The sequence below is a fragment of the Pseudomonas sp. L13 genome (genome assembly GCF_009935965.1).
GTDB lineage: Bacteria > Pseudomonadota > Gammaproteobacteria > Pseudomonadales > Pseudomonadaceae > Aquipseudomonas > Aquipseudomonas lactis.
Genome location: NZ_QODJ01000030.1, coordinates 1 through 57,671, shown reverse-complemented (window position 1 = coordinate 57,671; position 57,671 = coordinate 1). Strand labels below are relative to the sequence as shown.

Annotated in this window: 51 protein-coding genes and 1 tRNA gene (1 of these 52 running past the window's edge); 33 read left to right on the top strand and 19 right to left on the bottom strand. The window is 54.4% G+C overall.

Annotated features, from left to right (window positions below):
• From DK871_RS16370 to DK871_RS16330, 9 genes are all read left to right on the top strand, one after another.
• Positions 1–541 carry the 3' portion of a molecular chaperone gene (locus DK871_RS16370; RefSeq protein ID WP_161905777.1) on the top strand. Its footprint begins 152 nt before the window's first position, so only the last 541 of its 693 coding nucleotides appear in the window; the start codon falls outside the window, past its left edge; the stop codon is at positions 539–541.
• A 216-nt stretch (positions 542–757) separates the two neighbouring features.
• Positions 758–3,388, top strand: a complete 2,631-nt coding sequence (locus DK871_RS16365; RefSeq protein WP_161905776.1) for a fimbria/pilus outer membrane usher protein — start codon at positions 758–760, stop codon at positions 3,386–3,388.
• Positions 3,388–3,903 (top strand): fimbrial protein, encoded by a 516-nt coding sequence (locus DK871_RS16360; protein ID WP_161905775.1) that lies wholly within the window; start codon positions 3,388–3,390, stop codon positions 3,901–3,903. The genes DK871_RS16365 and DK871_RS16360 overlap by 1 nt, the downstream gene beginning before the upstream one ends.
• A gap of 2 nt (positions 3,904–3,905) precedes the next feature.
• Positions 3,906–4,958, top strand: coding sequence for a fimbrial protein (locus tag DK871_RS16355; protein ID WP_161905774.1), 1,053 nt, complete (start codon positions 3,906–3,908; stop codon positions 4,956–4,958).
• A gap of 305 nt (positions 4,959–5,263) precedes the next feature.
• Positions 5,264–6,484, top strand: a complete 1,221-nt coding sequence (locus tag DK871_RS16350; RefSeq protein ID WP_161905773.1) for an EAL domain-containing protein — start codon at positions 5,264–5,266, stop codon at positions 6,482–6,484.
• Positions 6,485–6,536: 52 nt separating this feature from the next.
• Positions 6,537–7,391: a winged helix-turn-helix domain-containing protein gene (locus DK871_RS16345; RefSeq protein WP_161905772.1), complete on the top strand. Its 855-nt coding sequence runs from the start codon at positions 6,537–6,539 to the stop codon at positions 7,389–7,391.
• Positions 7,388–7,864 carry a hypothetical protein gene (locus DK871_RS16340; RefSeq protein WP_161905771.1) on the top strand — a complete coding sequence of 159 codons (477 nt, stop codon included), beginning with the start codon at positions 7,388–7,390 and terminating at the stop codon, positions 7,862–7,864. Before DK871_RS16345 ends, DK871_RS16340 begins: the two co-directional genes overlap by 4 nt.
• A 172-nt stretch (positions 7,865–8,036) precedes the next feature.
• Positions 8,037–9,686: a filamentous hemagglutinin N-terminal domain-containing protein gene (locus tag DK871_RS16335; RefSeq protein ID WP_161905770.1), complete on the top strand. Its 1,650-nt coding sequence runs from the start codon at positions 8,037–8,039 to the stop codon at positions 9,684–9,686.
• A gap of 415 nt (positions 9,687–10,101) precedes the next feature.
• Positions 10,102–11,577, top strand: a complete 1,476-nt coding sequence (locus DK871_RS16330) for a ShlB/FhaC/HecB family hemolysin secretion/activation protein (protein ID WP_161905769.1) — start codon at positions 10,102–10,104, stop codon at positions 11,575–11,577.
• Between the two features lie 12 nt (positions 11,578–11,589).
• Here the strand turns inward: DK871_RS16330 and bla are convergent, their stop codons facing one another.
• The 8 genes from bla to DK871_RS16290 all read right to left on the bottom strand — a co-directional run bounded on the left by bla (position 11,590) and on the right by DK871_RS16290 (position 20,142).
• Positions 11,590–12,351 (bottom strand): SFH-related subclass B2 metallo-beta-lactamase, encoded by a 762-nt coding sequence (bla, locus tag DK871_RS16325; protein WP_161905768.1) that lies wholly within the window; start codon positions 12,349–12,351, stop codon positions 11,590–11,592.
• A gap of 22 nt (positions 12,352–12,373) precedes the next feature.
• Positions 12,374–12,808, bottom strand: a complete 435-nt coding sequence (locus DK871_RS16320; RefSeq protein ID WP_161905767.1) for a hypothetical protein — start codon at positions 12,806–12,808, stop codon at positions 12,374–12,376.
• Positions 12,809–13,091: 283 nt separating this feature from the next.
• The gene (locus DK871_RS16315) at positions 13,092–13,679 is read right to left on the bottom strand and encodes a hypothetical protein (protein ID WP_161905766.1); all 588 of its coding nucleotides are present in this window, start codon (positions 13,677–13,679) and stop codon (positions 13,092–13,094) included.
• Between the two features lies 1 nt (position 13,680).
• Entirely contained in the window at positions 13,681–16,203 is a 2,523-nt protein-coding gene (locus DK871_RS16310; protein WP_161905765.1) for a fimbria/pilus outer membrane usher protein, read from the bottom strand.
• A 53-nt stretch (positions 16,204–16,256) separates the two neighbouring features.
• On the bottom strand, positions 16,257–16,967 hold the full coding sequence (locus DK871_RS16305; protein WP_161905764.1) for a fimbria/pilus chaperone family protein: 711 nt from the start codon (positions 16,965–16,967) through the stop codon (positions 16,257–16,259).
• 166 nt (positions 16,968–17,133) lie between these two features.
• Positions 17,134–17,838, bottom strand: coding sequence for a DUF1120 domain-containing protein (locus tag DK871_RS16300; protein ID WP_161905763.1), 705 nt, complete (start codon positions 17,836–17,838; stop codon positions 17,134–17,136).
• Positions 17,839–18,573: 735 nt separating this feature from the next.
• Complete coding sequence (locus tag DK871_RS16295) at positions 18,574–19,260, bottom strand: DUF1120 domain-containing protein (protein WP_161905762.1); 687 nt, start codon at positions 19,258–19,260, stop codon at positions 18,574–18,576.
• A 168-nt stretch (positions 19,261–19,428) separates the two neighbouring features.
• Positions 19,429–20,142: a DUF1120 domain-containing protein gene (locus DK871_RS16290; RefSeq protein WP_161905761.1), complete on the bottom strand. Its 714-nt coding sequence runs from the start codon at positions 20,140–20,142 to the stop codon at positions 19,429–19,431.
• Between the two features lie 501 nt (positions 20,143–20,643).
• On the opposite strand from DK871_RS16290, the gene DK871_RS16285 reads away from it, so the two are divergent.
• From DK871_RS16285 to DK871_RS16190, 20 genes are all read left to right on the top strand, one after another.
• Positions 20,644–21,273: a response regulator transcription factor gene (locus tag DK871_RS16285; protein ID WP_161905760.1), complete on the top strand. Its 630-nt coding sequence runs from the start codon at positions 20,644–20,646 to the stop codon at positions 21,271–21,273.
• 340 nt (positions 21,274–21,613) lie between these two features.
• Entirely contained in the window at positions 21,614–22,768 is a 1,155-nt protein-coding gene (locus tag DK871_RS16280; RefSeq protein WP_161905759.1) for a KamA family radical SAM protein, read from the top strand.
• A 27-nt stretch (positions 22,769–22,795) separates the two neighbouring features.
• Positions 22,796–24,166 carry an acetyl-CoA carboxylase biotin carboxylase subunit family protein gene (locus tag DK871_RS16275; protein WP_256677480.1) on the top strand — a complete coding sequence of 457 codons (1,371 nt, stop codon included), beginning with the start codon at positions 22,796–22,798 and terminating at the stop codon, positions 24,164–24,166.
• A 4-nt stretch (positions 24,167–24,170) separates the two neighbouring features.
• Positions 24,171–24,887, top strand: coding sequence for a 2OG-Fe dioxygenase family protein (locus DK871_RS16270; RefSeq protein WP_161905758.1), 717 nt, complete (start codon positions 24,171–24,173; stop codon positions 24,885–24,887).
• Positions 24,884–26,089 (top strand): MFS transporter, encoded by a 1,206-nt coding sequence (locus DK871_RS16265; protein ID WP_161905757.1) that lies wholly within the window; start codon positions 24,884–24,886, stop codon positions 26,087–26,089. The genes DK871_RS16270 and DK871_RS16265 overlap by 4 nt, the downstream gene beginning before the upstream one ends.
• Positions 26,090–26,353: 264 nt before the next feature.
• Entirely contained in the window at positions 26,354–26,968 is a 615-nt protein-coding gene (locus tag DK871_RS16260; RefSeq protein WP_161905756.1) for a hypothetical protein, read from the top strand.
• Positions 26,969–27,066: 98 nt separating this feature from the next.
• Positions 27,067–28,077, top strand: a complete 1,011-nt coding sequence (gene tssA, locus DK871_RS16255; protein WP_161905755.1) for a type VI secretion system protein TssA — start codon at positions 27,067–27,069, stop codon at positions 28,075–28,077.
• 25 nt (positions 28,078–28,102) lie between these two features.
• On the top strand, positions 28,103–28,624 hold the full coding sequence (tssB, locus tag DK871_RS16250) for a type VI secretion system contractile sheath small subunit (protein WP_153474859.1): 522 nt from the start codon (positions 28,103–28,105) through the stop codon (positions 28,622–28,624).
• 36 nt (positions 28,625–28,660) lie between these two features.
• Complete coding sequence (gene tssC, locus DK871_RS16245; protein WP_153474860.1) at positions 28,661–30,139, top strand: type VI secretion system contractile sheath large subunit; 1,479 nt, start codon at positions 28,661–28,663, stop codon at positions 30,137–30,139.
• Positions 30,140–30,204: 65 nt separating this feature from the next.
• Positions 30,205–30,678 (top strand): type VI secretion system tube protein Hcp, encoded by a 474-nt coding sequence (locus tag DK871_RS16240; protein ID WP_047710936.1) that lies wholly within the window; start codon positions 30,205–30,207, stop codon positions 30,676–30,678.
• Positions 30,679–30,730: 52 nt separating this feature from the next.
• Positions 30,731–31,204: a GPW/gp25 family protein gene (locus tag DK871_RS16235; protein WP_161905754.1), complete on the top strand. Its 474-nt coding sequence runs from the start codon at positions 30,731–30,733 to the stop codon at positions 31,202–31,204.
• Positions 31,197–33,074 (top strand): type VI secretion system baseplate subunit TssF, encoded by a 1,878-nt coding sequence (tssF, locus tag DK871_RS16230; RefSeq protein ID WP_161905753.1) that lies wholly within the window; start codon positions 31,197–31,199, stop codon positions 33,072–33,074. Before DK871_RS16235 ends, tssF begins: the two co-directional genes overlap by 8 nt.
• Positions 33,038–34,045, top strand: coding sequence for a type VI secretion system baseplate subunit TssG (gene tssG, locus DK871_RS16225; RefSeq protein WP_306109906.1), 1,008 nt, complete (start codon positions 33,038–33,040; stop codon positions 34,043–34,045). Before tssF ends, tssG begins: the two co-directional genes overlap by 37 nt.
• 21 nt (positions 34,046–34,066) lie before the next feature.
• Positions 34,067–34,456, top strand: coding sequence for a DUF4280 domain-containing protein (locus DK871_RS16220; RefSeq protein ID WP_178116058.1), 390 nt, complete (start codon positions 34,067–34,069; stop codon positions 34,454–34,456).
• Positions 34,457–34,469: 13 nt separating this feature from the next.
• Positions 34,470–36,428, top strand: coding sequence for a type VI secretion system Vgr family protein (locus tag DK871_RS16215; protein ID WP_306109905.1), 1,959 nt, complete (start codon positions 34,470–34,472; stop codon positions 36,426–36,428).
• Positions 36,415–36,930, top strand: a complete 516-nt coding sequence (gene tssJ / locus DK871_RS16210; RefSeq protein WP_161905750.1) for a type VI secretion system lipoprotein TssJ — start codon at positions 36,415–36,417, stop codon at positions 36,928–36,930. Before DK871_RS16215 ends, tssJ begins: the two co-directional genes overlap by 14 nt.
• Complete coding sequence (gene tssK, locus DK871_RS16205) at positions 36,923–38,263, top strand: type VI secretion system baseplate subunit TssK (RefSeq protein WP_161905749.1); 1,341 nt, start codon at positions 36,923–36,925, stop codon at positions 38,261–38,263. Before tssJ ends, tssK begins: the two co-directional genes overlap by 8 nt.
• On the top strand, positions 38,260–39,483 hold the full coding sequence (icmH, locus tag DK871_RS16200) for a type IVB secretion system protein IcmH/DotU (protein ID WP_161905748.1): 1,224 nt from the start codon (positions 38,260–38,262) through the stop codon (positions 39,481–39,483). Before tssK ends, icmH begins: the two co-directional genes overlap by 4 nt.
• A 44-nt stretch (positions 39,484–39,527) precedes the next feature.
• Complete coding sequence (tssM, locus tag DK871_RS16195) at positions 39,528–42,737, top strand: type VI secretion system membrane subunit TssM (RefSeq protein WP_161905747.1); 3,210 nt, start codon at positions 39,528–39,530, stop codon at positions 42,735–42,737.
• A 134-nt stretch (positions 42,738–42,871) separates the two neighbouring features.
• On the top strand, positions 42,872–44,155 hold the full coding sequence (locus DK871_RS16190; protein ID WP_161905746.1) for an OmpP1/FadL family transporter: 1,284 nt from the start codon (positions 42,872–42,874) through the stop codon (positions 44,153–44,155).
• 235 nt (positions 44,156–44,390) lie between these two features.
• On the opposite strand, the gene DK871_RS16185 is transcribed toward DK871_RS16190, so the two are convergent.
• The gene (locus DK871_RS16185) at positions 44,391–45,698 is read right to left on the bottom strand and encodes an ATP-grasp domain-containing protein (RefSeq protein WP_161905745.1); all 1,308 of its coding nucleotides are present in this window, start codon (positions 45,696–45,698) and stop codon (positions 44,391–44,393) included.
• A 15-nt stretch (positions 45,699–45,713) separates the two neighbouring features.
• A complete protein-coding gene (locus tag DK871_RS16180; RefSeq protein ID WP_161905744.1) occupies positions 45,714–46,655 on the bottom strand; it encodes a radical SAM protein in 942 nt (313 codons plus the stop codon).
• Positions 46,656–47,099: 444 nt separating this feature from the next.
• Here DK871_RS16180 and DK871_RS16175 point away from each other — a divergent pair, with 444 nt between their 5' ends.
• Positions 47,100–47,480: a DUF4354 family protein gene (locus tag DK871_RS16175; RefSeq protein WP_161905743.1), complete on the top strand. Its 381-nt coding sequence runs from the start codon at positions 47,100–47,102 to the stop codon at positions 47,478–47,480.
• Between the two features lie 151 nt (positions 47,481–47,631).
• Entirely contained in the window at positions 47,632–47,967 is a 336-nt protein-coding gene (locus DK871_RS16170) for a hypothetical protein (protein WP_161905742.1), read from the top strand.
• A gap of 215 nt (positions 47,968–48,182) precedes the next feature.
• On the opposite strand, the gene DK871_RS16165 is transcribed toward DK871_RS16170, so the two are convergent.
• From DK871_RS16165 to DK871_RS16155, 3 genes are all read right to left on the bottom strand, one after another.
• Entirely contained in the window at positions 48,183–48,404 is a 222-nt protein-coding gene (locus DK871_RS16165; RefSeq protein ID WP_161905741.1) for a helix-turn-helix transcriptional regulator, read from the bottom strand.
• A 10-nt stretch (positions 48,405–48,414) separates the two neighbouring features.
• Complete coding sequence (locus tag DK871_RS16160) at positions 48,415–48,819, bottom strand: DUF2975 domain-containing protein (protein WP_256677478.1); 405 nt, start codon at positions 48,817–48,819, stop codon at positions 48,415–48,417.
• A gap of 528 nt (positions 48,820–49,347) precedes the next feature.
• Positions 49,348–49,434, bottom strand: a tRNA-Leu gene (locus tag DK871_RS16155).
• Between the two features lie 223 nt (positions 49,435–49,657).
• Here DK871_RS16155 and DK871_RS16150 point away from each other — a divergent pair.
• Positions 49,658–50,134 carry a hypothetical protein gene (locus DK871_RS16150; RefSeq protein ID WP_161905740.1) on the top strand — a complete coding sequence of 159 codons (477 nt, stop codon included), beginning with the start codon at positions 49,658–49,660 and terminating at the stop codon, positions 50,132–50,134.
• A gap of 408 nt (positions 50,135–50,542) precedes the next feature.
• Here the strand turns inward: DK871_RS16150 and DK871_RS16145 are convergent, their stop codons facing one another.
• The gene (locus DK871_RS16145) at positions 50,543–51,070 is read right to left on the bottom strand and encodes a DinB family protein (protein ID WP_161905739.1); all 528 of its coding nucleotides are present in this window, start codon (positions 51,068–51,070) and stop codon (positions 50,543–50,545) included.
• 124 nt (positions 51,071–51,194) lie between these two features.
• Here DK871_RS16145 and DK871_RS16140 point away from each other — a divergent pair, with 124 nt between their 5' ends.
• Positions 51,195–51,920 (top strand): tellurite resistance TerB family protein, encoded by a 726-nt coding sequence (locus DK871_RS16140; protein ID WP_161905791.1) that lies wholly within the window; start codon positions 51,195–51,197, stop codon positions 51,918–51,920.
• On the opposite strand, the gene DK871_RS16135 is transcribed toward DK871_RS16140, so the two are convergent.
• From DK871_RS16135 to DK871_RS16115, 5 genes are all read right to left on the bottom strand, one after another.
• Positions 51,917–52,729, bottom strand: a complete 813-nt coding sequence (locus tag DK871_RS16135) for a hypothetical protein (protein ID WP_161905738.1) — start codon at positions 52,727–52,729, stop codon at positions 51,917–51,919. The two genes, DK871_RS16140 and DK871_RS16135, sit on opposite strands and share 4 nt — an antisense overlap.
• 18 nt (positions 52,730–52,747) lie before the next feature.
• Positions 52,748–53,095, bottom strand: a complete 348-nt coding sequence (locus DK871_RS16130; protein WP_003191350.1) for a DUF2493 domain-containing protein — start codon at positions 53,093–53,095, stop codon at positions 52,748–52,750.
• A 64-nt stretch (positions 53,096–53,159) separates the two neighbouring features.
• Positions 53,160–55,874 (bottom strand): magnesium-translocating P-type ATPase, encoded by a 2,715-nt coding sequence (gene mgtA / locus DK871_RS16125; RefSeq protein WP_161905737.1) that lies wholly within the window; start codon positions 55,872–55,874, stop codon positions 53,160–53,162.
• Positions 55,875–56,110: 236 nt separating this feature from the next.
• Positions 56,111–56,404, bottom strand: a complete 294-nt coding sequence (locus DK871_RS16120; protein WP_161905736.1) for a hypothetical protein — start codon at positions 56,402–56,404, stop codon at positions 56,111–56,113.
• A gap of 317 nt (positions 56,405–56,721) precedes the next feature.
• Positions 56,722–57,333 carry a LysE family transporter gene (locus DK871_RS16115; protein ID WP_161905735.1) on the bottom strand — a complete coding sequence of 204 codons (612 nt, stop codon included), beginning with the start codon at positions 57,331–57,333 and terminating at the stop codon, positions 56,722–56,724.
• Between the last annotated feature and the right edge of the window lie 338 nt (positions 57,334–57,671).

Here is a 57,671-nt window from a genome sequence, read left to right as displayed (position 1 = left end):
CAGTAATACAGACGCTGACAATGCCTATTTGATTCAATCCTGGATCGAGACGCCCGACGGCAAGATCGCGGCAGATTTCTTGATGACTCCGCCGTTATTCAAAATCAAAAGAAAGTCCGAAAATACCCTGCGCCTGATGTATACAGGCGCGGCACTGGCCGAAGACCGAGAAACCCTGTTCCTGGTGAATGTGAAGTCGATTCCTTCAAAGAGCAAGGTGGCCATGCAAAAGGGCCAAAGCACTTTGCAGCTGGCGGTGGTCAGTCGCATAAAATTATTTTACCGCCCGGCAGCGCTGGTGAACGGGTCCCGTGATGCAGCGCTGCGTATTGAAGCTGAGCGAGCCGCGGATAAAGTCGTGTTTAAAAATCCAACGCCCTATTTTATTAACTTAACCAACATTTCCATCGGCGCCCATGAGCTTAAAAGCATCATGGTTGCACCTTTCTCTGAAGAGCGTGTTGACGTGCAAAAAGGGACAAATGGTGAGTTGGCCTATTCCTATTTAAATGATTATGGCGCCGTAGTAAAAATAAAATAAATCAGCGGTAAGTGACGTCACTATCTTTCTGAAAGTCGAGATGTAGTTGTGGCTGGTTTTACATCGTTGTAATCGCTGTCAAGGATGATGGCGAATAAGTATTCTTCTGTAAAATGTTCCGTCTTTGGCGCGCAGCCATCTAAAAAGGCGAGGCCCGATTATGAGAGATTTTCAATCTCGATGCTCGGATGGATAATATTAAACATGGAGTGCAAAATGCAATATTGTCCCCGTCGTGACACTACGGATCAGGTTGTTGTGTATAACGCCGGACACCGATTTTATTTTCAGTATGCCAAGTTTTATATGTGCCTGACTGCTTCACTGTATGGAAACTTGGCCTATGCCGGTGATTATTTTGACCCTGCCTTTCTGTCGAAAACGCCGTCCAATGTTGCAGATTTATCAAGGTTTGAAACCTCTGATCTTGCGTCTCCCGGTTTGTACCGACTTGACCTTTATCTGAACGGGGCATTTTTTGATTCCCGGGATGTGTTATTTGAAGCCGTCACCGCACCGGGCCATCTGTCGGGGGCACTGACGCCCTGCTTTACCGCGCAGGACATCGGCAACTTCAATATTAACCCTGCTGCGGTACCTGGGTTAGCTGACGTATTGCCGGGGGCGTGTGTGCCCTTGGACTCTTTGATTCCCAGCGCCAAAACAGTGTTGACGCTGGAACAGCTAAGGTTGGATGTGAGTCTTCCTCAGGCCGTGCTGAATAAACAAGCCCGAGGTCTTGTGGCCGTCGAGAGTTGGGACAGCGGTCTCAACGCGTTTTTGCTCAACTACAACTTCATCGGTGCTCGCACCGAAGGCAGCAAAATAAAAAGTGGCGACAGCTATTTTTTGAATCTGGACAGCGGATTCAATCTGGGGGCCTGGCGCTTGAGAAACAATTCTACAGTCAGTAATGGCAACCGTTATAACAATGGTCAAGGCGCCAGTTGGAAAACCCTTAACAGCTATGCACTGCGAGCGCTGCCGAGCATTAAAAGCAGTGTGCTGCTGGGTGACACTTCAACCTCGAGCACCATTTTTAATAGCTTCAGCTTTCGAGGGGCCCAGCTTTCTTCCGACGACAATATGTTGGCGGACAGTGAGAGAGGGTTTGCCCCTGTTGTTCGTGGTATTGCCAACAGCAATGCCGAGGTGATCATCCGACAGGGTGGCAACGTTATTTATCAAACGTACGTCGCAGCAGGGCCTTTTGCGATCACTGATATTTATCCGACGGCCTCTAATGGCGATCTGCAAGTGAGCGTGGTGGAGGCTGATGGCCGAGTCAATCGATACAGCGTGCCATTTGCCTCGCTGCCTATATTACAGCGCGAAGGCCGTCTTAAATATGATCTGGTTGCCGGCACACTGCGAAACACGAATTACCAAACAAGCCCCACCATCCTCCAGGGCACAATGGGCTATGGTTTGTCTTCAGGCATGACTATTTACGGGGGGATGCAAAATGCCCAACGATACCAAGCGTACTCGATAGGCGTCGGACAAAACCTGGGATATTGGGGAGCCGCTTCGCTGGATATTACCGCAGCCAACAGTATCCTGGCCGACGACAGTGAGCATTCTGGATATTCACTGCGGATGCTATACGCCAAAACGGTTGTGAGCAGTGGTACAAATTTCAAGCTGGCGGGTTATCAATATTCCACGCGAGGGTTTTATAACTTCACCGATACGGCCAGCAAATTGATGGAGCGTCGGCCTACCTTTCTCGCACAGGACGGCGAGGTCTATGAGGCTCCGGTGTTTTCCGACTATTACAACTTGCGTTATCCCAAGCGCACCAATGCTCAGCTCAATATATCCCAGCCACTGGGAAGCCTGGGCTCGATGTATGTGAGTGGCAGTCGCCAAACGTATTGGAATACACCGGAAATGACTGATCTCTTCCAGGCGGGCTATCAAACCAGCCTCAAAGGGGTTAACTACACCTTCTCTTATAGCTACAACAAAGGTGCCTGGATTCAAAAGGCGGATCAGGTATTTGCGCTGAATGTCTCCATACCGTTGGGAAGTTGGTTGACGTCCGGTAAAGGGACGCGTTCCTCCCTGTATGCCACCTATGGCCAGACAGTCGATGATAAGGGGTATAGCCGTTACAACGCCGGCGTATCGGGCACAGCTCTGGAAAATAATAACCTGAACTACAGTGCTCAGCAGAGCTACAGCGATAGCAACCATCTGGCCAGCAGTAACGTTTCTGCCCAATACCGCGGTGGCACCGGTAACGCCAATATGGGTTACAGCTACAGTGGGCAAAGCAGTCGTCTTAACTACGGGGTTAGCGGCGGGATCGTAGCCCATGAAGACGGTGTCACCTTCGGTCAGCCGCTGGGTGAAACCAATATTTTGGTTAAAGCTCCGCGCGCCAAGGACGTTAGGGTTTCCAGTGGTGTTGGCATCACAACTGACCGGTACGGGTACGCGGTGGTGCCATCTGCTTCCAACTATCGCGAAAATCGCGTCGCGCTGGAAACCGGCACCCTGGCCAATAACATCGAGCTGGATAACCCTGTGGCCTATGTTGTACCGACCCGAGGTGCCCTGGTCCGTGCAGACTTTGACGTGCGTGTTGGCGTGCGCGCATTGATGAGTATTACCCACAAGGGGCGGCCGGTTCCCTTTGGTGCCAGTGTGATTCAGGCCGGCAATGCAAACGACAATATCGTGGGTAACGACGGCCAGGTATTCCTTTCGGGGCTTGCATTGAAAGGGCAGTTGAAAGTGCAGTGGAAAGCAGGGGCGGACGGGCAGTGCACAGTCGACTATCAATTAAACGATGACAGCGAATTCAAAAAAATCAGCAAGTTAGCCGCGGAGTGTGTGTAATGAGCTGGCGCTATCTGTGTGCGTTGAGTGGGTGGTTGTTTTGTCAACATGCGTCTGCTTATGACCTTCTGCTGAGTGTTCAAGGTGCAATTGCCGATAACGGCTGTGTGGTGTCGGCCGACTCGCAAAATATGACGGTAGCGATGGGGGATATCGCACTTAAACAGTTTTATGCCAATGACGTTGCGTTTGGAAAAACTCAGTTTGTTATAAAACTCGAGAATTGTGGTGTTTTGGCGAGCGGAGTGAAAGTGACTTTTCAGGGCGCTGCAAACTCTGAAAATTCAGAACTTCTTGAGCTTACTCAGGAGCCTGATACCGCCCCAGGGCTGGCGATTGAAATTTTGGATGCTAACAATGCCAGGCTGCCCATTAATACAAAAATGGCCACGGCCATTGTTATTAAACCGAGTACGTCCAATAATTTAGTATTTTATGCGCAATATCGTGCGGTGGACGTAGTGGATGCTGGGGTGGCCAACGCGACTGCGAACTTTGTTTTGGAGTATCAGTAATTATGACTATTGTGAGCGTTTTGAAAAAGCTTGGAACTGTTAGCCTCTCTGTGCTGCTTCTTATGCCTGTAGCGGGCAACGCCTTTGCTGCTTTTTATTCTACAACGTTGAATACTTTACCGATTACTATTCAGAAAGTTTCCAGTGGTTCAATAATAGGTCAAGCGTTAACAAATTGGGTTAATACTTCGCTGCGCGTGGGGGATCTCGGCGCATGGGGAGAGACAGGCATGTCTATGGATACCTCGCGGCTGACAAGTCTGAGCTACTATGAAGGAGGGCAGCAATATTCTGTTTATGGGTTAAATGACTACATCGGTTTTGTAATGAATGTTCAAGCGACAGGCTCCGGATTATTTTGCTCTCCTGATTCTGGCATTGTACCAATGCAGGGAGATGGCACTGGTGTGGGGGGGCTGCACAATGGCTGCGCCCAAGGGAGCGTAAATTTTTCTTATAACGTTAAATTTATTTCTATCGCTGATAATATTCCGGCAGGACAGATGAATGTTCCTCAACTATCTGTTGGAACTCCTCTGTTGGATGGTAGTTTTGGTCATGACCGCCCGGGGACCTCTATGGGAGCATTCTCTGTCGAATATACCGCAACGGGATGTGAAGTAAGTGCCTCCCCCTCCGTTGTCAGTATGGGGGTTATCTCTGCTAGTCGTTTCGATGCCGTAGGTGATGCAGTCGCGGGAACTCCCGTCACGGTAAATCTTCAGTGCACTGATCCAAATATGGGGATTTATGTGACGATGACAGATGAGAACGATCCCGGTAACAGCTCTCCAACGCTGAGCCTGACGCAAACAGGTAACCCAGCCACTGGAGTAGGTGTCCAGTTTGTAAAGCAAGATGGCTCATTGGTAACATACGGACCTAGCTCAAGCTTTGTAGACGCTACCTCGTCAGCCCAGTGGCAGATAAAAAGTAATACAACGATAAGTGCAAATCCCTCGTTTGTCCTGATTCCGCAATATGTAAAAACCAATACCTCCATAACCTCAGGAGAGGCCAACGCGTTAGTGAGTGTGACACTGGCCTATGATTAATGTGCAAACGCTTGATTTAAATTTTAGCCTAAGTCACATAATTACACTGGCCTTCGCAGGTGTCGGGGCATGCTTCACACGCGTTTAACATCGAGTAAAGTGGTGAATAGTTATGAATTCACCACTCGTCACCCAGTCCTCAGCCCGATCTGCTTTATTCTCGCCCTCCCAATCAGGCAGTAGACAGATCATTCCATTCTTAGGCGGTCATGAAGAGGTGTTGCTGACTTCATAGGGCCGCACGCCAGAATGAGTCATATCTGGCTTAGTTATTCGAGATGGGTCCATTCCCAGCAGGTTGATACGTGAAAGTACTCAAACGCGTTTTTAATAATGGGCATTCTATTGAGTGCCCATTGGCAAGTGAATCTAATGCTCCTTCCCGACACACGTTGTCTAGTCAGTTTAAAATAACCGGCGCCTATGGCGTACTCTGGCTGATATCAGCGTTGTTGATGGCCTGGGCTGCGCTGTACGCGGCGGAGCATTTGGCTGCGATGTACGTGGCCGAAAATATGCGCGATATTATCGATTTGGGTAATGGGAATTTCTCTGCTTATGACCCAGAAGTGCTTAATGAGTTGAGTGCCCTGGGCAATTACGACGCCATCACTCCAGCGCACTGGCCTACGTTATTAGCCAAAACCTATGCGTTTATCGAATACTGTATTCTGCTGTTTGTTTGGGCGGCAGGCCTGTTTTCCATATTGGCGGTTTTTAAGGTTTCTTGCTCGGCTTATGCCTTCTACTTTTCGCTGGAGGCAAAATTCCGCAGGGCCATAGTCAATGGCGAATTGGACATACGCTATCAACCAATGGTGGACATGAAAACCGGTATGTGGACAGGTGCCGAAGCATTACTGCGTTGGACACATAAAGGTCAAGTAGTCAGCCCGGCACTGTTTATCCCCTTGATCGAGCGGTCCGGGCTTATGCCATTGACGACCCGTTGGGTTTGCCAGCGCGTTATCGAAGATTATTCTCGCTTGATTTGGGCCTGTGATCGTTTTTACGTCAGCATCAACTTGTCGGCGCAGGATGTGCTCGATTCCACCTTCGCCGGCTATATCGAGCAACTCTTGGCTCAGTACAGAATACCTGCTTCGCGCATTGTATTTGAGGTGACCGAGGGGGTCATGCTGGATAAACAAGCTGCCACTGTGCAGTTGGATCGACTGCGAGCACTCGGCCACAAAATTGCCCTGGATGATTTCGGCACGGGCTATTCGAACTTATCTTATCTGGACTGCTTGCCCTTGGACATTATTAAAATCGACCGTTCTTTTGTGACGAGAAAAGATGATGGCCCGGCGAATATGGTGCTGGTCCATTTGTTGGATATGGCCTGGCACCTGAATCTCAAAGTCATTGTCGAGGGTATTGAGACGTCTGCGCAGGTAAAACGACTTCTCGCTTTAGGGGCGTTGACCGGACAAGGATGGTTCTACTCCAAAGACCTGGCGGCCGAAGAACTGGTCAACGGTTATTTTTCATTGGTTCATCCTGATATGAATCGAGTGATCTAAAGCAAGAAGTTAGTGCGGCAACGTAACAATCATCGTCGCAAGGAAAGAAATAATGCAATCATCGAATGAGTCGGTGTCGAGTGATAAAGCTGCGCAAGCAGAAGTTAAAAAGGTCGTGATCCAGTGTGCTGTCGGTGTACGCACTGTCGTGTTTTTGCCATCACATAACACTCTGATTATTCATGAGTACGGCAACCAACGTAAAGTCGAACTGGGGTATAGCTCCAGTCGGATTCTGGAAATTCTGATTGACAGGGCCGACAGCATCGTCAGCCGTGATGAGATATTCGCTTTTGCCTGGCCTGATCGCATCGTTGGGCAGAACAGCCTGAACCAAGCGATTTCAACGATTCGGGAGTTACTGGCGGACGAAGAGCATCGTGCAATTATTCAGACTGTTCCTCGCAGAGGTTATCAGTTCAACTCCGAGTTTCTGGTTGCGCCTGGGCAGCCCAGCGACGGCAGCGAACTCAACGCCATGCCATTGAGCAATACATTCAGCCTAGAGGTGCCCCAAGGTCGGTTCTCATGGCTCACAGCCCGAATTGGCGCTGAGAAAACGTTGATGGGAGTTGCGCTCATATTAGCCACCAGCTTTCTATGGCGGATCGATTGGAGCCTTTGGTTGCAACCGGATTTTGTAAAAAAAACGGACACGCAAGGCTTATTGACGGTTTGGTATACCGGGGCCAACACGCCAGAAGTCGAGAGGCTACAGAGCAGCATGGCGCCTGTGCTAACGCGCATAGAGAGTTTATTGGAAGCCCCCGGTACGGTAATTTTCAATACGATGCATAGCTTCTACGAAATCCTTTGTATCAGTGGCAGCACGGTAGAGTTTATTTCAGTGCACACGTCAAAGTTAGCTACCTTGACGGATGAGCAACTAGACAGGTGCCTGAAGTGAATAAGCGCACTATTGGGCTATTGGTGGGCATTGGGTTGCTCACGACCTTGCATTTTGTGTATTCATCCTCATCCCGTAACGATGTGCTTGAGGGGGCCTATTTCACTACCGGCTCTATGATCATGAGCAGTGGTGAAGCCTTTCCCGTGCTGATCAGGCTTCAATCTCACGACAAACAAATTCACGATTTTGAGCAAATTAATAGTGACAGCCAAAAATTTTCGTTCGAATTGGTTAATAATTTTTTTGGCAGCGCACGTTTTTTGACCAAGCCGGTAGGTGGCAATGAATTGCTTAGAAGCCTGTCGGTACGTGATCGTGATATAGCGTTTAATTATGCTTATCTGTCCAGTTACGCCTCGCGGTTGACGTTTTATAAGTTAGACCTGGACCCGAAAACGCCGTGTTTTTATATCAAAGAATTGGAGCGGGTATTGTGCCTGGGCACAGAGCGTAGCCGTATGGCCCCGTAAGCGGATGGGTGTTTATAAAAATACCGTGCAGCGTGAATAGTTGTGATATTGGAACTATTAAATTGTTTGCAAACTAGTTTTCCATCAAACTGGCTTCACACGACAAGGAAACAGTGCGCAAAAGTTATGTTTGACAGGGATAGTTTTCTCCAGTTATTTAGAGGTTCTCCTTATGTCTTGCAAACCCCGATCAGTGCTCTCTGAGTTGCCGTCGCGACGTATATTTCCCATCACATTCAGCCTTTTGGCAGCTGCGATCCTTCAAGCCTTATTGCCTTCCATCGCGATGGCCGAAGGTTTGCCTTCCGCCGGTGTAGTGACGCAAGGGCAGGCCAGCATCAATAGCTCCGGCGGCACCATGAACATTAACCAGAGCACACATAATGCGGTAATTGGTTGGGGGGCGTTTGATATTGCCAACGGCAACTCAGTGAACTTTCATGTCCCTGGAGGTGGTGCAACGCTGAACCAGATTTCCGGTCCGGCCAGCCAGATCCACGGCAACCTGACTTCAAATGGCACGCTGTTCCTGGTGAACCCTAATGGTGTGCTTTTTGGCCAAGGGGCAAACGTAAATATCGGCTCTCTGCTCAGCAGTGCCAGTCACCTTGATCAACATGATTTCATGAATGGCAATTACCACTTTACGGCGGCCGGCGCCGGCACTATCAGCAACGCCGGCACGATTACTGCGGGCTCCGGTGGTTACGTGGTTTTGGCAGGGGCTGGGGATATTCAAAACACCGGTACTATCAATGTGCCGGGCGGCTCGATCCAGATGGTGTCGGCCGATACCTTTACCCTGAAATTGCCCACAGCTAACCCGCTGCTGGATATCACGGTAGACGGTACGGCAACCGGCACAAAAGTGAGCAATACCGGCACCTTGACCGCCAACGCAATCACCCTCAGTGCTGCGCAAGGCGTTGTCAGTACTTACGGCACTGTCAAGGCGACCTCCATCGGAGATCTGAAAGGTTCGGTCAACCTTTCTGGCACAAGGTTGTTCGTCAACGAACAGGTTGAGTCAGACGGTACTATCAAGCTGAGCAGCCAGGGCACCACGCGTATCGAAGGCAACCTGATCGCTGGGCAAAATATTGAGGTTAGCGCCAACGACTCGATCACTGTCGCCAATTCAAACCTCGCGTCTAAAAAAGGCGCGGTTGAATTGTCCACTGAGCGCAAAATTTTTATGATCGGTAGTAAAACGGCAGGCAATGACATCCGCTTGAGCGCTAAAGGCGGCGACGCAAGCCGGCAAGACGGTGCCGTGAATATTTTGAATTCGACGCTGACAGCGTCTTCCATGAACCAAGGCCACGGAAAGCTTCAGATCAACGGTGACTTCGACGTCGTCGGACCGATCACACCGTTTGAAGACAGTAAGAAAGGTGTAGTGATTACAGGCAGCACTTTGAACGCTAATGAAATGGTTATCAAAGGCTCAGGTTCGGACGGCGTTCATCTGGCGGGCGGCAATACCTTTGTCGCAAACGACGTCGCCATTGTTGGTGTTGCTCCGGCTGGATATCTTGGCGATAGTTTCAGAACGGGCGATGGTGTAAAGCTCACTGGCAGCAACACATTTACCGCGCTTAATAAAATAAGTATCGAGGGTGATGGTGAACGCTACGGTGTATCGTTTAACGGCACATCGGTTTTCAACGCGGCCAATGTGAGTGTAACGGGTAATACTGAACTCAGTGCCCCTGACTATAATTACGGCATCATGTTTAATGGCGCTGTTGACCTGCAAAGCGCTGGAAATTTTGAATTCATCAGCAATGGTCAGGCTATCGCCGTACCTCGTTATCTCTAAGAGATACATTAAATAGCCATTGGGATAAGCACCCGCTTTACGGGGGCACGGTGTCTATTTGGTTGCTCCGCAGTTAACACGCGTGCTGCGGAGCAGCGTCCAAGCCCCTTCGTTTTACCCCCCGTCCAACCTGCTTGGCAGCGTTGGCTCAGGTACTTTAATGACTCGCTCACATACTTTAGGGGGGCCGCCGGTTGCGGCGCCTCTTTTCATTGCGTTTGTTGCGGCAAGTTTGGGTGTTTCGGCACAGGCGAATCCTGCCGCCCCACCCTCTGCGGGATCGCTCGGTAACCAACTTAATCAGGAGCCCATACCGCGGTTACCCTCCAGCCCCATCGATACCCCCTCGCAAGGCAATGCCACGCAACCCCCGATTGATACGCCGGACGCGACCGCGACGGTCAGGCTTGAGCGCGTGCGCTTTGACGGAGCGCAGGCGCTGAGTGAGGACGAACTGCAGCGTGCCGTGCAGCCGTGGCTTGAGCGCGACCTCACCCTGGCTGAGCTGCATGCCATGATGGCGGCGGTAGAGCAACTGTATCAAGTGCGTGGCTACCTGGCGGTCAGTGTGGTTTTGCCCGTTCAGACCATGCAGGAGGGTGAGCTGAGGTTGCGGGTGACGGTCGGGCGATATCAACCGCCCTCAGTCGTCACCCAGAACCCGCGTGAGCAAGCATTTCTCAACGCGCTGGTGGTACGGGCCACCTGTAAACGGGCCTGTGATGGGCAAACGTTGATCGAAACCGCGCAGGTTGACCGTGCGTTGTACCTGGTTAACGACCTACCTGGCGTCAGTGCTCGGGGTACCCTGAAAGCCGGTGACCTTCCGGCAACCAGCGCATTCGGGGTGAACGTGGCGCCCATCAAACGGGTGGGGGGCTACCTGGACATGAACAATTTTGGCAATGCCTACACCGGACGTGAAGTGCTCAATGCCGGTGCGCAACTCAACTCGGCCTTGCTGGTCGGGGACCAGTTCACGCTGGATGGCGTCAGTAGCCTGCAAGCGTTGCAGCATGCCACCGGTCTGCAGCAGGTCAGTGCCAAATACAGCTTGCCGATCGGCACGTTGGGCACTCGCTTGGGCAGCGGCTTCAGCCACCTTGAATACCGACTTAACCAACAGTTTGAGTCGCTGGATGCACACGGCCAGGCTGACACGGCAAGCGTCTGGGTCAACCACCCCATGTGGTTGTCACACAAAGGCCGGGTAGATGTGCGGCTGACCCATGAGCAATCACGCTATATGGACGAACAATTACGTTACGCCCGCGCGCGTGATGTCGATACCACCACCTTGGATGTGTCCGGCACCCTGTACGGCAATCGCCAGATCGCCGGCTGGCGGCTGTCCACCACGCTGGGGGCATTGGCCTATCACGACCCGCTGGATCAACTGCTCGACAGCACCACGCGCAAAAGCGCGGGGCACTTTACCCGCCATCGGTTGGATGCCTTTGGCTTGATGGGACTGGGCTACCACTGGGAACTGTATGGCGCGCTCAGAAGCCAGGTGAGCAACCGAAACCTGGACAGTGCGCAAGGCTTCGTAATGGGTGGGCCCAATGGCGTGCGTGCGTTCGATAGTAACGCCGCCTCTGTCGACGAAGGCTGGCAGGCCAGCCTGGAGGTGCGTTACCAGCGCCCCGCGTTAGGCCTGCAATGGACGGCGGCCGGGTTCTATGATGTCGCACAAGGGCGTCTTAACCAAAATGCCTGGGGCGCGGGCAGCGACACTCGACTTCGGCTGTCAGGCGCCGGTGTTTACGTGGCGGGCACCCAGGCTCAGCAATACAGTGTACGGCTGACCTACGCGCAACGGTTGCGGGATAATTTGGATACGGATGTCGGCTCAGACCAACTGTGGCTGAGCCTTACCCGGTTTTTCTAAAGAACTCAGGTGTTACGGCTTGTCGTTTTCAAGCAGGGTCAGGTATTGGTCAATTAACTCAACACCCTGTATCGGTGAATTATGCCCGGCAATAATCGCTTCAACGGGCATTTCACCGCTGTCGATCAGCCCTTGCAACTTCTTCAGGGTTTTCGGGTACTCGGTGCGATTGGCGAACGTCATGTTGCCCAGCTTTTCCTTGAGGATGCAGTTGCCATACAGCACACGCTCTTTTGGAAAGTACACAAAAATCCCATCTTCGGTATGAGCCGCGCCTAAAAACAGCGCGCGGACTTTGCCGTCCTGCAAGGCAAAGTCGCCCGGGTACACCTGGTCCGGCAGGCTTTGTTCCAGTACCGGGAAGTGCTCCATCCCTTGGCGGGTAAAGTCGACAATACTGCGCCACTGGCTTTTTTCCAGGTCATAGGTCAACTGTGTGGAAACGATACTCGCGCCGCGCTTTTTCCAGTACGCGTTACCGCCTGCGCGGTCGGTGTGGTAGTTGGTGTTGATCACGTCCTTGATGGGCAGAGGGCTGACTTTCCTGATTTCCTGCTCCAGCTTCTCGGCGGTTGCCGGGGTCCAGGTTGCACCGATAATCGTGATGTTTTGCGTACCGATGTAGACCATTGAGTTTTCCTGTACGTACTCCTTGTCTTCAACGATGTAGAGCGGACCTTTGAAGTGGGTGAGGGTCAGGTTGCTGTCGTTAGCGAGTGCCTGGCAGGTAATGCAGGCGAGGCTGAGGACTGAGAGTATGCTGGTAAACTTCATAAAGCTCCTGATAGTTGTTTATTTACGGTGTGATGAAACTGGAGTAGAACGGCAGCAGAGGGGTGCCAGTTTTAGCCGAAGGTTTATTCTCAAAAGCAGCCCACTTAATACTTTCCCAGCTTTTGTAGCCTGAGTGCCTCAGGCCAAAGTCTTTTAATCGTAATTGCATGTGAAAACCCGCTTCCATCGCCGCGACAAACGTGTGGTGACCATCCCCGCAAAGGTAGAGCTGTTCCTTAATATAAATGACGTTCACTTGGGGGATGACGTCTTGCGAAATGAACAATTTCTTTTTCTTTTCGATAATATTTTTGTTGACGCTTTCTTGGCAGGGTAAAATTAAAGAGTAATGTTTTCCTACTATGTTCGTGGGGTGAGATTTGCAGCGGAATATCCTGTTGTGTCTTGTGGCGTTGCCGGCAAGTGTCTTGAACATTGATAGGGGTATCGAGGGCATGTGCGTTACGTCCATGACCTCCATTACAACACCCATGTTGTCAGTTGCTGCCAAGGCGCACTGAGGTTGATGTCGTTTATCCAAGCCAGAATTTATTGCCGTGCTGCAACGAAAACACTCGTTGTTAATTAAATAGCTCATACAGTAAGGACAGGATGCTGGCATTGCTCGTTTCTCTCGTTGTCGAAGGGGTATTCAAAAAGTGCTCACTGCAGCCTATTCATACATTTCGCAATCCAGGACCGTCATGAAGCCTTATTGCTCTGCGGTTCTTCGCGGCCATTTACGGATTAACCATGCGCACTTCAAACTGGCCCGAGCCCTCCCATTCCTCATCAGCTCTGACGCGCGTGCCCGCACGGTCGATCCTGGCTTCGATCTCAACCTGTACAGTCAGGTATTCACCGATGGCAGGGCTTGCCCCTACGTAGGGGGATAGCGCCTGCCCAGACTGAACAAACAGTTCCGACGCGGTGGCTTCTGTGGGATCGAGGGGGCGTAAGCGAACCGGTTTGCCATCCAGTTGTGCATCAATGACCTTCACAACGAATACACCGTTGTTGGCAAAACGATAGCCTTGTTCATGATCCTGCTGCCCCTTGAAGGCCAAGGCCATAATGCTATTGGCACCGCAGGTCGCAGACAGGTTAAGTGTTCTTTTGCCCAGGCTCAGCAGGTTTGAGCCTTTGACTGGAACGGGCTGGTCGCGGTTGAACCGGCCAAGGTCGAGTGCCGACTCGCTGAGCTGAAGCTGGCATTGTTGCTCTGCCTGCGCGGGATTGCTGATAGCCAGGCCCAGCAGCGTGATGAGGGCCAATACACTCAGCTTGGCGTGCGTATAGAGGTGCGATAGTGATTTCAAGGCGTTCATCTCAAATAGGCACGCAGGTCGCTTCGATGGTTTCGATGATTTTCGACAGGTCGGCGTGCTTGGGTTGCGAATAACGGATCTGGCAGGTTTTTTCGTCGGCAAGCATGACGTTCAGCTTCGTGCCGGGTTCCAGAGTCGGGAAATAGACTTTGCCATTCCCGATGGTGGTCGTGACGTATTGCTGGTGCTCGTTGAGCACCGCCAGGCCTTTGGCCAGCGTTGCGCCCTTAGGGTCTTTGACCACGAGCATCGTGCGCCGAGTGGTACTGACGTCGAACGCGACTCGATTGACCGAGCCGCGGCTTGGCTTGAGTTTTTTCACGCCGTTTCCGATGTCGACATTGCGAGGCAGCGACTCGCCGCTCACCGACAGTTGGCTGTCGCGATGGGGCGCAAGGCTTGGTGCGATGGCTTGGCCAAACATATCGGTCCAGACCGGCCCGCGGGGCGTCATGATTTTCACGCCAGACAAATCACCCACCGAGAGCACGCCGAACGTGTCGTCGACCGGGTAGGGCGACAGCGTCACGCCGCTACTGTGAGCCACCACCGCACCGCTGAGGCGCGCGTTGTAGTTAGTACTGCCCTCGCTCGACCTGGCGTACCCCACGTTGGCGCGTACGTAGCGGGGCAGTAGGTTGGCGGATGCCGCGACATTGGTGCGATGGCTTGCATCGTCATGATCCGCTCGTAACTGATAGCTCGCGCTGTCATTGACCTTTTCACTCAGGGTTGCACCTACACGGGTTCCGTTTTTATCGATATTGGCGTAGGTCCTTACGCTCTCACCAAAGGGCACCGTGGCGCTCACGTAAGTCGTCAGGCCTTTTTCGTAACCGCTGTTACCGATATTTTTGCGCACATTGACGCTGAACAAGGCCTTTTTATAGGAGGTCGACCAGGTAGCAGACAGGTGCTGAGTGTTTTGATTATCGAAGGTTCTCGAGTAAGACGTCGATACGCTGAAGTTTCCGACTGGCGTGTTTCCCCAGCCCAGAGAGGCGCCATATTGATCACGGGTTTGGCCTCTGAAGTTGTCGATGGCCTTTAGAGGGCCGCTGTTTTCCAGAATGTCTTCGACATCCTCGGCGCGATACACGCTGTCCAGAAAGTCTCGATAACCTTCGGTCCGTTGTGTGGTGCTCAGACCCAGCGACAGGTTTTTGCGTAATTGGGTCGACACCGATGCACTGAGCTGTGTGCCGCGCTGACCCAGCTTGCTCGCGTTGGAAGCTGCTTGAGACATGGAAAGGGTGGTCTCAGGTGTGAGTCGATAGCCCATGGACCAGGCGAACCCTTGATAGTCAGTGCCGCCCAGTGCGCCAGCGGTGACCTGAGTGGTTTGGCTGACGGGCCAGGTCCCGTTAACGCTCACTACAAACGGCTTTTCACTTTGGTTGCTGCCGGGACGATACTGCCCCGCCGCAAATGAGTAGCCCGGCGTGGTATCGAACGCGCTGCCATCGAGGCTGGCGGCAGGTAGCGTGAAGGTGTTTTTTGAGCCGTTGTCTTCAATCACGGTAACGACCACATCCTGGCGTCGATTGAGTGCGAGATCTGTCAACAAATAAGGGCCTTCCGGAATCACCGAGGTGTGAATCAGATTGCCGTTCTGTCGCACTTCAATGCGTGCTGGCGAGCGCGCGATCCCCTCTATTCGTACAGGGCTTTCGCCAGTACCGGCGCGCAAGCTGTCCTCGGGGACTACTTGTATTCCGGAAAGCGCAATGCCAGAGAATACCGAATTGGCGATATTGATTTGGCCCGCTTGCGCGGTGGCGTCAATGGCGCTAAAGGTACGTTGGCCGTAAGCATAAAGATGACTCAGCTGGCTGCCGCTGCTCGAAGCGCTATAGTTCTGGCCGCTGCGAAACAACCAGTCACCCACGTTGAGACCCGCCACGGTATTAATGTTTCGGTAGGACATGGACGTTCCTTTAGATTCTGTGACCGAATTAAAGGCCTCGTAGTTGAGCGTGGCGGCTGTACCGCCACTATTGAACTGGCGGGCCGCAGGTTCGCGGGGTTGCAGCGCTTGTACTGGAACAATCAGATGGACTTCTGATTTTCCCGGGCGCAAATCAACGACGGTCTGCGGGAATTGCGCTAGAAAACCGAGGCTGTCAACGTCGGCTGCGGATTCGCAGCTTGTCGCCTTATCAGCAGCACCTTGCGGGGTAATAAGTCCGGCATCTTCTAACAACTTGGCGTCCAGGCAGAGCTGCCCTTCATGATTGAATGACATATTCATGCTGCCCAGGCGGTTACCATTTACGATCAGCGTTACACGTTGGCGCCCAGCCAGAAACCTAGCCGAGCGCGCAAAGAACTGAACTTGCGTAGGGTCCAGTTTCCGGCCTTTGAGCCTGCCCAAGTCATACGTGATTTCTTTGACGGAGCCATTGTCACTTTCGGGCTGCGGCGCTTGGGTAGATGCGCCATGCGCCGAGGTGCTGACGCATATAAGCCCGATCATGCGAGCGGCAGGGCGAAACCAAAGAGCATGGTAAACAGACGTATTCATAAACAAGAAATCAGTGCTCAAATGCCGATGCAAAGTGCTGGGGGATATCGCACTTACTCAATTGGGGCGCTGAAAGGTTCGGCTGCGTAACCATGCAAGTTGGCCGGTTTTATCGTGGCGCGGGTGGCAACGGCGCGTTGATCTTTAGGCAGATCAAGATTTAATGTTTGCCCCGGCAAGATATAAGTTTTTGGCAGCGAGAGGGTCTGATCACCTGGGAACAGCTCAACGAGCGGCAATAAACGAATGACGTAGGGACTTGGGTTTTTGACGGTCAACTTTCCAGCCGCGGATGTCCACTTTAAGTGTTTCCACGGCGTAAGGTCTTTTTTCAGGCCTTTTGGGTTAATGATAACGGGCATGTCATGCATGAGCGTCATGCCCACTTTAGAGGTTTTTGACTCGGTATTAGGGGGGATGCCTTCAAACGTAACACGACGCAGCAGTTGAACTTGCAAGGGGGCTTTTTGTTCCAGAATAAACCGGACCGATTGCATATCTCCCGCTTCTACTCGTGCCATCGGAGGGTTAACCAGGATGATCTCTTCATCATCACCTTCAAGGTTGTAAATAGTACTGACCAACAATGAGGGACCGTTGTCAGTATTGGTGACGTTCATGGTGGTTTCACCTTGACCTTCATCAATCAGCAGTACGGTTTTATCCGGGCTCATGCCGCTGCCATAAGCCGGTTCAAGCCCAAAAATCAAGGCTGGCAATACCAGTGCGGTAACGGATAAGGAGTGTTTAAAGTAAGTATTCATAATGTTACCTATGGTCCAGTGTGTTGAAGTATCAGAGGTCGGGGCAGCCTTAATCTGCTAAATGAGCAGATAATAAGATGTAGCGGTTCCAGCGTTGGGCACGCGAAAGCTTGCCATTAAGGAATGGCTCGCTAACGCGTTATTAAGTAGGGCGGGTAAGTGCGGCTTACATGTAAACCATTTTAAATGTAGTTTCGCCAACAAATTCCACGGGGGAGGCCGGGTCGAAACTAAATTGGGAGGTCGGCAGGATTTGTGATTCGACAGAGAAATCGAGTGTTAAGTCTTCGATATACTGAGGCGTGCCCGATTTGTTGGTAAAGGTTGTCGTCGTGATGCTCCGATCTACGTCGCTTTTACTTGAGCGCAAATGGACATCCCAATAGGTGCCGTCAATATCGTTCATGTTGTAGTGATTGTCTTTCGAATCGCGGATATCTTTCATGTGCAGGACGTAACTGCCGATCAGGGCGTCTGGGTTGTTTTTGTCCACGAGTGCAAACTGCTGTGCCAGGCCACGCGCGCCAGGGAAAAGTTTGTTATGGGGGCCGGATGTCAGCGTATCCATGTGAGTGTCTTTGAGGCTCATGGTCAGCAACATTGGGCCTGCGCATGAAACGTTGAGGCTGGCGGCATGTCCAGGAATTGACTTGGAGTTGTCCTTGTCAAGCTGGCTGGGGGAGGTGAGACCCAAGTCGATGGTTTGCCCGCTGTTCAAATTAAACGTGCAGGACGGGGCGTTAATTTTGACGTTGACGTCGAGTTTCGCTTCAGCCTTCCCTTTTTTGCCGCTTTCGGTGGCCGGAAGGCCAGCGAAGGCTGACGAACTGATGGCAAGGGAGAGGGTCGAGATAAATAAAGCCTGTTTCACGTGTACTGCTCCGGCATGTCAATAGTTGGCGAAGGCCCAGAAAGCCTAAACTTGTGTGACGAAAGCCAATCCATTGCCAATCCGTATACGTTAAATCTGCTTCTGAAATTGCATCAGGTAGAGCAGTTGCACCTACGGCTAGTCCCTGCGGTAGAAGTGACGCCGCAAATCATAACGAGCGGGTAGAAATAACCGGAGTGAATAGGTGTGAATTCACGGTTGTTGATGTTGTTGTGGGGGGGAGGCAGGTCAGTATGGGAACATGATGTCCAGTACATCACCGCGGCGCTTTATCTCGAGTCGGTTCGCCATCTCCTCGCGTGCGTTCGCTGGGGTCAATGACAAACGATCAAACAACAATGCCCAGGGTGATGGGATAAGCGCAGCGACATCCGTGGTTGAAGGTATAGCCATTCATTGATCCCTTCGTTAACACGTGCGTAATCGTTGGTTTCAGCTAGCGTTCAGATGCGGCTGAGCGGTAATTGGGAGATGTATGAGTTGACTATAACGGCGGGCGCCCGGATCTCAAGCGGTAGACGAATGAAAAGTCATGAGTGATCAATGAGAGTTCCAGCCATAATTAATAGTGGAACCCATGCTTTGAAAGAATAGGGGCAGAAAAGGCGCGTATAAGGCGGGGGAAGGGCAAGGGCCAAACAAAAAAATGCCCGCCATCAATCATTCAACTAATGGCGGGCAAAGGGGATGGTCGTTTAACGCAGTGCTATGAAATTACATGTACACCATTTTAAAGGTGGTTTCGCCGACGACATTCACGTCGCGACCAAGATCCAATTTTGAGGCAGGCAGGAACGACGCTTCAACATTGAAGACCGCTTCCATTTTTTCGGCATACACGTTGCCGTCACCGACCAGCATAATTGCCGGCTCTGTGCCTTCGTTGGTCTTGGTGGAAAAAATCTCGCCTGTTCTGCCAAGTTCAAAACCGCTCATACCGTGGTTCTGGGTGCTGCCGTCTTTATTCGATGTCGTGATTTTATCCAGGAAAAACACGTAGCTACCGAACAGTTTGGTTGGGTCGCTGGCATCCACCAAACCGAACTGATTGCGGGTAGGGTGAGGAAGGCCATCGCGTTTACTGTTGCGCAGGGTATCCAGGTAGGTGTCTTGAACGGTCATTTGGACCATCGTCTTGGCGTCGCAGGTAACCGCCACAGAAATCGCCTTGCGAGGCAGTTGGTAAATCTCGTGCAGTTTCAAGCTGCCAGGCTCAATACTGCCAAAGTCCAGCCCTGCGCCACTATTCAAGTCGAAATCACAAGTAGGTGCGTCGATCTTCGCCGTGACGGTCAGTGTCTTCTGATCTTTCCCTTTTACACCGTTGATGGCGTCTGCGTTGGCAACGATGGAAGTGCCCATGGCGGCAATGAGGGCGGAAATGGCAAAAAGGTGTTTCATGGAAGGTGCTCCGGTCTATCAAAAGTTGGCACAGACTACTGAGAGTAAGTCTGATAAGCGGGGTGCGACGAATCCCAATCCTTTGCCAATTCGTTACAGCTACAGCATGAGTCAGATGACAATACGGGCGAGTGCCTTCAACACCGTCAGCTATCACATGCAGGGGCGTTACAGGTAAACCATTGAGAAGGTGGCATCGCCGATAATCTCAACGTCGTTACCTTCAGTGAACCAGGTTTTTTTCGGCAAAAAGTTAGGTTGGATAGTGAATCCGACATTCATCAACTTGCTGGCATAGCCGTTGGGGTTGTCGATGACTAACGTTTCTTGTTCGCCGCTGCCGCTATTGTCTTTGGTAGAAACAAATACGTTTGAGCGGCGGCCGCCTTGAATGTAGAGGTCATGACCTTCGTTGGTGGTGCCATTATCGGTTGTGGAGATTTTATTCTTCACAATGATATAGCTACCGATCAACGTGTCTGGGTTATTGGCATCAACCAAGCCAAATTGAGAATCAGGTCCATAATGACCAGGGAATAAGTCTTTATGCTTGTTGTCCTTGAGCAGGTTACTGGCGTAAGTGTCTTTTACCTGCAGCCTGACCAGAGTTTTGGCGTCGCACTCTACGGAAAACCCACCGGTAATCGAGCTGATGTTGCCTGCGGTCACCTGATCCATTTGTAGTTGGCTTGGGGCAATCGTGCCGAACTCAACTGCTTGCCCGCTATTCATTTCAAATTTGCAGGTCGGCGCGCCGATAGCGCCAGTGACGCTCAATACTTTTGAGCTTTGCCCTTTCTCGCCGGTGAGATCTGCGGCGTTCGCTACGAATGAGGAACTCATAGCAATGGTAAGGACGGAAATCAAGAAAATAGGTTTCAACGGTATTGCTCCGGTGTCTCAGACATTGGCAAAAGCTTTAACAGGGCGTCCCCAAATAAGCCTTATGTAAAGTGACGAATGCCAATCCGTTGCCGATTCGTTCTTGTGTACTGAATGCGCTGTACATGAGCGCAGAGTCATACTCCCCGTGCTCCGGTAGGCAGTGCTGACGAACAAAGGCTAAGTTAAAGTTCGCCAAACTCGAAGTGAATAGCTATGAATTCACGATTAATGATGGTTTGCCCAGGTGTGATCCAGACTGAAAATGCCTGCAGTGTTCGTGCAGTCATAGGGTTTGCGTGGTGTTGGGTGTCGATTCTGGCGAACCGTAAGAGGGCGCGCGCAGCGCTATCAGTGGGCGGTTAGTGTGGTGGCGGGCGTGATAGGTTGTTAAGTTCTGCGGCGGATTAGTATTTTAGTTAAGTGATAGCGTCCGTGTGTGTAGGCTTGAGGGGTAAGAAGTTCCCATGTGGCTTACTAATCTGAAACGCTGAGGTAATGATGTTTAAAGTCGTCGTTATTGATGGGCAGCCGCTCGTGCGGGCGGCTATTAAGGTTGTCTTGCATCAGAATGATTTTGCCTGGGTGGCAGAGGCTGATAATGGTGCTGACGGCCTTGAGCTTGTGCATGAGCACAGTCCGGATTTGGTGATCTTGGATATCTATCTTTCCAGGGTCGGTGGGTTGGAGGTTATGGAGAAGATTTATAGCTTTGATAAAAGCATCGAGATTCTGGTGCTGACATCCTGTTCAGCGCGCCATTATTACAACCGATGCCGTGCGGCAAGGGCTTCGGCATTTTTGCCGAAAACGTGCACTCTCGAAGAGCTGGAAAGGACCGTCAACGTATTGATGATGGGCGGGGCGTGCGTTCCTGATAGTGTTGATCGCCTACCCCCGGCGGGTAGCAGCTTCGCCAATGAAGCCTTGCTTATCAATTCGCTGTCAAATCGTGAGTTAATGACATTTGAGCTGCTTGTGCGGGGTATGAGTAATAAAGAAATAGCGAGCTATTTGCAGCTCAGTAATAAGACGATAAGTACCTACAAAGCGCGACTGCTGGAAAAGCTCAATGTGTTTTCTCTGGTTCATTTGTTCGAGGTCGCCAAGCGCAATGGCCTGGTTGGCTAGGATTTCTACGGAAAGTGTATTGTAAACACGGCATCGTACTCGTCCGCGATACGCTCAATGATAGTGCGCCGCAGGCACTGGGTGGATCACACGGTCTCGCTCAGAAGTTACACGATTGCGTCAGTTATAAAGCACTGCGATGAGCGTGAAAAGTGTATTTCACGATTCTTGATTCGTGACAGCGCGTTGTCAGTGTTAACTATCACCTTTCAATAACGGCCCTCTCGGCAGGTTCAATGCTGTCCCTACACGAGGCCGGATACAGCCTTTTCGAATGCTACATAGGGTTTAACCCGCATCTCTTCCCCGAACCAGCGTCACTTAGAGAGGTTTTAGAGAAATGTCGACTTTTGATCAAATAACGCATCGCTCGATTCAGTGGACTGATTGGCGCTGGCAACAAAAGAATGCCGTGCGTGATGAACTGGCTCTTCGCAACGCCTGCGGCGGTTGGGACGAAGAGGTGACGGTTCACATTGAGCGCAACTTGCAAGATCGCAAGATGCAAATCACACCGTACTATATTGATTTGATCCTGCGTTCGCTCAATGGCGGTCAGGTGACGGACCATCCGCTGTGGCGACAGGTTGTGCCTTGCTGGAATGAAAACGTGCCGGGTGACTATGACGGCACGTCGGAGAACTGGGAGTTGCATCATGAGATGAAAACCCCCATCTGCCAGCACAAGTACGATAACCGCGTTATCTTGCGGATGACCAACACCTGCAACGCGTACTGTCAGTTCTGCTTCGAAGCCCTGCGTACCTTGCAGGTCGATACCGAAAAGGCCAATGCCAACACCAACTCGTTCCTGGACTCGGTGGAGTACGTACGCAACAACCCGGCCATTGAAGAGGTCATCCTCAGCGGTGGTGACCCGCTGATGCTGGCTGACCGCCGATTGGAAGAGAACCTGGCAGCGTTACGCTCGATCAGTGACGACCTGTTGATCCGTATTCATTCACGTGCCTTGAGCTTCAATCCCTTTCGCGTCACCGATGCGTTGATCGCGATGCTGGAGAAGTACAAGGTTAATGCCTTCGGCGTGCATGTGTGTCACCCGCTGGAGCTCAGCGACGATTTTGCCGCGGCGGTTAAACGTATCCAGAGTGTGGTGCCGATTGTCTTCTCCAATATGCCATTGTTGCGGGGTGTCAATGATGATGAAGCCACGTTGCATAAGCTGTTCATCGACCTTTATCGCTTGGGTGTAAAGCCGTATTACCTGTATCACTTCATGCCCTTTTCACCCGGTGCATCCGAGTATAAGGCTTCTATCAGCCATGCCATCGCCATCATGGGACGTCTCAAGCGACGGGTCTCCAACATCGCGATGCCCGAATATGTGCTGCCGCACGCACAAGGAAAGTTCACCGTCCCGCTGCTGGATTTTGAAAAGCCTGAAGAACTGCCGCACTTCGAAGTCCGCGACGGGCAGCGCTATTACTGCTTTCGTAACTGGGAAAATCAATGGTGCAGTTGGCACGACGCCTGAACGGACTTACGGATTGAGGCAGGACCCATGATGAACCAAGACGCTATTCTTTTTATTGATATCGATGACAGTGCTTCCACTCGTTACCGCTACCGTGAACCACACTTTGCCGTCGCCCGTGAGCAAGGGCTGAAATGTTTGACGGCCGGGTTATTGGGGCGTCGTCACTTGCAACGGCTGTGTGATGACAGTGATCAAGTGTTCTTGCTGGAAACGCTCAGCGAAACGGCCATTCTGGATTTGATCGGTGAACTGGATGGGCGATACAACGTGCGCGCGATCTTCTGCCAGGCAGGTCACCCGTCTGCTCAAGGTGAGGTGGGTTGTATAGTCGCGCGCGTCTGCAAGCAGCTCGGTCTGGTGTACAGCCGCCCGGAAGCGATTGCAGTGTGCAATAACAAGTTCCTGATGCGCGGCGTGTTGAAACAGCATGGGCTGCGTTCGGTGCCGTCCGCGCTGTGCAACGACGAACAGGAACTCCAGCAAGGTGCTGCGCAGGTGGGCTATCCACTGATCGCCAAACCTCCCTTTGGCGGTGCCTCGGCGTTTATCAAGAAGTGTTCCAACTGGGCGGAGCTACGCACCCACTATGCGCATTTTGTAAGTGATCATGGCGCCGCGGCTTATGCGGACTTCTACGGCTGCGCGCACGCCTTGCCGTCTGTGGATGGGCTTGGGCGTGACTATGTGCCAGGGCGTAGCATCTTGCTGGAAGGCTACATTCCTGGCATTGAAGGCAGTGTGGAATGTGTGATTGCGGGCGAACGGGTCTACCCGCTGCTGATCAATGAAAAATTACTGCTGACCGAGCGCAGCGGCACGGTCCTCGAGAACCTACTGATTTCTCCGCCGACGTCGTTCAACCAGGCTCAGTGCGCACAGATCCGTCAGTATGCCGTTGACTGCTTGAACGCTACAGGGTTGACCAACGCCGTGGTGCATTTCGAGTTCCGGATGACTGAGGCGGGGCCTGTGGCCATTGAGATCAACCCGCGCCTGGGCGGCCTCTATGTCAACGCGGCATTCCGTGACATTGCGGCAATCAATCCTTACCAAATGTATCTCTCGCTATTGCTAGGCGAGCAGGGCATAGATGCGCAACTCGATGCCGCTGTGCAAAAGGTCGCCGCCGCCCGGCAACGTTTCGCGATGTTGGCGATCTATCCGGATCACAGTGGTCACTTTAAAGGTATTGAAGGTACGGGCTATCTGGCTGAAAACCAGCAGGTGCTCGAATATGCCCAGCAAGAGGCCGGCGTTTGTATCGATGCAGATATCGAGGAACACTACTTGCTCAAATGCTGGGCCAAGGTTGACGATGCCACAGACGCCCATGCCTTGCATGATGCGATAAAACAACACTTACGTGTAATCATCGATATGCCGGACGCAGGATAGCGCTATGGACATCTCACAGATTTCAGCGCACCTGCGCGAGCATCAGTACTGCCATCGTCGAGACTTTCGCGAGTTGATCGACGTTCAGCCCGGTGACCAGCAAAGCTTTCGCGCGTACTGGAACAATCTGGTGCGCGACGAGGCGTTCAGGGCGTACACCCATCGCGAGCGGCGCATTTTGCGCTATCGCTTGTCGCCGTCCCGCCAGTTGCAGATCGACAGGGATGCCGCGTTCAAATCGACGGTCACCTATGCCGTTAATTACCGCCAGGGCGTGAACCACCTAAGCTATTGCGAGGAGGGCTTTATCGAGCATCCACTCATGCAGAAGTTGTTGGCCACCGACCTTGCGGTGATTGCACCGCATCTTGGCGATCAGGCCTGCACGATTGATATTCATCAGTTCCGGGTACGGGCGGATGGGCAGTCGAGCAGCCCGACGACTTCAGGGATCCATCAGGACGGTTTGGATTGGGTGTTCATGCACTTTATAGGCGAGCGCAATACAGTGCCGGTGGTATCGCAGGTGTTTGCCGACGAGACGGAGCAAAGCTGCATGCTCAATGTGGCAATGGAGCAGTTTCTTGAAACCATCGTGATCAATGATCGTGCTTATTACCACCGGGCCGGTGACGTGAGAGCGCTGCCAGACACCGGGCCCGCCTGGCGCGATGTACTGCTGGTCAGTCTACGTAGGGTCGAAGAGGCGCAGCCGACATGAGCGATGATCGACAGTTGAACCTATCGATCCGCAACGCACGCTTGATCATCTTTGCCCGCGGTGTTTCGGATTTCGGTGCATTCCTCAACCTGGTAGCGCTCTCCACCTATGTGTACTGGCTTAGTCAAAGCGTGGTGTTTGTCAGCATTTTCCTGGCGTGCCGGGTCACCGGCGGAATTGTTGCCAGCCTGTTTGGCATCCCGTTTTTTCGCCGCTTCGCCGGCCGTGGCACCTTGGCTGGGCTGGACTTGGCGAGGGCGTTGTTACTGATGCCGTTGTTGGTGCTGATACCGGCCCATCAACTTAACCTGTTGCCTTTTATCGCCTTTGGTATCGGACTGTGCAATTCGCTGTTCGCCATCGGCCTCAATAGCCAATTGCCCACCTGGGTCGCGCCAGAGCAACGGGTGAATACCAATGCATGGATCACCTCGGCGGCGGCCACCGGTGCGGTTTTCGGCAGTTTGCTCTCCGGCTTGCTGATCGCCATGGGAGGATTTGAAGCGGTGTTTGCCGCCAACATCGGTACCTATGTGATCGCCGCTTGCCTGGTTTTGCCTTTGCGCGCGCTGTACCGCTCGACCGTTGCCGCCCATCGCGGGCTCGCCGCCGAATGGCAGGAGTTGACCAAGGGGCTGCGTGGCGCGCCGGTGCTGGCCGCCATGTTGCTGATCAGCATGCTCGACACCCTCGGCAGCGCGGCCCATAACGTCGGCTGGCCGGTACTGTCCCAGCTGATTTCGCCTGACACCGCGAAAACGGTCATGGGCTATCTGCTGGCGGTCTGGGCTTGTGGCAAGTTCGTCGGGGCGCGACTGGCCAGCGTCGTATTGAGAGGCCGTAGCACCCACGGCATGGAGCGTTTATTCATGCTCGGCGTAGCGCTGATGTCCAGCGGTTTTGTCCTTACCTTTCAGCAAACCGAGCTATGGCTGGCACTGCTGCTGGTAGTGTGGGCGGGGTTAGGGGATGGGTTATCCGAGGTGGCGCTGATCTCTCGTGCGCAAAGCGAGCCTGATAGTCTGCGTTTGCCGTTATTCAGCTTATTGACGCTGATTCAGATGGCGGGCTTCGGCGTGGGGATGCTGGTGGCTGGGCCGTTCTATTTGGCCTGGACGCCGGCCCAGGTGATAGTTTTATTCCATGGTTTGCCTTTAACTGCGCTGGTCATAATGGCGCTATGGATGAGAAGGCGAGCTTAGTTGCATGAGCCGGCTCGGTTGCGTGTGTTAGATGCTACCGCCAGGCTAGGCAGTAACGCTAACTATTTGATTCGAAAACACACGGCAGGCTGAATTGAGCACAATCACAGCTATTCACTTGCCGTCGTGTCGGCTGTTTATGATGATTGGATAAGGAAACGTAAACGTTATTGCTTTCTTTGCGCAGCTGACTATTAAGACCTGTAGCCATACGGACGGTGGCTACTCAGGTGAGCGGCAAGCAGGCAGCTGTACAGGGTCTGGATGATGGAATCTAAACGGTTAAAGGAGCTGATCACGGGAGATCCTGAGATCGCCAAGTGCATGCTGGATCCTCAAGATGAATGTTTCGACTGCGCGGTTAACGTGGCGCGTATATTACGCGCGAACAATGTTCGACACCGCATAGTAGGCATGTTGATCTGGGAAACTTTCTCCCGATCGACCGATACGCACTTTGTCGTGGCTGTCTATGATCTGGATGATTCACGTAAGCGCGATAATCCGGATGAGCCATTCATTGTCGATCCTACCTCTGCGCAGTTTTTGGAATGCGGCCCTCTGTTCGAGTACTTTCATGACTGGCGGTGTCAGTTGATAGAAGGTACAGCGCTGGGGCAAAAGTTGATCAAGCTGAAAGAATACGACAGCCCTTGTCAGGCCCGGCGCGATTTAGGGCTTTTTTACGATTTACCGAGTGAGTTTGATGGCGACTGTTTGAGCACTCCCATTTGGTATGTTGAATGTCGCGATGACACAGCGCGAGCGGAGTCTCTTGATGATTCGAGTGGCGCGAAGGCCGTGGTCTCGAATGTTTCACTGTGTGGAATGTCTGGCGTTATTCGCATGCTATTGAGGCGTCGAAAGACTGCGGGTTAATCTCATTCAATATTGGCGCAAATTAATATTGTACTGAACGCCACGTTAAGCAACTTTTACGCCTTGTAATAAGTAAACACTGAGATCGCTCTGCGCTTATGAATTATGTAGATGAATATATTGGCGCGCTCAGTAATCGCTCCTGTGGCCGCGACCTTGAGTATACGGCCGAATTCGTCGAGCTGGAGCAAGCTTCACGCACAGCAGAAACTGTTGAATACGGCGAGCATGTGTATGTCACCCAGGCTATAGATTGGCCGCACGTTGAGGCCCTATGTCGAGGTTTGTATGAGCAGACACTGGACCTGCGGGTGATGGTAATTCTGGCGCGTGCGTTGCTTGACCGCTGTGGCTTGAATGGTTATCTGGGCGGTTTGCGCCTGGTGGCCTGGCTGGTGCGGCAACGCTGGGAAAGTGTGCACCCGCAATTAGTCACCGAGGATCAGTTCGATCCATTGATTCGGATTAATACCCTGGCAGAGCTGGTGGTACCGTCCACCGTGATTGGCGTGCTCAAGCATCAGGTATTGGCACGCACCGAGGACGGCCAAACCCTCTGCCTTGGGGACCTGGATACTATTAGTAGCACTGAGGGCGCGCAGCATAGCGAGCAGTTGGCACTGTTGACCCAGTTGATAGAACCCAACTGCTCGACTGAATTAATGCGCAGTCTTGGGCTGATAAATGCTTTGCGCACTGTGCTTGATGAAATGACGGCGGATCTGGACGAAAAAACCGCTGTGCAGGGGATTTCACCTTTTCTTGGCTTAAGCAAATCGTTGCAAAAATGGGGGCGGGTGATCGAAGACCGTTTACGTTTAGTCGTGACGAAACGGCCATCGGTACAACCCTTAGAACGTGCATCTTCGGTCTCAAGGGCCCAAAACCACGAACGCACTGGCTCCACTTGTGAGTCTCGGGAGGACGTGGTTCGCGCCTTGGATGCGATCTGCTCGTACTACCAACGGCATGAGCCTTCAAGCCCGGTTCCCTTTTTAATTGCCAGGGTTCGCCGAATTACCACCATGAGTTTCATCGATATTATCGAGGAACTGGCACCTAACTCTGTTACCGACTTGCGCCGCTTGGGCGGCCGCGTCGCGGATTAATTAAACTTTTACCAGGTCGAGTCGTATGTCGAGTAATAACAGCGGTCAAAAATTCATTGGCCGGAACCGTGCGCCGCGCGTGCAAATTGAATATGAAGTTGAACTGTACGGCGCAGAGAAAACCGTCGCCATTCCGTTTGTTAACGGTGTGTTTGCTGATTTGTCAGGGGCGAACCGCAGTCTGTTGCCAATGTTCTCTGAGCGTAAGTTTCTGGATATTGATATTGATAACTTTGATGACCGCATGGGGGCGATCAACCCTCAAGTAAAAATGACGGTGCCGAATAAACTCAGCGGTGACGGCCACCTGGCGATTTCCCTGAGCATGAGCACGATGGAAGATTTTTCCCCGGGTGCGGTCGCACGCAATGTCGAGCCGTTGCGCGAGTTACTTGAAGCGCGCAATCAACTGGCAAACTTGTTGACGTACATGGATGGTAAAAGCGGTGCTGAGCAATTGATGGCTCAATTGCTGGAAGACCCCGTGTTAATGGCCTCGTTACTGGCACAAAGCAATCCGCCTGCCGATGCGGCAGTGGATGTTTGACGCGTGTTTTCCATTCTTATTTAAACAGGTGTACCCATGTCTGGTGTTGTTCAGCAGTCCATTCCAGTCGTCGTTTCCAACAGTGAGTTTAATGATCTGTTGCAGCGCGAATTCAAACCTCGCAGTGAGCAGGCCCGGGGCCTGATTCAGTCGGCCGTGCACACGCTGGCCAAGCATGCATTGCGCAATACTCAGCTGATTGCCGATGACACGTTAAGTACCATTTCAGCGTTAATCGCCGAGATTGATCAAAAACTCGCCGAGCAAGTCAATGTTGTGTTGCATCACCCCAATTTTCAAGCCGTTGAATCGGCCTGGCGGGGCCTGGAATATCTGGTCAGCAACACGGAAACCGACGAGCAATTGAAAATCAGGTTTTTCAATGCATCAAAGGCTGAAGTCGCTCATGAGTTGAAAAAATTCAAAGGCGCAGCGTGGGACCAAAGCCCGCTGTTCAAGAAGATTTATGAGCATGAATACGGGCAGTTTGGTGGTGAACCGTTTGGAGTGTTGATTGCCGATTACTATTTTGATCACAGCCCGCCGGATATGGCGTTGCTCGCCTCAATGGCCAAGATTGCAGCGGCGGCCCACGCACCGTTGATCAGTGCGGCCATGCCAAGCGTGCTGATGATGGATTCCTGGCGTGAACTGGCCAACCCACGTGATCTGACGAAAATCTTTCAAACCGCTGATTATGCGGCGTGGCGCAACCTGCGTTCCAGCGAAGACTCGCGCTATGTGGGGCTGACAATGCCGAGATTTCTTGGGCGAATTCCGTACGGCGCTAAAACGGCCCCGGTGGACGAATTCGCTTTCGAGGAAGTGACCGATGGGCAGGCCGACAATTATCTGTGGACCAACGCGGCTTACGCCATGGGCGTCAGTATTAACCGATCGTTCAAAGAATACGGCTGGTGCTCACGTATTCGCGGGATTGAATCGGGTGGCGCGATCAGTGATTTGCCCCTGCACACCTACCCAACTGAAGACGGCGGCGTGGACATGACGTGCCCCACGGAAATCGCGATCAGCGACAGACGTGAGTTGGAGTTGGCAAAGAACGGTTTTATGCCGTTGGTGCATTGCAAAAATTCGACGCTGGCGGCCTTTATCGGGGCGCAGTCGCTGCACCAGCCCCAGGAATACAGTGACCCCGACGCGACAGCCAACGCCAAGCTGTCTGCGCGCCTGCCTTACTTGTTCGCCACGTGCCGTTTCGCGCATTACCTCAAGTGCATCGTGCGCGACAAGATCGGTTCGTTCAAATCACGCGCCGAAATGGAGACCTGGCTTAACAACTGGATTATCCGTTACGTCGAGCGCAACCCAAGTACCGCGACGGATGCCGATAAGGCACGCAAACCATTGGCCAGTGCCGAGGTTGTGGTCGAGGACATTGTGGAGAATCCAGGGTTTTACCAAGCCAAGTTTTATTTGCGCCCGCATTACCAATTGGAAGGCCTGACCGTCTCGCTGCGCCTGGTTTCTCAACTGCCCTCCGTCAAGAACTGAGACCGACGAGTTTAGCGCTCGAACTGTTATTTAACGCACTATTTTCCTGAACCAGAAGGCTCATCATGATTGCTCTCAAGTTTGAAACCGAGATTAAAGGCACCTGCACCGAAGCGAACCATAAGGGCGAGATCGTTATTGACTCGTACTCTTTTGGTTCTTCCCGTTACGTAGCGATTAATGACGGCGAGCGTCAAACCGGCGTTTCGAATATTTCGGAAATGAGCCTGACGAAGTCTACCGATATCTCTTCCCCCGATCTGTTTCTGCAATCGACCAATGGCAAGTCCTTGGGCGTGGCCACGCTGACGGTGCTGCAGACCGGCGGCAGTACGGAAGATACGCAACCGTATTTGATTATTACCTTGAGTGATGCGCTGCTCACCAGCTATGTCATTGAAGGTTCCAAGAGTCGTCCGACCGAGCGCCTCCATCTGAGCTTCACCAAAATCAAATTCAAATACGTTGAGTTCAACGGCAATACCAAGAACGGCGATGTTGAAAAAACCTACGATTTGCTGGCCAAAAAAGCCGGTTGATAGGTTTCTTCGGTTGTTTGATAACTGCCCAATAGTCTGTTGAGGTTTCTGTATGTCTATTGCCACAGCATCACTGCTGGATCGTTTGACCAGCGCTACCGGTGCCTATGGCAATGACCTGACGGCGCCTCCAGACGGTGTAGGGCGGTTATGTCATGAGTTGGCACAGTTGTTCAATTCAACAGGGTTGGGCTGCTTTTATGAACTGAGCGGGCAGCCGCGGGTTGCCCGCTCGGTACTCAATTGTGGTCTCGGTAATTTTGCGGGTGTGCTGTTATCGAGCGTTGACCTCAAAGCACTGGAACTTCGTATCCGTACCTTGATTCGAGATTTTGAACCCCGGGTGCTCAGCCATACTTTGCAGGTACAACTGTTGCCTGGTACTGGTAGCTCTAGCTATTTCAAGTTTTTGTTACAAGGCGAAACGCGCCACCGCGCCTCGCAGTGGTCGTTTCGGTTGCAGGCTTCGTGGAATACCGAGAGCGGTGAAGTGAGCGTCCAGCCATATGGCAAGCACCATGGATGATCGCCTATTACGTTTGTATGAGCGCGAGCTGAGTTTTTTGCGCGAGGCGGGCAGTGAGTTCGCCAGGGATTACCCGAAGGTGGCCAGCGCTTTGGGGTTGGGTCATGACGAGGTCACGGACCCGTCGGTGGAGCGCTTGCTCGAAGGCTTGAGTTTTCTCACCGCCCGCGTGCAACTGCAAATGGAGGCGGAGTTTCCAACGTTCACACAGAACCTGTTGGCGTTGATTCAACCACTTTTTTTGCTGCCGGTGCCCTCGATGGCGGTGGTCCAGTTTGCTCCGGACCTGCAAGAGGGCACTTTGGCGTCGGGCTATACCCTCCCCAGCGATACGGCCCTGCGTTCAAGCCTGGATCGCGAGGGGCAAGTGCCTCGTTGCGAGTTCAGAACCCTTGCGCCGGTCACATTGTGGCCGATTCGTCTGGAATCTGTGGGCTACCTTCCCAGTTCCCGATTGCTTAAAGGTTTGCCGTCGGCATTGGCCGATCAAGCCGTGTCTGCGTTGCGTTTGAATGTACGCACGACCTCGGGCCTACGCTTCGAGCAATTGGCACTTGAGGCGCTGACATTGTTTCTGCCTGGCAGCGATTCATTGCCGATGGTTTTACAGGAGGCGTTGCTGGCACATGCGTGTGGCGTACTCGTGCGACCGGCCGAAAGTGATGCACCATGGGAACATTTGATCGAACCGCACCAGATAACCCAAACCTATCGGGAGCCAGGCGAGGAGGGGCGGCAAGTCCCCTTATCGTTGAGCAATTCCGCGTTTGCCCAGCTGAGACAGTTTTTGGCGTTCGCGCCTGCACAAAGATTTGTGACTTTAGGCGGATTAGGGCCGGCGGTGCGCGCATGTCGCACTGATCAGCTGGAGTTGGTGATTCTATTTCGGCCACTCACGTTACCGCTCCCCGCACGTTTGGATGTCAGCAGTTTTGCGCTGTTCTGTGCGCCGGCGATCAACCTGTTTGCCAAGTACACCGATCACGTTGCGTACGACCCGCACCGCCAAGAGTTGCCGGTGGTTGTCGACAAGTCCAATCGTCTGGCCCACGAGGTGCTGGACGTTCTCTCGGTGCATGGTTATTGCGCTGGGTCCAGGGAACGGCTGGTGTTTTTGCCTCTCTATGCGCCTCAGGCATTGGCTGGCAGCGGTGTGCGAGCGGCGGGTTTTTATCAGTTGCATCGCGGTCTGAGCCGCAGGCCCGACAGGGCGATGAGCCGTGAGTCCAACTATCAAGGCAGCGATGTCAGCCTGTCGTTGGTTATCGCTTCGCTTCCCGAGGGCGAGAGTGACCTTCAGCAACTCGCGCTGAAAGTACGGTGCTCCAATCGTGATTTACCGTTGAGGATGCCACTGGGGCAGGGCAACACGGATTTTGCACTCGATGTCAGTGCGCCAGTTTTATCCGTGCGCTGTATCGCCGGCCCCTCCAAGCCGGTACCCGCGCCGCTTCAGGGGGAGCGGCAATGGCAAGCTATACGCCATCTTTCGCGCAACTTTTTGCCGTTGGCCGAAGAGGATGGCAAGGCGGGCGCGCGGGCGCTGTGCGATCTGCTGTCCTTATATATCGCCGACGATAGCGTGAGCAGCAGGCTGTTACAGGCTATCCATTCGTTGCGTGCACAGGTGACCACACGACGGCTTCCGGGGCCCGGCCCGGTGACGTTTGGCCGAGGGTTAAAACTCATACTGACGCTGGACGACAGTGCTTGTGAGAGCACAGGAACCTACGCGTTCGGCTCGATACTGGAGGCGTTCTTCGCACATTACTCCGCACTTAACTCGTTCACCGAGACCGAGCTGCACAGTGTGACACGTGGTCATATCAAAACATGGCGGGCGAGGGCGACTCAATGCATGACCTTGTGACTCGCCGACCCTCTTTAGGTCAATGGCCATGGCGCTATGAATTTTTCAGTGCCATGCGCTGTATTGAGTCTGCCTACCCGCAGATGCCACGCTGGGGGACCGCTGACCATCTGCGCGACGACCCGGTGCGCCTGGCGCAGCAAGTGTCCCTGGCGTTTCAGCCGGCGATGATTGCCGGTTGGCGCTTGCGTGAAGGGCAAGCGGCCTGCCTGATGGTCAATTTCTTCGGTTTGACCGGCGTTAATGGGCCGATGCCATTACATTTCAGTGAAAGGCTATTGTCGTTACAGGTCAATCATAACGACCCTGGCGCCGCGCATTTTCTGGATGTCTTTCATCATCGATTGTTGAGTCTGCTCTACCGCAGTTGGGCCATGGCTCGCCCGGTGGTGTCGGCTGATCGGCCAGCACACGATCGCTTTCGCGACTACGTATCGGCTTTCTCACCCGCACGAATGAGCGCATTGCCCGGGGCTGGAACGTATTACGTCAACCAGATGGTCGACCAGCGACGCAGTGCTCGCGGTTTACTTGCGATGGTCAGGGACTTTTTGCAGGTGCCGGTCAGTGTGCAAACCTTGGTTGGGCGGCGTGCAGCCTTAGAGCCTGAGCAATGCCTCAGGCTCGGACGTCAGCGGGAGTCCAGCCAACTGGGCGTGGCAACGCTAGTGGGCAAGCATGCCTGGAATGTCCAACACAGTTTTACGCTGCAACTGGGGCCACTGTCGTGGTGCGATTACCAGAGGCTTTTACCCGGCGCAGCGTTCCTCTTGCCGCTCTATCAGTTGGTCGAGCGTTATGTCGGCCGCACTTTTCAATGGGACCTTCAATTACAGCTCGATCCTGCACAGGTCGTGCAGTTGCGCCTGGGAAGCCAATTGCCGCTGGGCCAGGCAACCTGGTTGGCGGCTGGCGGCGAGCCGCGCAGGTATCGGCATTGGCGTTTCACAGCGGCACGCTTTTTTCAGTGACTGATTCAGGAGCAAAGGCATATGCCGGCACAAGTGGTCATGGGGGCTTCGTTGCGTTGCTCCTTCGGCAATACGCAAGCCAAGTTGATTGTACTGCCCATCAATCGGGTGTTTGCCGAGGGGCAATTGGCGGCGACCATCATGGATCACCTGCCGATGGTCAACATCTGCTCGTTTGGAATGTGCAGCTCCCTGGCCAACCCACAGGTCGCGGCGGCGACATCGGCAGCGATGGGGGCATTGACGCCGATGCCGTGTTTGCCGGTAACGGTCACGCCATGGATTCCCGACGTTACAAAGACCTTGATTGGCAAACTCCCTGCTTTGGGCAGCACCGCAACCTGCTCCTGCACCTGGGCAGGCCTGATTCAGGTTGCGGATCCAGGCACCCGGAAAACACTGATCTCATGATTAAGCGAGTCGCATGATGAGCAGTTTCAAGGCTAGTCAGATCAAGGCGCCTTCAGCGGCCGGCACGTTATCGCTGATTCATTTTGAAGCGAGCGAGGGGCTGAGCATGCTCGCGCAGTACACCCTTGAGGTACAGGGCAGCAAAACCGAGTTGGACGCCAATCGGTTGCTCGGCCAGACACTGGGTGTCGGCTTGAGTGCTTCCGATGGCGGTGTGCGCTGGGTACACGGGCATATCAGCGCGGTAGCCCAGGATGATCGATTTGGCCAGCAGGGGCGCTACACGCTGACGTTGCGCCCGTGGCTGTGGTTGTTGACGCTGGCGAGCCACAATCGTTTTTTTGAGGAAAAAACGGTAGTCGAGGTGCTGACGGCGGTGCTGGACGAGTACCCGGGTACGGTGGACTGGCAAGTGACGGGGCGCTATGACGCCTTGGAATACTGCGTGCAGTACTGCGAAAGCGATTTCGATTTTTTCAGCCGATTGATGGAGCGTGCAGGGCTCTATTATTTTTTCACTTTTAAGGACGGTAGCCACGAGCTGGTTATTGTCGATGCCATGAGCGCCCACAAAACGGCAGCTCACTGCGACAAAATGAGCTACCGACCGCACCAGCCCCACTTCATCGCCAGCGTTTTCAGTTGGGTATCGCGGTCTGAAATGACGACGGGAAAGGTCTCGCTGCATGACTACGATTTCAGCAAGGCCAATAGCCGTGAGGCTAGCGTTCAACGCGGCGAAAGCGCTGTGGCTGCCGGTTATGAGCTGGACGATTATGAGCGGTCGTCGTACCCCGGTTTCTTTGCCGATCAGCGTGCCGGCGATGCATTCGCCAAGGTACAGGCGCAGGCTCTGCTCACCCGCCAATGCGTGGCGCACGCGACCCACTCGACACCCTACCTGACGCCTGGTCACCGCTTCGAACTCACCGATCATCCGCAGTCGGCTCATAACGCCAAATACCTGGTGGTGCGATCGACCCTGACAGGCAGTTGCCCTGAGTCGACGGGTGGGCTTGGCGAGCTTCGTTTTGAAGGCTGGGTTGAGGTGATCAAAACCAGCCAGATATTCCGTGCGCCCATTCGCACACCAACGCCGCTCATTAGCGGGCCGCAGACCGCCTTTGTGGTGGGTAAATCCGGCGAGCCACAGTGGGTGGATAAGCATGGCCGGGTCAAGGTGCAATTTCATTGGGATAGCAGCGGCAAGGAAAACGAAAACTGCTCCTGCTGGGTACGTGTCGCCCAGCCGATGGCTGGCAAACGCTGGGGCGCAATGTTCTTGCCGCGGGTAGGGCAGGAGGTGGTGGTGCAGTTTCTGGACGGCAGCCCGGACCGACCTCTGGTGGTCGGCGGCGTTTATAACGCTGGAACTCGGCCACCTTGGGATTTACCTGACCAGGCTTCACGCTCTGGCTTCAAATCGCAATCGCTTGGCAATCAGCAGATGTACAACGAGCTGCGTTTTGAAGACAAGAAGGATGCAGAACAACTGCTGATTTATGCAGGACGCAACCAAGATGTCACGGTGGGCAATGACGCGTTCGTCAGTGTGGGCAACGATTGGCATATCAGCACGGGAGCCAACCAGTTCGTCAAGGTTGCCAAGGACCTGCACGAGTCGGTGGAAGGCAGTCGCAATGTCAAGGTAAGCAAGGACTGCTCGTTGAGTATTGACGGGGACAGCCACTCACAAGTTGAGGGCAAACAGTATTTGACCGCAGGCAGTGTGGACCTCAAAGGTCAGCAAACGATCACCCTTGAAGCCGGCAGTGAGTTGGTGCTCAAGGTCGGTTCAAGCTCCTTGGTACTCAGCGCTTCGGGCGTGGCGATCAATGGCGTCCAAGTCACGATTGACGGCTCTGCAAAGGTCGATATCAACGGCGGTGGCGGTGGTGCTGCTACCGGTGCTGATGCAGCTCAACCTGTCGCTGCAACACTGCCGGAGGAAGCCGACAATGGTCAGGCTTGAGGCGTTGGCACGGTGGTGGCTGGCGAGCGGATTGCTGGCGTGCATGACCGGTTGCAGCTTCTTGGCCGAGCCCGTACCCGAGCCCGTCGCGGACCCTCACCTGACCCTTGCCTTGCAGACGTCTCTGGACGCCAATCGCAACCTTTACGGCAGGCCATCGCCGGTGCGGGTGCAGGTGTTTCAACTGCGGCGTCGTCAAGCCTTCGAGCAAGCCAGCCTGGCTCAATTGAGTTCGGCGGCCGAGCAGGTTTTACGCGCTGACTGGCTGGGGCAGGAGGTGATTGTGCTGCGCCCCGGCGAACGTTATCGCTACCACTTTATCCCCGAATCACGCATGCGCTACATCGGCATCATTGCCGAGTACCGCGATATTGATCAGGCGCGCTGGCGAGCCATCACCTTGCTGGATCAACGCAAGACCCCAGAGCTATCCGTCCAGATCGGACGGCATGCCATCGAGTTCATGGCCCCCTCAATGATAGAGCTACAAACGAATGATTAACCAACCAAAAGTCGTGTGGTCCGAGGGCATGTTCCTTCAGCCTCAACACTTCCAACAACACGAACGCTACATTCAAGCCCAACTGGTTCAAGCACTGCGTGCACTGCAAGTCGATGCCTGGGGGTTTACCGCGCTTAAAATTGACAAGGGGCAGTTGGCGCTGGGGTCCATAGTATTGACCGAGTGCGCAGGCGTGCTGCCGGATGGCAGTTTTTTTGTGCTTGGCGACGATGAACTGGCGTTGTTGCGCTACACAGTGGTGGAAGGGGAGCGGGATCAGCAGGTGGTATTAGCGCTGGCGCTGCAACGCGGTCACGGTGTGGACACGGAAACAGCGCCTTCTGCCGACAGCCTCGCGCGCTATCGGGTGGTTGAGGCGTGCGTCCCTGATAGCAACGCACAGGGCAGTGAGGCGGCGACGTTGCAGTTGGGTCAACTGAACATGAAGTTGGCGCGTGAGCGGGATGTGGTGGTCTCCCATGTGTTTTTACCAGTCGCCAGGGTGCTTGAGCGTTCACCCGGGGGGCAAGTGTTATTGGATGAGGAGTTTATTGCGCCGGTCATGGCCTGGCGGCGTTCGCCAAAGCTTGCGGAGTTCGTCGATGACATCATCGGGCGTGTTCGCCAGCGCGCCTATACGCTGGCGGCAAACCTTGGCGTGCAGGGGCTGGGCGGGGTTTCCGAAGTACAGGACTTTTTGATGCTGCAAACGCTCAATCGCGCTCAACCCTTACTGGTACAACTGGCCAGTCGTGAGGGATTGCACCCCGAGCAGCTCTATCGTTCGCTGGTAACGTTGGCGGGTGATCTGGCCATTTTTGTTGAAGAGAATAAGCGGCCCAAGCAATACCCAATCTACCGCCACGATCAATTGGCCGACTGCTTTACGCCAGTGATTCAGGACCTTCGTCATGCCCTGAGTGCTGAAGCCGGCTCCGATGTGGTTCCGCTGGCGTTGAGTGACAGAGAGTTGGGGGTACGCTTTGCGTCGGTGCCCGACTCGCAGCTGTATCGATCGGCGCGTTTCGTGCTGGCTGTACGCGCGCAACTGCCTGACGATGAGCTGCGTAAACGTTTCCCGCACAACCTGAAAATTGGCCCGATCGAGTCTATGCGTGACCTGGTTGACCTGCAGTTACCCGGTCTGAAGGTGCATGTATTGCCTGCCGCGCCACGTGAGCTGCCGTATTACGCAGGCTTCAGTTATTTCGAACTGGAAAGTGAACATCCCTTGTGGGCTGGCTTGAGCAGCAGCGCCGGGTTTGGTTTGCATCTTGCCGGGGATTTTCCAGGGTTGCAGTTGGCTTTCTGGGCCATTAAGGCTGGCCAATGAGTGCCGCTAAGCCAGGTTACTGGCGCCGCTGGGTGTCGCGACGCAAACGGCCACTCGATGATGGCTATGATGAGCCGGCACGTACCGTTTCGGTTTCGGCAAATGAAGTGCTGGTGCAGTTGGCAGGCGATCTGCTCTACGAAGTCGTGCCGTTGCGTGGCTTGAATCATGCTCCGGATATCGACGAGCTACGCGCCCGGTTGATTACCCAAGTGCGTAGTTTTCAGCGCAATGCGCTGGAAGCGGGGATCGATCAGCATACCCAGGAGCATGCCAAGTATGCGCTCTGCACGTTGCTCGACGAGGTGATTGCCAACTGTGACTGGGGGCAGGGCGCGTGGTCCAAGCAAAGCCTGTTGATGATCTTTCACAACGAGACAGCCGGTGGGGAAGGCTTCTTCGTTCACCTTGATGCGGCTGAACTCAGACCTGCGGAGAATCTGGCGCTGCTGGAATTGATGTACTTGTGTTTGGCACTCGGACTGGAAGGGCGCTATCGCATTCAGAGCGAGGGGCGTGCGGCCTTGGCGTTGCGCAGGCGTCAGCTTTACGAAACCATTCGGTTGCAGCGGGGCCATCATCCAAAGGTGCGTTTGAATGAGCACTTGCTCACCTTGAACCACGACTATTTCAGTCGGCGCGAACGCCTGTTCTGGTGGAGCTTTTGTTTTTGCTTGCTGGTGCTGGCGGGGGCCGGAGCACTTTACTTCGAGAAGCGCTCCTATCAACAACTGCAAGCTCTGCAAGCGCTGCGCCCGGCACAGTCGACCACGGTTGCACAAACACTGGCCGAAAAATTGGCCACCGACATCGAGGCCAATCGCCTGACGCTTATTGATGACGGGCGCAGCGTGCGCATCGTGCTCAGTTCCACTGGTTTGTTTGCCAGCGGTGGCAGCGAGATTGCCGAACAGACGCGTTCGCTGCTGTTGCGAATTGCGCAGGCATTGGGCGAGTGGCAGGGCCGGATTCAGGTTATTGGCCACAGTGACGACACCCCCGTGGCTGGACGACTGGGGTCCAATGAAGCGCTGTCGCTCGCACGCGCCCAGTCAATCCTGAAGGTGTTGGCGGGCGACAAGCGTGACCCTCTGCGCTTCAAGGCCGAAGGTCGTGGTGCTGCCGAGCCGCTGTTCCCAAACGATAGTGTGGAGCACCGTGCGCGCAACCGGCGCGTCGAGATCTTGATCTATGCCCCAGAGCCTGTGGCGACCCCCTGATGGGCTAATGAAATTTCCCCCCCTATGTGTGGATGATTGGCGTCATGCTTTTGCGATTCTTTAAAACGTTGTCACGGGCGGCCGTGATGGTCGCGATGTTGTACTGGGTGACGGTGCTGGTGCGTGACTATGGCCCTCGCTTGTCGATAGATGGCAGCATGCTGTTCACTGAGACATGGCAGCAATGGGGGATATTGTTACCGTTCTACGTTGGCGGGCTGATCTGGTTTTGCTGGAGATGGAAAGTTGATGCGCAGCGCGCCAAACACCGCGCTCTGGAGGTTCAAGTCGACTTGGAGAAACGGATAGCTCCCTGTGAGCGTGAGTTGCAATTGCGTGAGCAGCTTACACAGTGGCGCTTGGAGACACAGGTTGAGGGTGTCAGGCCAGCCTTTTTGCTCTTCGATTTGCATACCACCTCGAACGTTGACCTGCGTATTGAGCGGGTAGGGCGTTACAGCGTGCTGACGGTGAGTGGCCGCTTGCTGTCCGAGGCTGAGTCGCGACGCTGGCAATGTTTGTTGGATGAGCTCAAAGGCGCTAAACGTGACCGATGCGCTTTGGTGGGCGGCCTGTTGTTATTGAATGCTCAGAAGCTGCTGGGAGCCGATGACGGCCAGGAGTTGCAAGCGTTGAGCCTGCGCGAGCGCCTGGAGGAGCTGGCGGGCGCAATCGGTAAGGGCTTGCCGATCCAGGCTATTGTGAGCCACTGCTCCAGCCTGCCGGGCTATGTGCCCTCGATTATGGGATTGCAGGGCGAGGAGCGTGATTTGGCGATTGGCTTTCCTTTGGGGACTAACCAATCCAACCTCTTGCGATTGGCCGAACGCATGGGTAATCGACTTGAGTCCCTTGATGACAGCCTGCTTGATCGATTGCAGAGGGAGCCGCTGACCCTGCTGCGGACTCAGCTTTATGGGTTTTCACCGTTGTGGCGACTGTTCAGTGGGCACGTACAGGTTTTTTTGCAGGCGGTCTTTCATGATCAGGCGCGTTTGCAGTCGCTGCGCTTCACGGCGGGAGATTTGGCTGAAGACGTTCAAGGGGCTACGAGTTCGACACTGTTACTGCGGACCTTGCAGCAGTGTGAGCGTCATGGCGCCTGGCGTATGTTTCTCAAGCATTCTGCAGGTTGGGTGCGCTCGCATGCTCGGGTGTGTTTGATATTGATCGTGGCGGGTGTGTGTGCGTTTATGGCCCATCATTATCATCATCAGGCGCGCATGCTCGATAAGCTGGCCGAGCAGCGGGAAGCGCTATTTAACCTTCGCCAGGGTGGACTTGAGCGGCTCACTCTCCTGACCGATATGGTTGATGTTTCGCAGGATAAGGGTTGGCTGCCCAGCCTGCAGCTTAACCAGCAACAGCGCCTGGTGACACTGATTCAAACGTTATACGAGCAAGCGTTGAGTGAGGTCATTGCACAACCATTGGCCAACGCGTTGGAAGAGCGGATCAACAGTCCTAAGTCGCACGCTTACAACAATCTGCGCCTGTATTTGATGCTGGGCGGGCAAGGTCGTTTGGATACCCACTTTGTTGCACGCGAACTCAAGGTACTGTCGGATCAGCGGCTCCCTCAACCGCAACGTGAATGGCTGAACGCGCATTTACAGCGGGTAGTACAGTCGATACCTGCTGCTGCATTGTTCAGTGTCAACGACGCCCTCGTGGAACAGGCGAGAGAGCACATCTCGCATGAACCGGTGGCGCAGCGTGTTTACCGCCAGCTATCGACCGTGTTGCGAAACCTGCCCCACAAGGAGTTGAGCGTTGCCAGCGAAATCGGGACAGGAGGCTTGATGTTATTTGCCTCACGCTCTGGCCGCTCTATGACGCAGGGGGTGCCTTGGCTCTTTACCCTGGAAGGTTATACGCACTTGAACCAACGATTGGAGCGTTTCATTGCCGAGGCTTTGCGTGATGAAAGCTGGGTTATGGGGGCGGCTCGTCAGCAAGCTCTGCACCACGTGCGGGCCGAAATATTGGGTCTTTATCAACGTGACTATGTGAGGCATTGGGAGTACTTCGTCTCTGACTTAAAAGTTGCGGGCCTCAATGAGCCTGAACAATTGCCGGGGCGTCTGGAGCGTTTGTCACAGCAGGAAGGTGCATTGAGTCGATTGTTACGGTTAATCGACCGTGAAACCCGTCTAAGCCTCAATGCTGAGAACGACGGCATACTCAAGCGTCTTCGCGAGCGCACTGTTGCACTGAAGATACGTTTGGGCGTCGAGGACAACGCCAAGGACATTCTCAATGACGCATCGGAGCAAAGTGCTGTAACGCAACACTTCGCTTCGTTTCATCGGCTGACCGAGTCTGTCGAGGGGCGGCCCGGCCTTCTGGATCAACTGCGCGAAGCGCTGGCTTACGCGGGGGTTTATCTATCTGCCCGAGATGCATCAACAGCCTCGGGTTTATCACCACCCGACGTCAATGCGCTTGAGCGCTTGGACTCACTGACGAGCACTTTGCCGCTGCTGATAAGGCCGCTACTCAGCGACATCGTCAAAGTCGGTAAAGGTTGGGTACGTGCACACCAGTCCGTGACGCTCACAAAAAAATGGGCACAAGACCTTGGGCCTTACTGCGAGCGTGTGGTCCAGCAACGCTACCCTTTTGATCGCAATGCAAGCACCGATGTGCCACTGGAGGCTTTTAACCAGCTGTTTGCCGCTGAGGGGTTACTGCAAACATTTGGGCGCTTTTATCCTGGTCGTCACAAAGACGAAAGCACCTTACTTCGTCCCGACAACAGAGCGGTTGAGGGTGATGAGATCGACCCTTTGGTTCTGCTGCAATTTGACCGCGCAGAACATATCGGCAAGGTTTTTTTTCCTGCAGGCGCCGCGCAGGCGCACATTGATTTCGAAATTAGCCCGGTGACCATGGACGAAGAGATCGCCTCCTTCAGCCTGATCGTGGATGACCGGCAGTTGAGTTACTCTCACGGCCCTATTTTGCCGAGCCTGTTTACCTGGCCCTCTCAAGTGCTGGGTACGCGACTTAACGCGGTGGTGACGCTGTTGGATGGGCGTACCATACGACAGTCGCAGGAAGGCACGTGGGCGTGGTTTCGGCTTATCGACCAAGGGTTACTGAGCGCTGGCCCTACTGCCGATACGCAGTGGCTGACGCTTTCATTTGATGGCTATAGCGTCGTATTGCAGATACGCAGTGTGGGGCTTGAGCAACCCTTCGGTGACGCCAATGTGCGAGCGTTTCGCTGCCCTTATTCGCCGAGTACGTAACTAAGTGTTGCCGGGGAAAAGTTGGCATCGGTGGAACTAACCTGTGCAGATTTATTTCCTACAAGTTGCCCTACAACACTGACATTTAAATATTGTTACTTTCCTCTGTGGTGATCACCACGGAGCTCTAACTAATGAAGAAAGTAATGTTGAAAAAAACACTGGGCCTGGCTATTACCCTGGCCTCTTCACAAGCGTTTGCGGCTGGCTTTGCATTGAATGAACAAAGTATCAGTGGGATGGGAACAGGTTTTGCCGGACGGTCTTCATCGGCAGAAGATGCCAGTACTGTCTATGGTAACCCTGCCGGTATGGTTCGCCTGGACGGCCAGCAAATAACCGGTGGTCTCGCCGTTATCGACGCAACGAGCAACATCAGCCAGGCCAGCGGCAGTTCGAGTGGCAGTAACAAGGGCAACATGGTGCCGCTTACCGGCGTGCCATTTGGGTTCTACACTCAAAAACTCAACGAACAATGGGCTGCCGGTTTTGGTGTCTACGCCCCATTTGGCATGGTCGCCGATTATGAAAAAGGCTTCCAGGGCAAAGCGTTCGGCAGCAAGAGCGAGGTGAAAGTCATCACGCTCCAGCCGACCGTCAGCTATGCCTTCAGCGATAAGCTGTCTATCGGTTTTGGCCCGACCATCAACCGGGTTTCCGGTACCCTGGAGTCGGATATCAACCTTCCGAACCCAAGTCTCGCGTCCAACAATATCAAAATCAAGGGTGACGACACCGCCTTGGGTTTTAACGCTGGCGTGTTGCTTCAAGCGACAGACAGCACGCGGGTAGGCCTGACTTACCATTCGCAGGTCAAGTACAAGCTGGAGGGGCAAACTCAAGTCACTAAAGGTGCCAACGTTCCTGACGCAGTATTGAGCAGTGGCCGCTACGACGCATCTCTCAAAATTGATACGCCAGAGTCCTGGGATTTCTCTGTGACGCAAGAGGTGAATGCTGATTGGAAGCTCTATGCCGGGGCAACCTGGACACGCTGGAGTCGTCTCAAAGACATTACGGTCAAGAACGAGGGCGTTACTTACAGCAATGGTGTGTATGCTCAGGCTTTACTCAGTACCATTAAAGAGGAGCAAAACTGGCACGATACCTGGGCCTATGCCGTGGGAACCTCCTACCGACTGAACAAACAGTGGGTGCTGCGTACCGGTTTGACGGTTGACCAGTCGCCGACCAACAACACCGATCGCTCGCCACGTATTCCTACCGGGAATCGGACCATCTTCAGTCTCGGTGCTGGCTACGATGTTGCGCCGAACATGACCGTCGATGTGGCTTATGCCTATCTCAAGGAAACGCCGGTCAAGGTTGACCGCACCAACGCGCTTGGCCAGTACTACAAGGCCAAGTACGAAAACAGCGCCAATGGTTTCGGCTTAGGGGTCACTTACCGCTTCTGATTCGCCATCGTCTTAAAGCCCTGCTTTCTCACAAGAGAGCGGGGCGTTTTCGTAGATGGGAGTGGCGGTGTAGAGGCCGCTGGCTTCAACGCGTCAAGCCCGCTGTGCATTTGGCACTGGCGCAGGAACTGATTGCCAGAGAACGGGCGCGTAACAAGTGACGCTGGAAATCTCAAGGAGAAATAGCCCGGCGATTGCCGGGCTGGTTTGCGTTCACGTTTTTAATGTCGTATCACTATTCGATATCGATCTTGATCAGTTCTCTGACTTTCCGGTCCAGCGCCTTCATAGCCGCCGGTGTATCTGCTTGTAACCACGCATCCACTGCAAACACCTCCTCAAAGTCGCCGCCGATGGACGTGCCGGGTGCTATATGGGTATTCACACTCAGCACACCGGTCAGTTGGCGTGCCGCTTCCACGCCGTGGATCCCTCTTAAAATCCCACTTACTCGTGGGTAAACCGCAGACATCCCATGGTACCCGGACGCCATGGGGGGCTCGGGGAAACAAAACGGTTTGCCCAGCAGCTGTTGAACGTATACAGCTGCAAAGTCAACACCACGCAAAGCCAGCAGGCTTTCCCGCACACGCATTCCACCAACGCGTGGATTAACTTCGATGATGCTGGCACGGCCTTTGGAGTCGTATCTTAATTCAACGTGACAGAAACTATTCCTCAAACCCAGCGTGTTCAGTACCACGCGCGTGTAGATCAATATTTGTTGCTGTTCGTTGAGCGTAAGGCGAACGGGGGGGCTGACCAAAAGGTTTTCATAGGATGAGTATGAGCTCTGCTCTACGTCTAACTTATCGTGCATCACCAACGGCAGGATTTGATGCCCGGTGCATAAACACTCGACACTGATTTCATAACCATCAATCGCCTCTTCGGCAAGCATCTCGCGCATGGGTTCGAAATGTTCGTCGCCAATGTCGTGGGCGCAAAAATATTCAGTGTAATAACCATGGCGAGCATGCTCCTGGTAATGGCGGAATACGCGGCGCATGTCGGCAATATTCTCACAACGTGAAATAAAGCTTGAGCCCAAACCCACCACGGGTTTCAGTATCAGTGGGAAGCCCACATGCTCGGCGGCGACTACAAGGCTGGCATCGCCGATAACGCGTGCGTAACGTGCGGTATAGACATTGCGTTCACGCAGGCGCTGGCGCATGGCGAACTTGTTGTTGGCGAGGTACAACGCGTCGACAGGAGGATGGGGCAAACCGCGCCGTGCGCAAAGTTCTGCGACCTGGGCCCCCAATAACCCTTCGGGTGTGAAGAAGCCGATACAGGTGCCGATGCCGACCACGGTTGCGTGTCGTTCCAGACGGCACACCATTGTTTCCAGGCCGTCGCTGCTCCAGTCCGAAATGGGGATGGCGCGAAATGGCAAGGCATCTATGTCATCAGGGGTCAGGGCATCAGGTACGATGGCAATCATAGTCAACCCGGCCTGAGTGGCCGCGACGGCAATGGCACGTAAGTTTGGCAGGCGGATGATCAAGTTTTCGATAACGATAATAGTGAGTGGTTTCATAGGGCGCTTAGTGGGTCAATAGACGAGAAGGGCGTCGTTGCCATCCGGGTAGTGCGAGACGATGTAGCCTTGATCATCAATCTCGTGCAGTGGCGGCAGGCTTGAGTTACCGGAAAGTGTTTTGTAGCGCTCGGCTGGATAAGGTGAGCGGGCGCGAATAAAACGCTGTCCTCCAATATTTTCGTAGCGCAGGACTTGGCCTGGTGTGATGTAGTGCGTGCCCACGGCGGTGACGTACCCATAAGGCAATGCATAGGTACCTGAAAACGCCATCAATTGGGTAATTAGGGTATGACCTTTTTTCACGGTGGTGCGCAGCGGTGCGCCACCTGGAGCGTCTGCGCAGTGCATTAAGTGATAAGGCGTGATTCCAACCGCGAGGAAATGATCGATAAGATTCTTAAGGCTGTGGAAATCGTCGTTGACCCCTTTGAGCAGTACTGCGTGGCCACGTGCGTTGATGCCCCGACGGCTGAAGCCATTGAGTGCCCTGATGACGTCCGGTTGCAGCTCGCTGGCGTGGTTGATTGCAACGTCCAGAGACACGCTTGTGGAGCGCAGAGGGTAGGCATAATCGACGTAGTTATAGCTGGCAATACGTTCGATAAAGGCTTCATTAATGCACTCTGGTTGAAGCAGGGCGTGCCGAGTTGCGATACGAATGTTATTGAGATGGGGGATGCTCGCCAGGTTTTCCAGCAACGCGAACAGCTGTTTTGGTTTTACCAGCGGGTCGCCGCCAACGATTGAGGCTTGGGTGATGCGTGCATCGTTGCGTATGTACTCTATGGCATTGATGAGGTTTTCTTCACTCATCGATTGGGACTCGCAGCGCGCAGTGCTGGCTTTCTTGATGCAGTAGCGGCAGGGACAACCGAAATAAGGTGTCAGCTCAACCCGGTCTTCATCAACGCGCGATAAGCCGCAAGTGCAGTTTTTTTGCTGGTGATGGCGCATGCTTGTCGCTTCCATGTCGAGGACGGTGAGGGGGGACAGCTGATGTTGTTATCAGAGAACCATTAAAGTGCCATCCAACCGAATGGTTCTGATACAGCTATTCAGCGTAATTCAGAGTTATTCATAGTGAGTCCGACATGGCGCGCTTCGCTAATGACTTTATAGCGTTTACAGGGCCGCCTTCATTTGGCTGAAGGCGGTTGCTACGCCTCGCAGGATGGTTTCAAAATTATTCAGTGTGATTAAGTAGTGTGATGCGAATTTTTCCTTCGCACCGTCGAAAGGTGCCGCTATCAAAATAGCTCTGCTGATTTATCAGTCGAACATCCTTTTCAAAGAGCGACAGCTTGGCGATCTGAAAAGTAGGTGGATTGCGTGTAATTCACGCATGGCTTTGAGCTCAATTGTTTAGGATTGAGGTTTAACACAGTCAGCGGACTTACTATGAAAATTTCAAGTGTCATTGCCTCAATCACTCTGAGCTTCATTACGCTTAGCGCGCATGCAAAAGGTCTGGATCACGTAATAGTAGTCTCGACACAAAAAACTTCCGGCACTATGTCTGTGGGCGAGAAAAGTGCCTATACACAGAGTTTTGAAATTTTCTTGGGGAATCTCAAGGGACGCGGACTTGATTTGGCTGGCTACTGTTTGAAAGCTTACGGAGCTGAAGGCAAAGAATACAAATTGGATACTGTGGATGAGGTGCTTACCGTCGGAAAATTAAAAGTAGGTGCCCCGGTCCAAGGTATGGCAGTGTTTTCATCGGTCGATCCCAGCGTATATCAGCCGCTGATGATCAAACTGTCTGAAGTATGCAAATAAGCCATTCTCGGATATCAGAATGATGGAACTCTGTTTTTCGTCCGAGGAACATCACTCTGCGCTTTCTCTAGGTGCTGAATAAACCTTTTGTTGACTACACCTCTGGCTTACAGTTCAGGTTATTATTTTTTAATGTTTACTGAGTAATATAATGAAGAATGAGATAACCGAAAAAGAGATGCGCTGGGCATTGTTTGGTGTGTCTGAGCCCGTTGTGTCGGCGGTCAATAAATATAGAAAACATCTTGGTCCGGATATCTCAGCAATACCGAGGCTAAAGTCTGAAAAACAAATAATTCCAAATGTTTTCACCTCGAGACTTCGGGTGAAGCTCAGAGTGGATAATGAGTTTGAAGGGAGAATGTACGAAATAGTGCATGAGGCTGATACGCTCAGTTCCCTCGTGGCGGAGCAAGAAGCTGTCAAGGCTGCGAGGAAAAAATATCGCTTTGTTGAGGTGATTTCGGTCAGACAATCTAATGGATAATAGCCGTGTCTCTACCGTTGTTATTCAGCACGTCGCATGAATGCTCGCAGCGCTGCGACTTTAAGAGAACTCAAGGGTGTTGCCATCCACCTAGTATGACAGCGAAAGCCTTGCGCAGGCTTATCTGCGCAAGGCTTAGGTTTCCAATGCCAAGGCTCATACCAACCTTGTTTTATTTAATAAATGCGGGATGTCGGTATTTAACTCAATAATTATTAGTTAGGCACGTCTGGTTCCGGTTGATAAACCAATAAATCACCAGGCTGGCAGCTCAGGTATTTGCAAATCGCTTCAAGCGTACCTAGACGCACCCCCTTCACCTTTCCCTGTTTCAACAAAGACAGATTTTGCTCGGTGATGCCAATCGCCGCTGCAAGGTCTTTCGACTTCACCTTGCGCTTGGCCAGCATCACATCCAATTCAATAATGATCGGCATGGTCGCGGCCTTACACAAACGTTTTGATTTCAGAGTCGATTTCGCTCGCACGGGCCAAGATCCGAGCGATCACCGCGATGCAACCTGCAAGAAAGAGCGCGACAAAGTCTGCCGAGGTGAAGCTGATGGTGAAAAGGCGCTGACCGGGTGGAGCGTGCAATGTTGCCAAGACACTCAGTATCGGCATGCATATGAAACTTGAAATTACCCAAAGGACAACGCTACGTCCGACTTTACCCAAGTGAACCGCAGCAAGGCTGGAGAAATACTCCTCTCGCGCATACGCCTGGAAAAGCCGGCGTAAGTGATTCAGCCCGCTGGCCAAAGCGATCAAAGGCACGCTTGAAACCACAATGGCACCCAGCGTTTGCCACCAGGCGAGCATTTCGATTTTGATCGACAACTGGGTAATCATCACACCACTTAGGGAAACCCGGCGCCTAGCCCATCGCTGGACCCCAGCACAGGGAAAATCCACAAGGCGGCGTTGAAGACTAGCATTCCTGCGGTGAGCATCAGTGTTACAGCGGCCATCCGTTGGCTGAATCGTACAAGGTGGGTGAGGGGCATGTTTTGAGCCTCTGTGTGGGTGAGGCTCGAAAATTACATGATAAATTATCGTAAAACAATAATAATTGGCTGTAATATATTTATGGTCGACCTGAAGGGTGCGGTCAGCCCATCAACTCAACCCGCCATTGCCCGCTGGCAATCGGCTCTCCAATAAAAACAGCAGGTCAGCCCCCCGTGTTCCGTCCTTCACTAGGGCCCTGTAAGCGCACCTCTGCCCACCACGCTGATCCACCACCCGACACCTTCAAGTGCCGGTCGCGTGTCGGGAATTTCCCCGGAAACCGACGGAACGCCATAAACGAAAAAACCCGCCAACCGGCGGGTTTTAAAGCGTTTCACGGACTTTACTGGCTGTCAGTGAAACGAGAGATGGTGCCCGAACCCGGAATCGAACCGGGACGCCCTTACGAGCGGGGGATTTTAAGTCCCATGCGTCTACCAGTTTCGCCATTCGGGCGGTAGCGCGGTGTTACAGGGTTGGGAATATATAGATCCAGCCGCTTCAGCGCAACCTCAAAGCCGGTTTTCCCGCATAAAGATGCGCAGGAAAAAGCGTGGCAGATCAGTGATCTACAGGGGCTTTGTGTCAAGTCCTGAGGAACGTACGCAACGCAGGAACAAGCCCCATAAATGACAGTCATAGCGATATGCCATTTCGGCATTTCACCAGGAGTCGTTTGATGCTCAGTGTCCGTAAGCAGGCTTGGATCATGGCCGTGGGTGTGGCGGGTTTGTTGGGCACTGCCGTGTTCAGCTCGGCGCAGGCGGGGAGTGCGGTGCGGTGGGGTGAGTTTGGTGCGTCGTCTTCAGATAAGTTAACGGCCGGCTCGATGGACGTGGGCGGTGCCTATGTGTTGAAGCCGTCGGGTGTTTCCGTGGGTGATGTCGAGGCGCTGCAAGCTGGGCAGAAACAGAGTCAAAGCGAACTGCAAAGCTTGAAAAGTAAAGTGGAGGGGCAGGAGCGTGCGTTTGATGAGTTCAAGCGCAAGGATGGTTCGAGTGCCAGTAGCAGTGACAGTCAGCTGTCCAGTCTCAAGCGGACGGTGGATGAGCAGAAGAGCACGATAGAGCGGCAGAAAGGCGAGATCGACGGGCTCAAGCGTAGCCTGGATGATTTGAAGCGTAGTGTGGAGGCGTTGAGCAGCAAGGTGAAGTGATTAGTGTGGGAGCTGGCTTGCCTGCGATGGCGGCCTGACAGTCAGCACAGTTGGGTTGTGTGCATATCCATTGCTGCGGTAACGGCTACTTAGGGTTCCGCTCTGACAGCGGCTCACTTTTGAAAAGAGCCCAAAAGTAAGCAAAAGGCTCTTGCCCCACCACTCGGCACCTCGCTCGGGCTCGGTGTGCCCGGAATTCGCCAGCGTGGTTTAACGGGGCGCTTAAGATCAAAAGCAGATCAAAAGCAGATCAAGAGCGACTCGCTTCGCATCGTGGTTACCGTCGGCTGCTACGGTCTGCAAAGTTGTGTAGATACCTATGCTGCGATGCAGGCACCTCGGTATTTCTGTAACACCGCGGCGATGCGATCGCAGGCAAGCCAGCTCCCACATTGACCGTGTTGGCATTTAGCCAATCAGCGCCAGCAAGTCGGTCACTCCCACGTTCACACCCGCCTGGCTCAGCAGCGTCGTCACCTGGCCGCGGTGGTGGGTCTGGTGGTTGAAAAAGTGCACCAGCAGGCCGAAGAAGGGTTTGTCGGCAGCCACACCGCGCATGTTGTGATAGCGCAGGCGTTGATCAAGGTGGGACTCGTGCAGGCTGTTGGCCCAATCGATGATCAGTTGGTCCAGCCAGGCGCGATGGGCCGATAATTCAGCAAGGCTGGCGAAGGCCAATTGCTGGAGGTCACCGGGCGTGGCAATGCCGTTGAGTGGCGCCAAGGCCGCAAAGTGGGCCGGGTGTTCGGCAAAGCGCTTGAGCCAGACGGTGTCGCCCAGCATCAGGTGGTTCAAGGTGCCGAGGATCGAGCCGAAAAACGCCTGGCGGTCCAGGGTCAATTGCGCGTGCGTCAGGGTGCTGGCGGCGTCGTAGACCTTGCGGTTCATCCATTGGTTGTAGGTGGCCATCAACGCAATATGCTCGATGCGATTCACCGCTGTTCTCCCTTGTCGGCGTGATGGCGCCATCATAAAGCTTGCCCGCCCGACGGTCATGGTGTTCCATCAGGGGAGGACTATGTTTGATCAACGCCACTATTGCGCCCCGGAGGGCGACACCATGAATACCAGCGATCTACTGGAACAACTGTTGCGCGCAGGGCAGCAAGGCGGCGGGGCTTCGGGCGGCGGCCTGGGCGGGTTGCTCGGCGGGTTGTTGAAGGGCGCCGGCACCGGCAATGCGTCATCGGCGGGCGGCGGTTTGGGCGGTTTGGGCGGTTTGGGCGGTTTGGGCGGTTTATTAGGTGGCCTGGGTGGCTTGTTGGGCGGCGCGCCGGCAGGCGGTACTGCCCAGACGCGCAGCGGCGGTGGGATGAATTACGCGGCGCTGGCGTCCCTGGGCATGGCGGCGTTCCAGGCGTACCAAGCCTGGCAACGCCAACAGGCTTCGGCACCGCAGCAAGCTATCCAGACCGTTGACCAGCTTGAAGGGCCTGAAGCCGAAGCCCATAGCCACGGTGTACTGCGTGCGTTGATCGCAGCAGCCAAGGCAGACGGCGAGATCGATGAACAAGAGCAGCAGATGATCTCTGCCGAGATCGGCCGTCACACCGACGACCCTCAGTTGCAGCAGTGGCTCGACGCCGAAGTCGCCAAGCCCCTGGATGCCGCCGATTTTGCCGAGTATGCCAATGACCCGGCACTCGCTGCGGAGATGTACCTGGCGAGCGTGATGCTGGTCAATGATCAGCAGGACGCCGAGCGCAATTACCTCGACGACCTGGCCGGTCAGTTGCAAATCGACCCGCAATTGCAGGTGCATCTGGAGCAGAAGGCCAAAGCCTAAAACCTCAGCGTCGCCCCAGTGGTCAGCCACTGGGCGCGATCGCCAATCAGGCTGCGTCCGACCAGCAGGTCCACGTCGACAAATTCGCCAATGTGCAAACGCGGCCCAGCCTGCCAGGCCTGTTCGCCGCCTTCCTGGCCATAGCGCTCGCCAATCAGCGTGAGCGCCTCTGCCAACTGATATTCGAACCCCGTGCCCCAGGTCAGGCGGTGCTGTTGATCACCCTCGTTATAGGCGTGGCTCCAGCCCGCGTTCAGGTTCAGCCGCAAGGGCGCCAGGGGTTGCCATGTCAGTGGGACGTTCAGGTCTGCGCCATCAAACCCGTGATGGCGATCCAGCGCGACATGCGCCCCGATAGCAACTGCCAGTTCCAAGCCCAGGTCTTGCCGTGACAGCACCTGCACCTTGGCCTGTGGGCTGATCTGCGTCTCGCCTTGGCCCGCGTCCGTGGCCCGTGACAACGCAGCTCCCCATTGCACGGCAGGCATGGCGCTGAACGTGCAGGCGGGCGACAAGCTGCTGTTGTGGGTGCTGCCCGCGTGCCGCTGGGCGCTGTACCAGGCGTCGACGTTGCATTCACCCGGCGCGTTGATCGCGCCGTCATCAACCACATAAGCGCCGCCTGCGGCTTGCGCTTTTGAAACCAACGCGACCACCAAAACAAGGCCCAGGGTCATGCCGATAAAGATCAAGTTGCGCTGCAATGCACGGCGCTTTGCTGGCGGCAGTAACAGCAGGGTGTGGCGAGAGTGGCGTGCGCGGTATTTGGCAAACCCGTCCCGGCGTGCCGGCGTGTGTTTTTTGTGCATGATGCACCTCGCTTGAATTCAACTTTCTACGGTCAGCACCGAAATGCCGCTGGCTTTGGCCTGGCAAACCAGCTCCGAGGTATCGTCACCACCCGGCAGGGCGATGATCAGGTCGGGGCGGCTGTCGGCCAGCATGAAGTGGTTGCGCTGGCGTTCGGCCTGTTTGCCGTGGCGCTGCCAATTGGGTGGGTAGCGCACCACGTCGATACCGATTTCCCGTGCCCATTCCTCGATCTCACTGCCCAGGAACTGGTTGCCGCCGTGGATCAGTACCTGCACCGGGCGCAGGCGGTGGTAAGCATCCAGCACATGGCGGGACTTTTTGGTGTCGGCGTAATGACGACCTGCACAGATCAACACGCGCATGAGTAAATCCTTTTCTTGCACGCTGGCGACCGGGCGGCCGCCAGCGTTTGAACGGCGGGGAGGGTCAGTACCACTGCTTGAAGCGGCGGATGTAGATCGTCTTCATCAGTTGGGCGACGCAGCAGTAAGCCAGCAAGGTGCCCACCAGCCATGGGAAGTACGCCAGCGGCAGCGGTTGCAGGCCCACCAGGGTGCCCAGTGGCGAGAACGGCACGTAGATGCCCAGGGCGATCACGATGCAGGTCATCATCAACACCGGCCACGCGGCCGTGCTCTGGAAGAACGGGATCTTGCGGGTGCGCAGCATATGCACCACCAGGGTTTGCGAAAGCAGCCCCTCGATAAACCAGCCGGACTGGAACAGCGTCTGCATTTCCACACTGTTGGCCGAGAACACGTACCACATCAGCGCAAAGGTGGTGATGTCGAAGATCGACGAGGTCGGCCCGATCCAGATCATGAAGCGGCCAATGTTTTTCGCATCCCACTTGCGCGGCTTGGCCAGGTATTCCTTGTCCATCTTGTCCCACGGCAGGGCCAGCTGGGAGATGTCGTACATCAGGTTTTGCAGCAGCAGGTGGATCGCCAGCATCGGCATGAACGGAATGAACGCACTGGCCACCAGCACCGAGAACACGTTGCCGAAGTTGGAGCTGGCGGTCATGTTCAGGTACTTCATGATATTGCCGAAGGTTTCGCGGCCCTTGAGCACGCCTTCTTCGAGCACCATCAGGCTTTTTTCCAGCAGGATAATGTCGGCCGATTCCTTGGCGATGTCGGTGCCGCTGTCTACCGAAATACCCACATCAGCATCGCGCAGCGCCGGTGCATCGTTGATACCGTCACCGAGGAAACCGACGGTGTGGCCGTTGGTTTGCAGAGCCTTGAGCACGCGGGATTTTTGCAGCGGCGTGAGCTTGGCAAACACCGTGCGTTCTTCCACGCGACGCAGCAAGGTGGCGTCGTCCATGGCTTCGATTTCCACGCCCAGCAGCGGCTGGCCGGGCTCCAGGCCAACCTGGCGGCAGATCTTGCTGGTGACCACGGCGTTATCGCCAGTCAACACCTTGATCGCCACACCAATCTGTTGCAGCGCCGCAATCGCCGGGCCTGCGGTTTCTTTCGGTGGGTCGAGGAAGGTCAGGAAGCCCTGGATCACCAGGTTGCGCTCGTCGCTGGTGGTGTACTGCTGGCGTGCCAGTGCTTTGGGGATATTGCGGGTCGCCACCACGAGTACGCGGAAACCGTCTTCGTTGTAGTCATTGGCGAGTGCCAGCAGGGCGTCACGACGGCGCTCATCCAGGGGCAAGGCTTCGCCGGCCTCCATCACATGCGTGGCAATGCTCAGCATCTCTTCCACCGCACCCTTGCACACCAGCAGATGGTCACCGGCGGCATCCTTGACCACGATCGACAGGCGACGGCGGACAAAGTCGAACGGCAATTCATCGACCTTGCTGTAGGCAAACGGCACTTGGAACTTGGGGTTTTGTTCCGAGAACTGCACCACGGCCTGGTCCATCAGGTTTTTCATGCCGCTCTGGTGAAAGCTGTTGAGCCAGGCCAGGGACAGCACCGCGTCATCACGCTGGCCGAAGGCATTTACGTGATGCTCGAGGATGATCTTGTCCTGGGTGAGGGTGCCGGTCTTGTCGGTGCACAGCACATCCATCGAGCCGAAGTTCTGGATCGCATTGAGGCGCTTGACCACCACTTTGCGCTTGGCCATGGCCGTAGCGCCCTTGGCCAGGTTGGCGCTGACGATCATCGGCAGCATTTCCGGGGTAAGGCCGACGGCTACCGCCAGGGCAAACAGGAAGGCATCGCCCCAATCGCCCTTGGAGAAGCCATTGAGGAAGAACACGATGGGCACCATCACCAGCATGAAGCGGATCAGCAGCCAGCTGACACTGTTCACGCCCCGGTCGAAGGCGGTTTGCACCCGCGAGCCGACAATCGCCTTGGCCAACGAGCCAAAGTAGGTGCGCGGCCCCGTTGCCACCACCACTGCTTTAGCGCGGCCGCTGACCACGTTGGTGCCCATGAAGCAGATGTTCGGCAAGTCCAGCAGGTTGCCTTGGTCGGCGGCGAGGGTGGAGGCAGATTTTTGCGTGATATCGCCCAGGGTGTCGTACTTCTCCACCGGCAAGGCTTCGCCGGTCAGCACAGCCTGGCTGATAAACAGGTCGCGGGACTCGATCAGGCGGATGTCGGCAGGGATCATGTCACCGGCGGACAACTGCACGATATCGCCGGCCACCAGGTCGCGCATCGGCACTTCGCGCAAGGTGGGCTGGGCGCCCACCTGCTCGCGGCGCAGCACGGTGGCGGTGGTGCGCACCATGGCCTTGAGGGCCTCGGCGGATTTGGCCGAACGGTGTTCCTGCCAGAAACGCAGCAGGCTGCTGAGCAACACCATGGTCATGATGATGACGACCTTGGTCGGGTCGGCTTCTTCGCCTTCCTGCATCGGTAGCCAGCAGTCAGTCACAAAGCTGATGCCGCCCAGGGTCAATAGCACGTAGATGAACGGGTTGTTCAGTGCCTGCAGGAACTGGATGATCGCGTGCGGCGGCTTGTCATGGGCGACTTCGTTATAGCCTTCCCGTTGCAGGCGCGCCGAGGCGTCCAGTTCGGTCAGGCCGTCTTGGGTGGCCCGTACATTGGCGAGAGTGGCCGCCAGGCCATTGTGGGCTTCACGGGCGGCACGCATCGACAGCTTGGTGTCGGCGGCGGTGCCATTTTTCTTGTGCAGAGGCGTGTTTTTTACGGCGCTCATTGTCTGTACTCCTGTCGCCAATTCTCGACAAAACATACCCGGTACTTACCTGCAGACAGGCGAGCGAAAGCATGCCGAGCCGCAAACTTTGCGATCGGTTTAAATAAGGTGTTCACATAACTTCTGAAAGGCCCGCTAACAGCGCGTTAGTTAACTAACGTGCAGCGGGCTACTACTGGACCTGTTCATAACGAACTCCAGGGTCATCAATAAGAAAGTTGTTGTTTCCGGCTAGGTCAGGCGGCGCGAGCGCTCAGGTAAAGACCGAACAGCAAGCGCGCTTGCGACAGGCTGGAAACCTGGGGTCTCTGTGGGTCTTGAGGGTCGGCGTGATCCCAGTGCTGCACCAGGTGGCCGCTTTCAGGGCATATACGCCAGTGGGCCAGCGGCGGTGCCGGGCGCACTTGAGGGGAGGGTGTGGCAAAGATGGAGCGGGTTGGCAAAAAGCCTGCCGGTACTCGGCACAGCTTGGCGCGCAGGGCGGCAACCAGTGTGCGTGTATCGGGCAAAACAAGGAATTGGAAGGTCATAACACACCTCGGGACCGGACGGGCGACCGGCGAGGCAGTTACGGTGGAGCATCAAGCTCTAGCGCAGCTTACCGGACCTGGAACGCGAGTCCTGTCATATTCTGGGTTTGGCGCCCGATGCCCGCAGAGGCGGTGCTCGGACAGCGACTAGATACTGTGTCCATTGGCTTCTTTTGTGAGGTTTAAAAAAGGCCCCAGTTGCGGGCACGGGCAATCTACTCAGGGCATCAGTGAATGTCAACGTATGATTAATTAAATTGTCCGGTGTTCAGAGTTCGTTCAGATAAGAGGCGCGCGTAAGTTATAGTTGAATAACTTCATATACCGTGCGAGGCGAGGAGTGCCAGATAGATCAATACTAAACCGCAGGCCGCATAACTCACGCGTTGCCACGTCGGTGATGCGTTTTTGCGCAGCAGGTTTACCAAGGCGGCAGTGAGAAAGCACGAGAGCACCGACGCCAGCATGAAGCCGGCAAAAAACATCAGGGTCTGCCCGTGGCTGGGAGTGGTGCCGACGATACCCGACAGAGCACTGCCCAGGGCGCCCCAGTAGACGATGTTCTTCGGATTGGCCAGGGAAATCGCCGCGCCCACCGCCAACGCATTTTTGCCTGAACTGGCAGGGGCGTCGTCCGTTGCGGGTAACTGCCAGGCATCGATCAGGCTGCGGATGCCCAACCAGGCCAGGTACAGCGCGCAGACGATTGTGAGTGGCACCCGCACTGCATCATGCTGGATCAGCAGTGCGATGCCGGTGAGGCCAATCACGGCCCAGACGGCGTCGCCCACCAGCGAGCCGAACTGCACCAGCAAGGCTGGTGTGAAGCCATGGAGCAAGCCGCGGCGCAGGGTCTCTGCCAGTACGGCGCCGGGGGAAAGGCAAAATACGAAGCCGAATACCAGCGCATAAACAAAGATCGACAGCATGCTCAGCTCCTTTCGAGAAAGTGCCAGAGCATACGTCAGTCCGGGAGGGGGATACCACGTCCTCTGTAGGAACACTCGCGATGGCGGTGTGTCAGCCACTGAGTCTTCAACTGAACCACCGCTTTCGCAGGCAAGCCAGCTCCCACACTGGCCATGCATTGCCCACAGAATCAGCGCCTGGCGCAGATCCCCTGTAGGAGCGAGCTTGCTCGCGAGAAGCGTCAACGATAACGCGTGTTTCGTGGATGAGCGCGGTGTCTATGAGTTTTTCGCGAGCAAGCTCGCTCCTATGTATGGACTCGCCCCCACTGTCAACCCGCTTTTCAAACAATGGTACC

Excerpts from the sequence above, each read along its gene's own strand:
- DK871_RS16365 (WP_161905776.1), top strand. The coding sequence starts at position 758 with ATGCAATATTGTCCCCGTCGTGACACTACGGATCAGGTTGTTGTGTAT.
- DK871_RS16360 (WP_161905775.1), top strand. The coding sequence starts at position 3,388 with ATGAGCTGGCGCTATCTGTGTGCGTTGAGTGGGTGGTTGTTTTGTCAA.
- DK871_RS16355 (WP_161905774.1), top strand. The coding sequence starts at position 3,906 with ATGACTATTGTGAGCGTTTTGAAAAAGCTTGGAACTGTTAGCCTCTCT.
- DK871_RS16345 (WP_161905772.1), top strand. The coding sequence starts at position 6,537 with ATGCAATCATCGAATGAGTCGGTGTCGAGTGATAAAGCTGCGCAAGCA.
- DK871_RS16335 (WP_161905770.1), top strand. The coding sequence starts at position 8,037 with ATGTCTTGCAAACCCCGATCAGTGCTCTCTGAGTTGCCGTCGCGACGT.
- bla (WP_161905768.1), bottom strand. The coding sequence starts at position 12,351 with ATGAAGTTTACCAGCATACTCTCAGTCCTCAGCCTCGCCTGCATTACC.
- DK871_RS16320 (WP_161905767.1), bottom strand. The coding sequence starts at position 12,808 with ATGCCCTCGATACCCCTATCAATGTTCAAGACACTTGCCGGCAACGCC.
- DK871_RS16315 (WP_161905766.1), bottom strand. The coding sequence starts at position 13,679 with ATGAACGCCTTGAAATCACTATCGCACCTCTATACGCACGCCAAGCTG.
- DK871_RS16310 (WP_161905765.1), bottom strand. The coding sequence starts at position 16,203 with ATGAATACGTCTGTTTACCATGCTCTTTGGTTTCGCCCTGCCGCTCGC.
- DK871_RS16305 (WP_161905764.1), bottom strand. The coding sequence starts at position 16,967 with ATGAATACTTACTTTAAACACTCCTTATCCGTTACCGCACTGGTATTG.
- DK871_RS16295 (WP_161905762.1), bottom strand. The coding sequence starts at position 19,260 with ATGAAACACCTTTTTGCCATTTCCGCCCTCATTGCCGCCATGGGCACT.
- DK871_RS16285 (WP_161905760.1), top strand. The coding sequence starts at position 20,644 with ATGTTTAAAGTCGTCGTTATTGATGGGCAGCCGCTCGTGCGGGCGGCT.
- DK871_RS16280 (WP_161905759.1), top strand. The coding sequence starts at position 21,614 with ATGTCGACTTTTGATCAAATAACGCATCGCTCGATTCAGTGGACTGAT.
- DK871_RS16275 (WP_256677480.1), top strand. The coding sequence starts at position 22,796 with ATGATGAACCAAGACGCTATTCTTTTTATTGATATCGATGACAGTGCT.
- DK871_RS16270 (WP_161905758.1), top strand. The coding sequence starts at position 24,171 with ATGGACATCTCACAGATTTCAGCGCACCTGCGCGAGCATCAGTACTGC.
- DK871_RS16265 (WP_161905757.1), top strand. The coding sequence starts at position 24,884 with ATGAGCGATGATCGACAGTTGAACCTATCGATCCGCAACGCACGCTTG.
- DK871_RS16260 (WP_161905756.1), top strand. The coding sequence starts at position 26,354 with ATGATGGAATCTAAACGGTTAAAGGAGCTGATCACGGGAGATCCTGAG.
- tssA (WP_161905755.1), top strand. The coding sequence starts at position 27,067 with ATGAATTATGTAGATGAATATATTGGCGCGCTCAGTAATCGCTCCTGT.
- tssB (WP_153474859.1), top strand. The coding sequence starts at position 28,103 with ATGTCGAGTAATAACAGCGGTCAAAAATTCATTGGCCGGAACCGTGCG.
- tssC (WP_153474860.1), top strand. The coding sequence starts at position 28,661 with ATGTCTGGTGTTGTTCAGCAGTCCATTCCAGTCGTCGTTTCCAACAGT.
- DK871_RS16240 (WP_047710936.1), top strand. The coding sequence starts at position 30,205 with ATGATTGCTCTCAAGTTTGAAACCGAGATTAAAGGCACCTGCACCGAA.
- DK871_RS16235 (WP_161905754.1), top strand. The coding sequence starts at position 30,731 with ATGTCTATTGCCACAGCATCACTGCTGGATCGTTTGACCAGCGCTACC.
- tssF (WP_161905753.1), top strand. The coding sequence starts at position 31,197 with ATGGATGATCGCCTATTACGTTTGTATGAGCGCGAGCTGAGTTTTTTG.
- tssG (WP_306109906.1), top strand. The coding sequence starts at position 33,038 with ATGGCGGGCGAGGGCGACTCAATGCATGACCTTGTGACTCGCCGACCC.
- DK871_RS16220 (WP_178116058.1), top strand. The coding sequence starts at position 34,067 with ATGCCGGCACAAGTGGTCATGGGGGCTTCGTTGCGTTGCTCCTTCGGC.
- DK871_RS16215 (WP_306109905.1), top strand. The coding sequence starts at position 34,470 with ATGATGAGCAGTTTCAAGGCTAGTCAGATCAAGGCGCCTTCAGCGGCC.
- tssJ (WP_161905750.1), top strand. The coding sequence starts at position 36,415 with ATGGTCAGGCTTGAGGCGTTGGCACGGTGGTGGCTGGCGAGCGGATTG.
- tssK (WP_161905749.1), top strand. The coding sequence starts at position 36,923 with ATGATTAACCAACCAAAAGTCGTGTGGTCCGAGGGCATGTTCCTTCAG.
- icmH (WP_161905748.1), top strand. The coding sequence starts at position 38,260 with ATGAGTGCCGCTAAGCCAGGTTACTGGCGCCGCTGGGTGTCGCGACGC.
- tssM (WP_161905747.1), top strand. The coding sequence starts at position 39,528 with ATGCTTTTGCGATTCTTTAAAACGTTGTCACGGGCGGCCGTGATGGTC.
- DK871_RS16190 (WP_161905746.1), top strand. The coding sequence starts at position 42,872 with ATGAAGAAAGTAATGTTGAAAAAAACACTGGGCCTGGCTATTACCCTG.
- DK871_RS16185 (WP_161905745.1), bottom strand. The coding sequence starts at position 45,698 with ATGAAACCACTCACTATTATCGTTATCGAAAACTTGATCATCCGCCTG.
- DK871_RS16180 (WP_161905744.1), bottom strand. The coding sequence starts at position 46,655 with ATGCGCCATCACCAGCAAAAAAACTGCACTTGCGGCTTATCGCGCGTT.
- DK871_RS16175 (WP_161905743.1), top strand. The coding sequence starts at position 47,100 with ATGAAAATTTCAAGTGTCATTGCCTCAATCACTCTGAGCTTCATTACG.
- DK871_RS16170 (WP_161905742.1), top strand. The coding sequence starts at position 47,632 with ATGAAGAATGAGATAACCGAAAAAGAGATGCGCTGGGCATTGTTTGGT.
- DK871_RS16165 (WP_161905741.1), bottom strand. The coding sequence starts at position 48,404 with ATGCCGATCATTATTGAATTGGATGTGATGCTGGCCAAGCGCAAGGTG.
- DK871_RS16160 (WP_256677478.1), bottom strand. The coding sequence starts at position 48,819 with ATGATTACCCAGTTGTCGATCAAAATCGAAATGCTCGCCTGGTGGCAA.
- DK871_RS16150 (WP_161905740.1), top strand. The coding sequence starts at position 49,658 with ATGCTCAGTGTCCGTAAGCAGGCTTGGATCATGGCCGTGGGTGTGGCG.
- DK871_RS16140 (WP_161905791.1), top strand. The coding sequence starts at position 51,195 with ATGAATACCAGCGATCTACTGGAACAACTGTTGCGCGCAGGGCAGCAA.
- DK871_RS16135 (WP_161905738.1), bottom strand. The coding sequence starts at position 52,729 with ATGCACAAAAAACACACGCCGGCACGCCGGGACGGGTTTGCCAAATAC.
- DK871_RS16130 (WP_003191350.1), bottom strand. The coding sequence starts at position 53,095 with ATGCGCGTGTTGATCTGTGCAGGTCGTCATTACGCCGACACCAAAAAG.
- mgtA (WP_161905737.1), bottom strand. The coding sequence starts at position 55,874 with ATGAGCGCCGTAAAAAACACGCCTCTGCACAAGAAAAATGGCACCGCC.
- DK871_RS16120 (WP_161905736.1), bottom strand. The coding sequence starts at position 56,404 with ATGACCTTCCAATTCCTTGTTTTGCCCGATACACGCACACTGGTTGCC.
- DK871_RS16115 (WP_161905735.1), bottom strand. The coding sequence starts at position 57,333 with ATGCTGTCGATCTTTGTTTATGCGCTGGTATTCGGCTTCGTATTTTGC.